The sequence below is a fragment of the Amycolatopsis sp. VC5-11 genome, assembly GCF_037034185.1.
Taxonomy (GTDB): domain Bacteria; phylum Actinomycetota; class Actinomycetes; order Mycobacteriales; family Pseudonocardiaceae; genus Amycolatopsis; species Amycolatopsis nivea.
In genome coordinates, this window is sequence record NZ_JBAGKF010000034.1 from 1 (window position 1) to 41,792 (window position 41,792).

Below are 41,792 nucleotides of genomic sequence, written 5' to 3' on the forward strand. Positions count from 1 at the left end.
GCCCCAATGTGGCATTGGGTGCGTCAGATGCACCCAATGTGGCGTTCGGTGCGTGGGATGCACCCAATGCCACATTGGGGCGGGCAACCCGGCCGAAGGCTGCGGCTGGCGGGCGGGTCCGTGAAGGGCTCATCGAGGGAATCTAAGTCCGTGAAGGGGTCCCTCACGGGGCGTCGCTGGTCGCGAGGGGAACCCTGGGGGAATCTGGGTACGTGAGGGTTCCCCTCACGGCATTCGCGAGGCGGGGGCGCAGTAGCTTGGAAGCATGGGTGCCGAAAAGCGCGAACTTCCTCCGATTCCTGATCGGCTGCCGGTGACGGTGGTTGACGCGCACACTCATCTCGACGCGTGCGGGGCCGAGACTGCGGCTGATGTTGCCGCGATGGTCGACCGTGCCGAGCGGGCTGGCGTTGCGCGTGTTGTCACTGTCGCGGACGATCTCGCGGCTGCTCGCTGGGCTTCCGAAGCGTCCACCTGGGACTCGCGGGTCTTCGCTGCGGTGGCTATTCATCCCACGCGTACCAAGGAATTCGGGCCTGGAGAACAGTCCGAAGTGGAGCGTCTGGCGCGCGGGGAGCGGGTCGTCGCGGTCGGTGAGACGGGGCTCGATTACTACTGGGACTACTCGCCGCACGATGCGCAGCAGGCTGCGTTTCGCTGGCACATCGACCTCGCGAAGCGGCTTGGCAAGGCGCTGATGATCCACGACCGCGACGCGCACGAGGACGTGCTTCGCATCCTCGACGAGGAAGGTGCGCCCGAGACGGTCGTCTTCCACTGCTTCTCCGGCGACGAGCACATCGCGCGGCGCTGTGTCGACAAGGGCTACATCCTGTCCTTCGCGGGCACGGTCACCTTTAAGAACGCGCGCGGGCTGCACGAGGCCGCGCGTCTTGTGCCGCGTGGACAGTTCCTCGCGGAGACTGACGCGCCGTTTCTGACCCCTCATCCCTACCGTGGGCGGCCGAACGAGCCGTATTGCACCGCCTACACCGTTCGCTTCCTCGCTCAACTGCGCGGCGAAGCGGTCCACGAGGTGGCCGAAGCGGTCCGGACCACTGCCGAACGCGCATACCGGCTGCCTGCGTGATTCCGTAGTGTCACAACGGGTTGCACGGATTGCGACATTCGAGACCGCGCATTCGTCCACCTGATGAGTGACGCAAGTCACGACACTCCGGGGGGTGTTTGCGCAACCTGCCGACACCCGTTACTGTCCCGTGATCGTGCCGGTCGGTACCGCGCAGCGGAACCGGCTGATACGCCCACCAGTCACGTCAGTGCACGTCGGGGAAGCGGAACCGGGGTTGGTACGACCTGGGACCGTGACGATGGCGCTGGCTGGGGGTGTCGGACTTGAGAGGCGCGCCCGAGGGTGCGTCGCGAACGAAGGACGACGCGCGAGGTACGCGCGATGTCTTGGGAAAGGGAACGACCCGGTGACTGGTAGTCGGCAGGATGATTCGCGTCTTGACGCGGGTTCGGCGTATTTCTCCTCCTCCGAGTCCTCGGTGGCCGTGCTCGACCGCGAGCTCGAGGACACCGCCTACGGGCAGCTTGACTTCTCCGACGAGCTCCGCGTGACCGAGCAGGACGTGCTCGCCGCGCTGGGGCCGGACGCCGACCTGCTGATGTCGGAAATCGACGTCGACGTCGACGAGCTGATCCGGCTCATCAACGCGGAAACCACGATGCTTCCGCCGCTCGTTCTCCCGGACGAGGTCGAGCAGGACCGCACCGCCTCCCCGCAGGCCAAGAAGGCCGCGGTCGAGGAAGGGCTGCGCGAGGCGACCAAGACCTGGAAGCGCCGCTTCCTCAAGGGTGCCGTGCTCTCGCTGCTGGTCACCGTCGGCGGTGGCGGCGCGGCGGCGCTCGCGATGAACAAGAGCATCACCGTCGACGTCGACGGCCACCAGCAGACCGTGCACAGCTTCGGCGGCACCGTCGGCGACGTGCTCAAGGACGCGGGCCTCTCGGTCGGCGAGCACGACGCGCTTTCGCCCTCGCCGCAGGCGGCGGTCGGCGACGGCGGCGTCATCAAGCTCGAGCGCGGCCGTCAGCTGAACCTCGTCGTGGACGGCGTGTCCCGGCCCTCTTGGGTCCGCGCGACCACGCTCGGCGAGGCCATGAACCAGCTCGGCATGGGCAGCATGCTTTCCCAGGGCGCGTGGACGTCGATGCCGTCGTCCGGCGAACTGCCGCTGGAGGGCTCGACCGTCCAGGTCAAGACCCTCAAGCACATCACGCTTTTCGACGGCACCAACGCGCCGCGCAAGGTGGACACCACCGCGGTGACCACCAAGGAGCTCGCCTCCGACCTCAAGCTGAACCTCGGCCCGGACGACGCGATCGAGGGCGGTCTCGACGTCAGCCTGAAGAACGGCGCCGAGGTCCACGTCAGCCGCATGGGCGTGTCGATGGTCAACCAGGAAGAGACCATCGACCCCGAGGTGCAGAAGGTCGACGACCCGACGCAGCTGCAGGGCCAGCAGAGCGTCGAGGACCCGGGCACGCCGGGCAAGAAGCTGGTGACCTACAAGGTCACGAAGAAAAACGGCGAAGAGATCGCGCGCGAGCACGTCTCGGAGAAGGTCCTCGTCGAGGCCAAGGCCAAGATCATCAAGGTCGGCACCAAGAAGCCGCCGGCCCCGGCCATCGGCGACACCGGCGCGTGGGACCGCATCGCGCAGTGCGAGTCGGGCGGCAACTGGTCGATCAACACCGGCAACGGCTACTACGGCGGCCTGCAGTTCGACCGGCAGACCTGGAACGCCTACGGCGGCCAGCAGTACGCCCCCACCGCCGACAAGGCGACCCGCGAGCAGCAGATCGCGATCGCCGAGAAGGTGCGCGACGCCCGCGGCGGCTACAGCGCCTGGGGCTGCGGCTACAAAGCCTGAGTTACGCTCCGATTTTCCGGCAGGCGGCCGGGAGCCTCGCGCTCCCGGCCGCCTGTTTTCGTCCGCCGCGCCGCCGCTGGGTAGGCTCGTCCGGTGGTGGAACTGCTGGGGCCTGCCGAAATCCGCGGGCTGGCCGACGAACTCGACGTCCGGCCCACGAAGAAACTCGGGCAGAACTTCGTGCACGACCCCAACACGGTCCGCCGCATCGTCGAACTCGGCGGCGTGCAGCCGGGGGACGTCGTCCTGGAGGTCGGACCCGGTCTCGGCTCGCTGACGCTCGGCCTGCTGGCCGCGGGCGCTCAGGTCGTCGCTGTGGAGATCGATCCGGTGCTGGCCGCCCGCCTGCCCCGCACAGTCGCCGAGCGCGCGCCTGAGGCCGCGGACCGGCTGACCGTCGTCGGCGCCGACGCGCTCCGGGTGCGGGCGGCTGATCTGCCCGCTGAGCCGGTGTCGATCGTCGCGAACCTGCCGTACAACGTCGCGGTGCCGGTGGTGCTGCACCTGCTGGCCGAGCTGCCGTCGCTGCGCAGCGGGCTCGTCATGGTCCAGACCGAGGTCGCCGACCGGATGGCGGCCGGGCCAGGGAGCCGCACTTACGGCGTGCCGAGCGTGAAGCTCGCTTGGTACGGGCCCGCGCGCAAGGTGGCCGCCGTGCCGCGCGCGGTGTTCTGGCCGGTGCCGAACGTCGATTCCGCTCTGGTCTCGTTCACCCGGACCGACCCGGTTTCCGGAGTGGATCGGGCCCGGCTGTTCGCGGTGGTCGACGCGGCGTTCTCCCAGCGGCGCAAGACATTGCGGGCCGCGCTGGCCGGGTGGGCTGGTTCCGCCGAGCGGGCTGGCGAGTTGCTCGCCGAGGCGGGGATCGACCCGAAGACGCGCGGGGAGCAGTTGGACGTGCACGCTTTCGCGCGGATCGCGGCTGCCGGAATGTGACCCACCTCCCCCAGGGTGCTCGCCTTGCGACTTCCAACGGCGGCGTCGGAGCAGGTATTCCCTGGTTTCGCTGCGTTCTTCGATGATCTTGTGTCGTCGCTGATTGTGGGTCATCCACAGCTGCCTGGCTACGCTTGGTGATCACGCGAGCACGGCTGAAACAGCCTTCCATCTGTGACGAGCAGCTCGGCATTCGGGGGAGTCCGACTGCTCCACGCCCGGGATTGTTCCGCAGGGCTGACCCGAGGTGCTTCGCTTCGCTGACCTATCTCGGCTCGGTCGAGACCCCGGTGCGCCGAGCGTTGAGCCCCGCGAACCATCACCCCTTGACAACGAGAAAACTCTTGTTCCACAAAGATCCTTGATCGTCCACAGTGGAACGAACCCGTTCGCCGCCGGTGCTCGTGGCGAGCGTTTCGCAGGTCGAGGCACTGTTCGGCGGCCGAGGTTCCGGGCTTCCGGTTTTTGGACGCGGTGTTCCGGTATGCGGGCACCACCAGACGTGTGATCTGCACCAACGCGCTTGCGTTCAGCCAATGGGATCGGCTTTACTCGAAAGCGTCCATCCCGAGCGACTGAGAGACCTGGCTCGCCGAAGTCGCAGCAACCACCCTCCGCAGGGCAGGTGCTACCGCCAGGACCGATGGAGGCTGTTTTCGATGAAGAGGGTCACCCGCCCGCTCCTGCTGACCCGCCGGCGCGTAGTCGACGAAGGTCGCCGCTCGGTATGTGCGTGTCAACGCTCCATGGCCATCGCCTGATCGTTTTTTCCGCAGTTTCTTGCGCCGTCCACAGTGGACGGTAATTCGATGACGCCTGGCGCGCCCGGAATCGGTGCCGCGCCTCGTTTGCCTGGAGCCCTTTCGTGATCACTGTCGAAAACGTGTCCAAGTCCTTTCCCTTCCACGGAAATCGGGTCGCCGCGCTGCGCGACGTGAGTGTCGACGTGCAAGCCGGTTCGCTGTTCGGGGTCGTGGGTCCGTCCGGTTCCGGCAAGTCGACCCTCGCCCGTTGCATCGCGCTGCAGGAGCGCCCTGACCGCGGCGTCGTGCGGCTCGACGGCCTCAACACCGCGACGCTCGACGGCAAGCGGCTGCGGGAGATCCGCCGCCAGCTGGGTGTCGTCGGGACCAAGCCGGAGCTGATCGCCGAGCGCACCATCGCGGGCAACATCGCCAGCCCGCTGGAGCAGCTCGGCGTCGACGGCCCGCAGCGGCGCAGCCGGGTCGGCTCGCTGCTCGACCTCGTCGGCCTCACCGCCCGCGCCGGGCAGAAGCCGGAAGAACTCACCGACGGCCAGCTCCGCCGGGTCGCGGTCGCCAGGGCGCTCGCCGCCGGACCGGCCGTGCTGCTCGCGGACGACCCGACCGCCGGGATCGCGGCCGAGGACGCGGGCGCGGTGCTCGCCGTGCTCGACCGCGCGCGGGCCGAGCTGGGCGTGACGGTCGTCGTCACCACGCCGGACGCGGACGTCGTCCGCCGGGTCTGCGACGACGTCGCGGTGCTCGACAACGGCGCGATCGTCGAGCGCGGCACGGTGCTCGACCTCATCTCGACGCCGGACAGCTGGACCGCGCAAGCGGTGCTGCCGTCGGTCGAGACCTCGCGTGCCCAGTCCGCGAAGTACGACCGCGCGGTCGACGTCGTGCTGATCGGTTTCGCTTCGGTGGGCGCCCTGCTGCCCGAGGCGGCCAGCCGGTTCGACGTGGAGCTCGCCACCATCGGCGGCGGCCTCACCCGCATCGGGGACACCCCGATCGCCCGGTTCCGCCTCGGCGTCCGCGGCGAGCGGGCCGACGCCGCGCTGTCCTGGATCTCCGACCGGGGTGCGCACGTGAGCCAGCCGGCTCGCGGTCCGCAGAGCGTCGTCGCCGCCTGATTTCCTTTTAACTGAGCGGTTTTCCGAGGGCCGTCCCATGCGATGGGGGCGGCCCTCGCCGCGTTCGCGGGACGCGTCGCCCGAGAAATCAGGTCGCCGGGTCAAAGTTTCAGGACAAGTGTCCTGAATTCTGTCCATTGTGGTCGTTCCGGCGCAGGATCTCCGCCAGCTCCGGATCCGCGTGCGCCTCGGCGGTCTGTTTCCACTTCGCCGCGAGGGCGGCGAACGGCACCGGGTTGCCGAGGGATTCGGCTCGCTCCAGGGTTTCGACCAGTTCGCCGACGAATGTCCGTACCTCTTCCGCGGACAGGTACCGCGCCCACGGGAACGCGGCGGGCAGCGCCTCGGCGGCGAGCGCAGCGGTCTCGGCGCTGCGGCGCATCAGTTCCGCGAGGATCGTGACGGTCGCCGAAAACCCGGCCGCCGCCTGTTCGGCGCGCTCGGCGGTCACGAGCAGCAGATCGGGTTTGTCCTTCTCCCGTCGGCGAATCCGGACCGAACGGGTCGGCGAACTTTCGAGCCGGTCGGTGACCCGGCGCGGGTGCAGGGACAGCTCGGACAGGTTGACCTCCGGCGCGCGCATAGTTCCAAAGTAGTTCCAAATTAGTCCGGATGGCCACTCCGGAGCGACGGTTGGGGGAACTTCCGTGCCGACGTTTTCTCCTGGCGACACCTGGTCAGCGCCAGCCACGTAGGCTGGACGGGTGCTCGCCGTCGTACCACCACCAGTCACCGTCCGGGTCCCGGCCAAGGTCAACCTGCACCTGGCCGTCGGCGACCTGCGGGCGGACGGGTTCCACGAGCTGGTCACCGTCTTCCAGGCGCTTTCGCTCACCGACGAGGTGACCGTCGCCGCCACCGACGAGCCAGGGCTCGAGGTGTACGGCGAGGGGGAGCGCACGGTGCCCACCGACGGCGCCAACCTCGCCTGGCGCGCGGCGCGCGAGCTGGCCTCCTACGCCGGACGGCCGGACGCGGATGAGCCGAAGGTGCGAATCGTGCTGCGCAAGGGCATTCCGGTCGCCGGCGGCATGGCGGGCGGGAGCGCGGACGCGGCGGCGGCGCTGGTCGGGCTCTCGTCGCTCTGGAAGCTCGACATCACCCGCGACGAGCTGGCCACCATCGCCGGCCGGCTGGGCAGTGACGTGCCCTTCGCGCTGTACGGCGGCACTGCGCTCGGCACCGGCCGCGGCGAGCAGCTCGTTCCGGTGCTCGCTCGCCACACGTTCCACTGGGTGCTCGCCTTCGACGAGGAAGGCCTGTCCACGCCCAAGGTGTTCGGCGAACTCGACCGGCTGCGCGCCGACGGCAAACCGCCGCGGATCGGGTCGCACACGCCGGTCGTGGAGGCGCTCGCGTCGGGTGATCCTCGCCAACTAGCCCTGTTGCTCGGCAACGACTTGCAGGCGGCCGCGGTGTCGCTGCGGCCCGGCCTGCGCCGCACGCTGCGCGCCGGGGTGAACGCGGGCGCGCTCGCCGGATGCGTGTCCGGCTCCGGGCCGACGTGCGCGTTCCTGTGCTCCGACGCGGAAACCGCGGTCGAGGTGGCCGCTGAGCTGTCCGGCGCGGGAGTGTGCCGGACGGTGCGGGTCGCGCACGGCCCGGTGCCGGGGGCCCGGGTGGTCGGCGGCGACGACGCCCCGCGCAACGCGCCGCCGCGCGTGCACGCCTGAAAGCTCGAATCAACAGTCCACAGTGGAAAGGATCCGGATGGCCAACCTGGTCAACCTGGAATCGGTGAGCAAGTCCTACGGCGTGAAGCCGTTGCTGGACAACGTTTCCCTCGGCGTCGCCGAGGGGCAGCGCATCGGCGTCGTCGGGCTCAACGGCGGCGGCAAGACGACGCTGCTCGAAGTCCTTTCCGGACTGAGCGAGCCGGATTCCGGCCGGGTGAGCCAGGTGCGCGACCTGCGGATGGCGGTGGTCACCCAGCGCACCGAACTGCCCGCGGGCAGCACGGTCGGCGACGTGGTGCTGCAGCGCTACGGGGCTGAGCACGAATGGGCCGCCGACGCGCGCGTCCGGTCTATTGTGGACGGTCTGGGCATCACCGCGATCGGCCTCGAGACCCCGACCGCGAACCTGTCCGGCGGCGAACGCCGTCGCGTCGCGCTGGCCGCCGCGCTGACCGGCGAACTGGATCTCGTGGTGCTCGACGAGCCCACCAACCACCTTGACGTCGAAGGCGTTCGCTGGCTCGCCGACCATCTGCTCGGCCGCCGGATCGCGGTCGTGGTCGTGACCCACGACCGGTGGTTCCTCGACACCGTCGCGAGCCTCACCTGGGAGGTCGCGAACGGCCGGGTCGAGCAGTACGAAGGCGGTTACGCCGACTGGATTTTCGCGCGCGCCGAACGCGCCCGCCTCGCCGCGACCGCGGAGGAGAAGCGGCAGAACCTGGCGCGCAAGGAATTGGCGTGGCTGCGGCGCGGACCGCAGGCGCGTTCCTCGAAGCCGCGGTATCGCGTCGAAGCCGCCGAGGCGCTGATCGCCGACGTGCCGCCGCCGCGCGATTCGGTGGAGCTGATGGCGTTCGCGAAACGCCGGCTCGGCAAGACGGTGCTGGAGCTGGAAGACGCGTCGCTGCGGGTCGGCGACCGGACCTTGCTCGACCACGTCACGTGGCGGATCGGCCCTGGCGACCGGATCGGTCTCGTCGGCGTGAACGGCTCCGGCAAGACCACGCTGCTGAAGCTGCTGGGCGGCGACGTCGCATCGCCGACCGGACGGCGGGTGCAGGGCAAGACGGTCGCGCTCGCGCACCTGCGCCAGGAGCTCGACGACCTGCCCGCCGATCTTCGCGTGCTGCAAGCGATCGAGCAGATCTCCGGCCGCGTCGTGTTCGGCAAGCAGGAGATGACCGCGTCGCAGCTCGGCGAGAAGCTCGGCTTCCCGGCGGCTCGGCAGTGGACGCCGGTCGGCGACCTGTCCGGTGGCGAACGCCGCCGGCTGCAGCTGTGCCGGCTGCTGATGGCCGAGCCGAACGTGCTGCTGCTGGACGAGCCGACGAACGACCTGGACATCGACACCCTGCAGCAGCTCGAAGACCTGCTCGACGGCTGGCCGGGCACGATGGTGGTGGTCTCGCACGACCGGTACCTGGTCGAGCGCGTCTGCGACGCCACGTACGCGCTTCTCGGCGACGGCAAGGTCACCCACCTGCCGGGCGGCATCGAGGAGTATCTGCAGCGCCGCGCCCGCGCGAAGGATGCCGCGCCGCGTCGCGAGGCACCTCCGGCGGAGAAGACCGAGGCCAAGCGCAGCGCGGCGGAAACCCGCGCGGCGCAAAAGGAATTGGGCCGGTTGGAGCGGAAGCTGGATCAGCTCGCGAAGCGGGAAGAGAAGCTGCACGCCGCATTGGCGGAGGCGGCGACCGACCCGGAGAAGCTGATCGAGCTGAACACCGACCTGAAGGCCGTCCTGGCGGAGAAGGACGACGTCGAAGCGCGGTGGCTGGAGACGTCCGAACTCGCCGAGTGACAATCGGCGGATGGACGACGACGTTCCGCGGCTGTCGACGCTGCCCGCCGACACCACGTCGGTGCTGCGGCTGATCGCGCACTTCGACGCGTTGACCGGCCTCGCGCCAGACGCGGTGGTCCGGTCGGCAGCGCTCGTCGCGGGCTGTCCGGTCGGGGCAGTGATCGACGGCGAGTCCGTGTGGTTCGACGGCGCGGGCTCGCCGGTTTCCGGCCCGTCACTGGACGACGTCCAGATCGACCGGCCAGCGCCGCATCCGCTCGACGTCGTCCTGCTCGACCAACTCCGCCGCGCCCTGCGCGCGACCCGGCCCACCTCGCCGCTCCGGCTCGGCGAACCCGGTCTGCTGGAGATCGCCGTCTCGGCCCGCGAACAACGCCGGGATCGCTTGCGCGCACTGCATTTGCTCGGCTACGACCTGGATCAGCCCGTGGTCGCGCTCGTCCTCGCCGGTGCTCCGGAGGACGGCCTGGACGCACTCGCCCGCGCCGGTGCCGGACGGCTGCAACACCACCGCCTGGGCCGACTGACCCTCGCACTGACCCAAGGCGGCCCGGCCCCGCGCGAACTGGCCGGGCACCTGCATGACGACCTCGCCACCCGCCATCCCGCCTCGACCGGGCTGGACCGAGCCGTGGACGTCTGGATCGGCCTCGGCGAACCAGCAGCGGCGGCCGACGCACCCGTGTCGTGGCAGCAAGCCCGCACCGCGCTGCGCTTCGCATCGTCCACTGTGTTCGGTCGCCGCGCCGTGCCGTATGGACCCCTCGGAGTCCTTGTCCTGCTTGCGGAACTGCCGCCGTCCCGGCTCGCGGTGACCCCTGGCGTCGCGGCCCTCGAAGCCCACGCCCGCACCCCCGGCGGCGCGCTCGACGTCGAAGCGCTTGAGTCGTACTGCGTGTTCGGCGCGCTCCGGCGGACGGCGACCGAACTGAACCTTCACCACAGCACCGTCGCGGCTCGTCTGGACCGGATCGAAGCGGCGACCGGCTGGCGGGTCGAGGACGCGATGGACCGGTTCCAAGCGACGTTCGCGCTGCTGGCGCGCCGTTTGGTGACCTCGGATCGCACGCTGGGCGACGTCGGGTAGGCGACGCCCGTCGCCCAGACTGGCCGGATCCGGCGACGCGCGTCGGCTGACCCGCCGGGGCTCGCCAGCGACGATCGAGCACGCGCAACGACGCGCGTTTCCGGAGGGACGCCCATGATCGACCCCACCCGCACCTGGCAAATGCTCGAACAGCGGCTCAAGACGACCGCGAACCCCCGGCACCGGCAGGTGCTCGGCATCGTCCTGGAACACATGAAGGCCGAAGCGGAACCTGATCTCGACCGGCTGATGGCGACGGTCAGCAAGGACGCCGCGTATCACTTCTGGGGCGCTAGCGGCGATACCGGACCGAAGGGCCACGACGGCGTCCGCGAGTACTACGCGGCATTCGTGGCGAGCAAGGCGAATCACCTCGAATACCGGATGGACCGGCTCGTTGTTGACGATCATGCGCTGGTCACCGAGGGCGATCTGCACATGCTCCTTCCCGGCGCGACCGCACGGCAGATGGGTTTCCCCGCCGCCGATCCGGACGCGGACTACCTGTACGTCAGCAGGCAGCTGATCGTGTGGCCGGTCGACGCCGACGGCCTGATCACCGCTGAGGATTCCTACACGTCCGGACCGCTGGAATTCCGGAAACTGACCCGCGCCGAGCTGCCGCAGGCCTATCAGGACCGGGTGCGTCCGCAACCCGCCTGACGCCGGACATCCGCTGTTCACGCCGCCGCGGGCAGTGCCGGAAAAACCGGACAGTAATCTGACGCACATGAGTCGGTTTGTGGACACACTCGTCGGGAACGCGGCGGACCGGGGGCAACGGCGCGGCATGGTGACCGGCGAGCCCAAGGAGCCGGTGCGCCGGACCTGGGCGCAGGTGCACGACGAGGCGCGCCGGATCGCGGGCGGGCTGGTCAGCGGCGGGTTGAAGCCGGGAAGCGCGGTGGCGGTGCTGGCCGCCGCGCCGGTGCTCATCGCGCCGACCGTGCAGGCGGTGTGGCTCACCGGCGGCAGCGTGACGATGCTGCACCAGCCGACGCCGCGCACGGACCTCGCCGAATGGGCCGAGGACACGGTCAAGGTGCTCGAGATGATCGGGGCCGAGCTGGTCGTGCTGGGCGAACCGTTCGACCAGCTCGCCCCGGTGCTCGAAGGCAAGGGCATCAGCTATCGGCTGATCTCCGAACTCGCCGGCGCGGAACCGCTGGCCGAGATCGTGCGGACGGCCGAGAGCGACACCGCGCTGCTGCAGCTCACCAGCGGATCGACGGCGGAGCCGAAGGCCGTCCGGATCACCTACGGCAACCTGTACACCAACGTCAAGGCGATGGTCGACCGCGCCGAGTTCGAGTTCGACACCGACGTGATGGTGTCGTGGCTGCCGACCTTCCACGACATGGGCATGGTCGGCTTCCTGACCGTGCCGATGACGTTCGGCGTCGAACTGGTCAAGATCACCCCGGTCGAGTTCTTGACCGGCCCGCTGATCTGGCCGGAGCTGATCAGCAAGTACGGCGGCACCACGACGGCCGCGCCGAACTTCGCGTACGCCATCGTCGGCAAGCGCATGGCCCGGGTCGAGGACGACAACGCCTACGACCTGTCGAAGCTGCGCATCGCGCTCAACGGCGCGGAGCCGATCGACGAGACGGCCGTCGAGACCTTTGTGGACGCGGGCAAGCGGTTCAAGATGCCGCCCGAGTGCGTGTTCCCCGCGTACGGCATGGCGGAGGCGACGCTGGCGGTCTCGTTCGCGCCGCTGTTCACCGGGCTCACGCTGGACGTCGTCGAAGCCGACGCGCTGGAAGCCGACAACCGCGCGGTGCCGGTGCCGGAAGGCGACCCCCGCCGCGGCACGGACGAGGTCCGCTCGTTCGCCCTGCTCGGCCGTCCGCTGGACGGTTTGGAAGCGGACATCGTGGACGAATCCGGTTCCGTGGTGGGCGAACGGCAGGTCGGCGAGATCCGCCTGCGCGGTGAGGCCGTGACGCCCGGCTACCTGACCGTCGACGGCCCGCTGGACACCCAGGACGCGGACGGCTGGATGAAGACCGGCGACCTCGGCTACCTGGTCGACGGCCAGATCGTGATCTGCGGCCGCCGCAAGGACGTCATCATCATGGGCGGCCGCAACCTGTACCCGACCGACATCGAACGCGCCGCCGGTTCGGTCGAGGGCGTCCGGGCAGGCAACGCGGTCGCCGTCCGCCTGGACGCGGGCAGCCGCCGCGAGCGCTTCGCCGTGGTCGTGGAGTCCAAACTGGCCGGTGACGCCGCTGAGGAAAACCGCCTGGCCAAGGAAATCGCCGCGCGCGTCCGGGACGCCGTGGACATGCGCCCCTTCGCGGTCGTGGTGCTTCCGGCGGGAAGCCTGCCCAAGACCCCGTCCGGCAAGGTCAAGCGGGCCGCTACCGCGGTGCAGTACGCGGACAAGATCGCCAAGAACGCGGCCGATTGATCCGGGCTTGAACGCACGAAGGCCGCTTCGAGTCCTCGAAGCGGCCTTCGCGGCAAGATCTGGGGATTATCGGCCGGGCAGCCGCTCCGCCGGCGCCTCGGCGACGACGGGCCACGCGGCGCGCCCCGCGGTGGCCTCGGTGTGGTCCCGGCTCCCTGGAATCAGCGGAGCCCGCCGTCCGGACCGGTCGGCCAGTTGCGTCTCCACCTGGTCGAGAAACTCGTCGACCTCGCGCTCGTCGTATCCGCGCTTGCCGATCAACGGCTTGGAGAACAGCACGTGGTGGACCTCGGCCGCGGTGAGATCGTCCTCGTCGGCGATCGTCTTGGCGATCCGCCGCACGAAGTCGTCGACCTCCTGCTTGGCGTAGCCGCGGCGGCCGATCGGGGCGTTACCGAAAGCGACCTCAGCGAGATCCTCGGCGGTAAACGGCATGGATCATTCTCCGATTCAGGGTCGGGGTGGTGCGAACTCCTGCAGTCCGTCCTAACCGGTCCCGGCCACCCCGGGAAGCCCGCACCCACCCGGACGACTCGATCAGGGCCCCAGAAGACGCCCATCGAGTGAGAAATCCATCACGCAGGGCCACAACGACTCACCCACAGGCACAACGGCCCAATCGGCTCGAATGCCGCTTCGGGGGCGGGGGACGGACTGGATGCGGTGGGGAGGTTTTCTCGGGGGCTGGGCGTGCGGTGGGTTCGCGGTAGCGGTGCTGGTCAGGGCGCTGGGGAGCACCGGCCACGGAGACGCGCCGGGCGGCTTTGCTCTCGCGGACCGCACCGCCGCGCCGGACACGCCGGACACGCCGCAGCATGGCTCAGGCGGCCCGGCCGGATGCTGGCGCATCGCCGCAGCGAGGCCGCGCAAGCAGCTACTGAGAAACCCCAATGTGGCATTGGGTGCATCGCACGCACCCAATGTGGCATTCGGTGCATCTGACGCACCCAATGCCACATTGGGGCGAAACCAGCAGGTCAGGCAGCGTGAAACGCGTTCTGCGCCGCAGCCAGGCCCCGCGAAACCAGCGCCTCGACCGCATCCGCGCACCGGTCGACCTCGAACGGGAGCTCCTTGCGCTCGACCGTCGAAAAGTCCTTCAGCACGAAATCCGCCGGATCCTGCCTGCCCGGCGGCCGCCCGATGCCGAAGCGCACGCGGTAGTAGTCACGCGTGCCGAGCGATTTGGTGATGGACCGGAGTCCGTTGTGCCCGTTGTCGCCGCCGCCGAGCTTGAGCTTCAGCGCGCCGAAATCGACGTCCAGCTCGTCGTGCACCACCACGACGCCGGACGGCGGCACCTTGAAGAACCGGGCCGCGCCGACCACCGGCCCGCCCGAGAGGTTCATGAACGACCGCGGCTTCACCAGCACCACGCGGGAACCGGCGAGCCTGCCTTCGAGCACCTCGGCACCGCTGCGGTGGGCCTTGAACTTCCCGCCGACCCGGCCGGCCAGTTCGTCGAGCACCATGAACCCCACGTTGTGCCGGTTCCCGGCGTACTGGGGTCCTGGATTGCCAAGGCCGGCGAGCAGGATCAGCTCGCCGGCCCCGGGCAGGTCTTCACTCACGAAAGCGAGTTTATTCGGCAGCTTCGGTGGTGGCTTCCTCGGCTTCGGCGTCCTCGTCAGCCGAGCCGCGCGGGGCCTCGTTGACGGCGACGACCAGCGCCTCGGCGTCGGTGACCAGCTCGGCGCCGGCAGGCAGCTCGATCTGGCCCGCGGTGATCTGGGTGCCGGCCTCGATGCCCTCGACGGAGACCTCGAACTGCTCCGGGATGTGCAGCGCCTCGACCTCGACCTGGATCGTGTCGATGTCCTGGGCGACCAGGGTGCCCGGGCCGGGGGTGCCGGAGACGACGACCGGGACGTCGACGGTGACCTTCTCGCCGCGCTTGACGACCAGCAGGTCGACGTGCTCGATGTAGTTCTTGAGCGGGTGGACCACGATGGTCTTGGTCAGCGCCAGCTCGACGTTGCCCTGCAGGTCCAGCGTGATGACGGCGTTGGTGCCGTTCTCGCGGACGACGCGGGCGAACTCGATGGCCGGCAGCGCGAAGTGCCGCGGGTCCGAGCCGTGCCCGTAGAGCACCGCGGGGATTTTGCCGGCGCGACGGGTGCGGCGGGCGGCACCCTTTCCGAACTCGGTGCGCGGTTCGACGGAAAGACGTACCTCGGACACGGTTTAGCACTCCTTCAAATCACACGACGTGCGGCAGGGGGCGGCGGGGATCGTCGATCTCTGCTCGGGGCGGTTGGCACGGCGGCGAGATTGCGGGCGTGAGCGGACCACGGGGCTTCTCGAGCCGCCGCGTCGATCACGCCGGGCACCTACAGGCGCACCCGCCTCGCCGAGACAACCCGAGAAGTGTAAACCAGCCGGTCCGCGCGGGCCCGCACCGGGTCCGGGCAGTCTCCCCCGCGCGGGTGGGTGACGACACAAATCCCGTCCCGCCCGCCGATCTGGTGGGAGTGGCATGATTTCCGCGGAAAGAGGGGCGGCCGACATGCGGGCTCGATGGACTGCGACAGCACTGGTGCTGCTTGGTGGGCTTCTCGCGGGCTGCCAGGTCGCGGTGACCGGCACGGCGGGACTGTCCGATGCCGACCGGCAGCTGGCTGCCCAGCGTGCGCAGCAGCAGACGGCGGTCGACGCCGCGCTGCAGGCGCTGGAGCAAGCACCGGCGCTGCAATACGACGCGACGCTGAAGGACGGTGCCGGCAACCCGGCGACGCTGACGTACCGCGTCGCGCGCGACGGCAACGGCTTCGGCGCGCTGCCGCTGGAAGGCAAGTCGGTGCGGCTGACCGAACCGGACGGGCAGCTCTACCTCGCGGCCGACGCGGACTACTGGAAGTCGCACGGCCTGGAGGAGAACAGCACCCAGTTCGGCAGCGGATGGGTGCACACCGTCGGCAGCGAACTGCCGGTCGACCCGGCCGCGCGGATGTCCCCGCCGAAGCTCGCCGGCGAACTGCGCAAGGCACTCGGCGGCCTCGGCACCGGTGCGCCGCGAAAGCAGAAGCTGCCGGACGGCACCGAGGTGTACGACCTCGGCGGCGCGCTGCAGGTGACCACCGCCGAACCGCACCGGGTCACCGGGTTCGCGCCCGCGCTGCTCGATCCGCGCGGCGGCCCGAAGCTGGGCGCGGCGTTCCGGGTCCGGCCGCTGTCCGACGCCGAGATCAAGCAGTTCCACACCGATTTCAACGCCGCGGTCGACGCGATCGGGCAGCCGTTCGACGGGCTCGCGCAGGCGAGCGTCACGGTGCTCAACGACAAACTCGACTGCCAGGACTACGTCGGTTCCTGCAAGACCACAGTGGACGTTTCCAACAGCGTCGTCGGCAATCAGCCGGGCTCGAAACCGACCGTGCACATCAAGCTTTCGGTGGAGATCAGCGCGGACACGCTCGGCTCGCAAAGCTGCGCCACCGAAGGCGACGCCGCCGCGGACGCGACCATCACGATGTCCTGCTCGGTCAAATTCACCCTGCCCAACCGCACCGCGAGCTACCAGGTGCTGGCGAAGCCGACGGCGGTCGCCGAGGTGCGTTCGCCGGTCGACGCGAACGCGGTGAAGGCGAAGCTGGCCACCGCTTTCGCCGCGCTCGGCGGCTGACCTGCACGCTCACCTCGAGGTGCGTTTCTTCCGTTGAAGTAGCCGAAGACCGGTCCTTACCATCGGTGGCGTCGATACGGATTTTCTTTGCGAGGAGCGGCAATGAGCAAGCTGGTGGTGTTCGGCGCGACGGGATTCGCCGGTGGCCGGATCACCGACGAGGCGCTGCGGCGCGGGCACTCCGTGACCGGGGTCGCGCGCAAGGCCGAGGGATTGCCGTCGGGGGTCGAAGCGCGGTCGGGGTCGATGCATGACGCGGAGTTCGTCGCGTCGGTGGCCAAGGGCGCGGACGTGCTCGTGATCGCGACGCCGGGCCGTGCGGACGACCAGGGCCGCCGGCTGGTGGACGCCCTGCCGACGCTGGTGGAAGCGGCCCGCGCGAACGGCGCGCGGCTGGCGGTCGTCGGCGGCGCCGGTTCGCTGCGGGTCAGCGAGGACGGGCCGCGGGTGATCGACACGCCGGAGTTCCCGGAGGAGTACAAGCCGGAGGCGGGCAGCCACGTCCTCGTCCTGGAGGCGCTGCGCGAGCTGCCGGACGACGTCGACTGGTTCTACGTCAGCCCGGCGGCCGAGTTCGGTTCCTGGATCCCCGGCGAGCGCACCGGCAAGTTCCGTCTCGGCGGCGACGTGCTGGTCAGCGACGCCGACGGCCGCTCGCACATCAGCGGCGCGGACCTGGCGATCGCGTTCGTGGACGAGATCGAAGAGCCGAAGCACTCGCGCGCCCGGTTCACCCTGGCGTACTGAGCGCGGAACCCGGTGGCGTTCGCGTCGCCACCGGGTCCGCTTCGCGCGTCAGCCGGGAGATCCCGCGGTGCACAGGAATTTCGTGGCGTGCTCCGGGTCGAGCGCGTTGGTGACGAGGTTCCAGACGTTGAGGTCGTAGGCCTCGCCGATGTGCCCGACGGGATCGAACGGGCAGGTGTCCTGGACGTATTCGTTCGTGACGCCCGGTTCGCGCACGAAAGACGTTTCGGTGGGCGTGACCAGTTCGTCGAACCGCGACGTGAGCACGGTGTAGCGGACGCCGGGCTGCGCGATGGGACCGTTCGTGAGCGTCTGGACCGCGCTGCCGTCGGTGATCAGGTTGTCGCAAGCCGGGCAGCCGAACGCGGTGAGCGCCTTGCCGACTTCATCGCGAATTCCCAGCAGGTACGCCAGTTTCGTCAGATTGGCGAACGTGGTGCCGTGCGTGGGCGGCGCGATGGCGACGACGGAGCCGATGCGGTCGGCGATGCCTTGGGTCTTCGTGACGTACAAGGTCTGGAATCCGCCCTCGGAGTGGCCGACCAGATCCACTTGCGCCGCACCGGTTTCGTTCAGCACCTCGCCGATGAACTGCTTGATTTCCGTTGCGGAGTCGGCGATCGGGCGAAGCCCGCCGACGACCGGGAACTGCGGGTACGCGCCGTAGGTGCGGCTGAAGGTGCAGTATCCCTTGGCGGCGACGTGATCCTGCAGGTAGTTCAAGTCCTCATAGGACGTCGCGCCGAGTCCGTGCAGGAACACCACCGGACGCGGGTGTGCGCTGCTCGGCCGGCACGCCGGATCGTTGACGCCGCCGGTCGGGGCGGCCGTGGCTGGGGCGGCGAACGCGGCGGTGAGCAATGCCGCGGCGGCCAGGACGATGCGCAACCTCATCGGAGCGGTCCTTCCCTGTCGTCCTTGACAGTGGATACCCTGGGGTATTGGATACCTGAAGGTATTGAGCCAGCAGATCCAGTGTCAACCCCCGGATGAGGGAGAAGCCGATGACCGGCCGGACGCGGCCGACGCGGGCGGAGACCCGGCGGCGCATTCTCGACGCCGCCTTCGCCGTGTTCGGGGAACAGGGCATCGCCGCGACGAAGCTGACCGAGGTGGCCGCGGCGGCCGGGCTGACGAAAGGCGCGGTCTACTCGAGCTTCGCGTCGAAAGACGAGCTGGTGCTGGCGTTGATGGAGGAGCACGCCGCGCACCGGCTCGAAGCGAGTTTGGCGAGTTTCGCCGAGGCGGACGACGGCGGTGCCGGGCTGGCTAACGTCGCCGCGGTGCTGATGTACGAAATGCGCGCCGACGCGGTGTGGCACCGGCTGCTGGCCGAGTTTTTCGCGATGGCGCACCAAGACGACCGGCGGCGCGACGCGTTGCGCCGGCGCCGCCGGGAGGTTCGCGACACGATCGCGCGTGCCTTGAACCGGCTCGCCGAGGGATTGGACCTCGAACTTCCGTTGCCTGCCGAGGAATTCGCCGTCGTGCTGCTCGCGTTGAGCAACGGTTTGGCCGTGGAAGCCGAAATCGACGACGAAGCCGTGCCGGACGGTCTCCTCGGCCGCGTGCTCACGCTCATCGCCGGAGACGCCGTCGCGAAGGTGCAGGCGGCTAGCGACCTCGTAGTTCAGCCACCACCGGAGCGAAAGTCTCCATCATCGCCTCGAAAACGGTGAAGTAGGAGAAGCCGTACCGCTCGCGTTGCGCGATCAGCTGCTGCACCATCTCGTCCACCGTGCCGAAGAGAAGTTGGGGTGCGTTAAGCAGTTCGTCGACGTCCGCCGCACTGCGTTCCTCGGTCTCGGCGTGCCATTCCGCCGCGGCCTCGCGCCGGTCGTCGGTGACTACGACGCGCTGGATCAGCATGTTGTAGTCGATCTCGCGATCCCCTGCCAGCGAACGGAAATACGCGACCCGCTCGTCCATCGCGACGTCGTTGTCGAGCACGAACGTGCCCGGCGGACGACCGCGGTCCTGGCGAAGACCGGCGAATCCGACGATGTCCGCCTGCTCCGCCGCGAGCTTGAGCACGCCGTCGCTGTTGCCCGCGATGAGGAGCTTCGGCATGCCGCCCTCGTCCTCGACGCGCGTGCGCAGTTCGGCGAGACCTTCGGTGAGGTAGGTGATCCGGTCAGCGGCTTTGCGCCACGGCAACCCGGCGTCGTCGAACTCGTGCTTCATGTGGCCCGAGCCGAGGCCGAGTTCGAAGCGGCCTTCGGTGAGTTTGTTGGTAGTGGCGACATCGCGGGCGAAGAGCGCGAGGTTGTAGAAGGGCACATTGGACACCAACGTGCCGACCCGCACCCGCTCGGTCACCGCCGCGGCAGCCGTGAGCGCGGGAAACGGCGACAGCCGCCCCGGCCCGAGATGGTCGGGAACGGTCAGGTGGTCGTAGCCGAGCTCCTCGGCCCGCCGGCATTTTTCGGTCCACTCAGTGCCGTTGGCCGTGAGCCGCAGGCTGACGCCGAATTCGAATTTCCCCATGGCTAGGACGCTAGCCACTCACGTACGGGTGACGCACCGCTTTTCGCCGCCGGCGGAACCCGGTTTTTGTCGTACCTGGTGGCTAGCTTCGAGGGCATGGTGTTGTCGAGTGAAGAACGGGAACAGTTTCTGGCCGAACCGCACATCGGCGCGCTCTCCGTGGTCGAGCGCCCGGACCGCGCGCCGTTGACGGTGCCGATCTGGTACCAGTACACGCCGGGCGGCGAGTTGTGGGTGATCACGCCGCCGGAATCGCGCAAGGCAAAGGCGATCCAGGCGGCGGGACGGTTCAGCCTGATGGTGCAGCGAGTCGAGCCGACGGTCCGGTACGTGTCAGTGGAAGGCCCGGTGGTGCGGACTCGCCCGGGCAGCCGTGAGCTGACGTGGGAGATGGCTGCGCGGTACCTGCCTGCCGACAAGGTGGCGGGGTATGTGGAGTTCGAGCGGACGCAGCTGGGCGAGCACATGGCGATCCATATGCGGCCGCAGAGGTGGTTGTCTGCGGATATGGGCGAGGTGTGAGGTCGTGCTGGTGCGAGGGAGGAGAGAAGGGTGAGGGGTGCTTTTGGCTGACGACAGTGGGGTGGCTGCTCGGAGCGCGTGCCGGAGACGGGTGGCGCTGAGCTGGCGCGGGACTGCTTGCGTGCTGCGGTGAGCGCGGGCTGTCGCGTGCGGGTGCGGGGCTGCGCGCGGGTGAGGGGCTGAATGCGTGCGGTGCCGAGCGCATGTGCCGTCTGTCCGCGTGCGGTGCTGAAGTGCGTGTGGCTCTGCCGGGGTGGCGTGCTGTCCGCGTGGGGCGCTGCTTCGCGTGCGGTGCTGAATGCGTGCGGTTATGCCGGAGTGCCGTCGGTCCGCGTGGCGCGCTGAAATGGGTGCCGCTATGCCCGAGTGGCGTGCTGCCCGCGTGCGGCACTGAAGTGCGTGTGGCTCTGCCGGAGTGGGGTGCTGCCCGCGCGTGGCGCTGCTTCGCGTGCGGTGGGTTCGCTTGGGGCGTTGAGCGTGTGCGCCTTCTGCCTGGCGCGGCATCGGGAGGGTGCGCTTCGCCCGGGCGCGGTGCCGAGGGTGGGTGCATCGGCGAGCGCGTGCGGCTCTGCCCGAGCGAGGTGCCGTCCGCGCGCGGCCTGCCCTGCGTGCGGTGCTGTTCGCGCGGGGCACCGCGTGTGTGCCCTCTGCCCGGGTGCCATGCCGGGCGTGTGGGCCCGACGTGCATCCCCGCCAACCGAGCACAGTCAGCAAACGACGCGACCCGAGCCAGCCGCTGCGACCTGATCCAGGCCGCGCCGCCAACCCGGGCCGCGTCGTCGGAAAGCTGCTGTAACTCAGGCGTTGCCGTCGAACAGCGACGTGACCGAGCCGTCCTCGAAGACCTGCTGGATGGCTTCCGCCAGCATCGGGGCGATGGACAGCACCGTCAGTCCCGGGAAGCGCTTCTCTTCCGGGATCGGCAGCGAGTTCGTCACGATGACCTCGCGGGCCTTGCACTGCGAAAGCCGCTCGGTGGCCGGGTCGGAGAGGATGCCGTGGGTGGTCGCGATGACCACGTCCGCCGCGCCTTCCTCGAGCAGTGCTTCGGTGGCCTTCACGATCGTGCCGCCGGTGTCGATCATGTCGTCGATCAGCACGCAGAGCTTGCCCTCGACCTTGCCGACCACGCGGTTGGCGACGGCCTGGTTCGGCTTGTCCGGGTCGCGGGTCTTGTGGATGAACGCGATCGGCCGGTCGCCGAGCTGCTGCGCCCACTTCTCGGCCAGGCGCACGCGGCCCGAGTCCGGCGAAACGACAGTGATGTCCGCGTCGCCGTAGGTCGACTTGATGTGGTCGGCGAGCACTGACTGGGCCAGCAGATGGTCGACCGGGCCGTCGAAGAAGCCCTGGATCTGCGCGGTGTGCAGGTCGACCGTCATGATCCGGTCCGCGCCCGCGGTCTTGAACAGGTCCGCGATGAGCCGCGCCGAGATCGGCTCGCGGCCCTTGTGCTTCTTGTCCTGCCGCGCGTACGGATAGAACGGCATGACCACGGTGATCCGCTTGGCGCTCGCGCGCTTGAGCGCGTCCACCATGATCAGCTGCTCCATCACGTACTCGTTGATGGGCGTGGTGTGCGCCTGGATCACAAACGCGTCGGTACCGCGCACCGACTCCTCGAACCGCACGAACAGCTCGCCGTTGGCGAACGTGTGCGCGGTCTGCGGGGTGATCGTCACGTTGAGGTGCTTGGCGACCTCTTCCGCGAGCTCGTGGTGCGCACGGCCGGAGAAGAGCATCAGATTCTTCTTCGGCGTACCTGACTTCGGACTCATGCTGGCGACTCCCCGTCGGTTCCTGCTGCTGACTCGGACACAACGGTGTCCTGCTGCTGGGCGGCGAGAGCAGCTTCCGCTGCCTCCGCCGCGGGCGTCCCCGGCCTGCGCCGGACCGCCCAGCCTTCGATGGTGCGCTGCGGACCGGCCGACAGCGCCAGTGAACCCGGCGGAACGTCGTCGCGGATGACCGCACCGGCTCCACTGTAAGCGCCGTCCCCGATCCGCACCGGCGCGACCAGCGTGTTGTCCGCCCCAAGCCGGACATGCGAACCGACAACGGTCTGGTGCTTGCTCACCCCGTCGTAGTTCACGAAGACGCTGGAACAGCCGATGTTGCTGTGGTCGCCGACGATCGCGTCGCCTACGTACGTGAGATGCGGCACCTTCGTCCCGGTGCCGATTTGCGCGTTCTTCGTCTCGACGAACGCGCCCAGCTTGCCCTTCGCGCCGAGCTTCGTGCCCGGCCGCAGGTACGTGTACGGACCGACGTTGACGCCGTCGCCCAGCTCAGAGCCCGAACCGTGCACGCGGACCACCGACGCGCCCGCGCCGATCCGCACATCGGTCAGCGTGGTGTCCGGGCCCACAACGGAGCCCTCGCCGACCGAGCAATGGCCCTTGAGCTGGGTGTTCGGCTCGATCAGCACGTCGCGGGAGAGCGTGACGTCCGCCTCGATCCAGGTGGTGTTCGGGTCGATCACCGTGACGCCCTCGCACTGCCAGCGGCGCACGATGCGGCGGTTGTACTCGGCGCCGAGCACCGAGAGCTGCACGCGGTCGTTCACGCCCTCGGTGACCCACGGGTCGTCGACGACCAGCGCGCCGACGCCCTTGCCGTCCTCGCGGGCGATGCCGAGGACGTCGGTGAGGTAAAGCTCACCCTGCGCGTTGTCCGTCGACAGCCGTGACAGGCCGTCGATCAGGACAGCCGCGTCGAAGGCGTAGACGCCGGAGTTGATTTCGGTGATCGCGCGCTGGTCCGGCGTCGCGTCCTTGTGCTCGACGATCGCGCTGACCGAACCGTCGGCGCCGCGGACGATGCGGCCGTAGCCGGTGGGGTCGGCGACCTCGGCGGTGAGCACGGTGACCGCGTTGCCCGCCTTGGCGTGCTCGGCCCGCAGGGATTCCAGGGTTTCGGTGTCCAGCAGCGGAACGTCGCCGTAGCTGACGACCACGGTGCCGGTGAGTCCTTCCGGCAGCTCGGCCAGCGCGCACGAAACGGCGTGCCCGGTGCCCTTCTGCTCTTCCTGCACGGCGGTGGCGACCTCGCGGCCGAGTGCCTTGCCGACCCGGTCGAGTTCGGCGCGCACGGCGTCGCGGCCGTGTCCGATCACGACCACCAGATGCTGCGGCGCGAGGCCGGCGGCGGCGCGCACTGCGTGTTCCACCAGCGGCCTTCCGGCGATCGGGTGCAACACCTTAGGAGTGGAGGAACGCATGCGGGTGCCCTCACCCGCAGCGAGGATCAGCGTGCTCAGCGGGCCGCTCACGAGTCTCCCAACGATTCACCGGTGCGTTGACGAGCACCAACGATCCTACGTGGGGTCCTCAGCGCTCCACGCGGGGTCGGTCGGAGCCGTTTCCCCAGGCCAGCCGCTCGTGCCGTCGCCAGCCATCGAGTTGGCCGACGCCACCTGGTTGCCACCGCCGCGTTTCGCTTCGTACATCGCCGCATCTGCGCGCGCGAGGACCTGTTCGGCCCGCTCTTGCGGACGCAGCGACACCAAGCCAATGGACAACGTCACACCGTGCGACAGGTGATGCGGCAGTGTCGCGACCGATTTGGCCGCGCGGCCGAGCGCCATCTTCGCCGCCGACGCCGGTGCGCCGGGCAGCAGCACGATGAATTCGTCGCCGCCGTAACGGGCCACCACGTCGTCGCCGCGCAGGGCGTCGCGCAGAGTGCTTGCGACAACACGCAAAACGTTGTCGCCCTCGGCGTGCGACTGCTTGTCGTTGACGCCCTTGAACCCGTCGAGGTCGACCAGCGCGACCGCGAGCGGTTGGGCGTCCGCCGACGACGCCAGCGCGCGCAGGCGTTCGTCGAGCGCGCGGCGGTTCGGCAGTCCGGTCAGCGGATCCTGCAGTGCCTGCTGGGTGATCGCACCGTGCTCGGCGGAAAGCCGTTCATGCTCGCGGCGCGCGTTCAGCGTGGCGATCTGCGATTCGCGCAGCGCCCACATTTCGGTTTCCAGCGCGGTCGCGTAGTCGATCAAAGACTGGCTCGCGGCTTCCGGGTCGAGCCGGGCGAGTTCGCGGGAGAGGGTGAGCCGCATCGACGGCTGCGAGACGTCCTCGGCCAGCACGTCGCGGGACTCGCGCAGCACCTGCAGCGCGTCGGAGCGGCGGCCGGCCGCGTCGAGGCAGCGGGCCAGCGCGATCGCGACCAGTTCCTGCTCGTGCGGGTAGTGGTGGCCGAGATGCATGCCCTGCAACCGTTCGACGTGCTCGGCCGACGGGTCGTGCAGCGCGAGCGCCGCGGCCAGCACGCCGACCTGGTCGACCGCGGACACGCCGATCTTGCGCGGGAACAGCGATTCGGCGAACGGGCCCTCGGCGGCGACCGCCATCGACGCGGCGGTGCGGAACTTCTCCGCCGATTCGTCGTACTGCTCGATCCGCTCGAGCCGGAGACCCCAGCCGAGCAGCATCTTGACCCGGTTCATCAGCTGCAGGGTGATCTCGTGCGGGCTCGCGCTTTCCCGGATCGCCTGGTGCGCGCGGCCGATCACCTCTTCGGCGGCCTCGTAGACGCCGAGCTGGTTGAGCACTATCCAGCAGTCGATGAGCGCCATCGACTGCATGCGGTTCCAGTTGCGGACGCCGACCTGGCGGTTCGGGATCGTGGAGTCGTCGAGGATCGCGAGCGCGCGGGCGATCTCGGTGAGCGCGGCGTCCTCCTGCGCGGCGAGCACCAGCCGGCGTCCGCGCAGCGCGTGCGCGTCCGCGCGCAGCAGCGAAAGGCCGTGCCGCCGGGTGTGCGCGAGCATCTCGTCGAGCCGGGGCTCCGCTTCGGCCGCGAGACCGCGGGTGACGAGCCGGGAGAACGCGGAGGCGCGCAGCAGCTGGGCGACGAGCGTGGGTTCCCCCCGCCGGAGGGTTTCCTCGAGCAGCTCGTCCATGATCTTGACGATCTCGAGCTGGTTTTCGTGTTCCTGGCGCTGAACGGCCGCGATGAGTTCCCGCGCGCGCCCGACCAGCCACGCGTCCGACATTTCGACCAGGGTCGGGCGACGGGTGCCCGCGGGGTCGCTCGGTTCCTCGCTCAGCCGCCCCCACTCCCATCGCCCTCGCCGGATGTGCAGCTCCGCCGCCAGGATTCGAACCTGAACTGTCAGAACCAAAATCTGAAGTGCTGCCGATTACACTACGGCGGATCGGTCCAGGTCAGGATAGCGATGATCGAGGACGGGGGCGCCAGGAGGGGGAGGCGTGCGCCACAGGCCCGTCCCGGGCATCGGGCAATCGGACGTTTCGGGCCTCCACAGCGCCGGAAACCTCCTGTACCGTAACTTACGACACCGTAGGTAAGGGCACCCTTCGCAAGGGGTTGTGAGAGGAAAGAAGTGAGCGCATGACGGCCACCCTCGATCGTTCTCAGTCAGCGGGCGACCCGCCGAAGGGCCCCAAGCCGATCATCGACGGACAGCGCGGGATCGGCGTTCAGCTGTCGGTGTACTTCGGGGTGCTGCTGCCGATCGTGGCGCTGCTGGTCGCGGTTCCGTTCGCCTGGGGCTGGGGGCTGACCTGGACGGACGTCGCGCTCTTCGTCGTGTTCTACGGGATCAGCGGGCTGGGCATCACCGTCGCTTACCACCGCTACTTCACCCACGGTTCGTTCAAGGCCAAGCCGTGGCTGCGCGTCGTGATGGCGATCGCGGGCAGCATCGCGTTGCAGGGCCCGGTGATCACCTGGGTGGCCGACCACCGGCGCCACCACGCGTTCTCCGACCGCGACGGCGACCCGCACTCGCCGTGGGCGTACGGCACCTCCCCGCTGGCCATCGCCAAGGGTTTCTGGCACGCGCACATGGGCTGGCTGTTCGACCGGGACCAGAGCAACCAGGCGCGGTTCGCGCCGGATCTGGTGAAGGACCCGGCCATCCGCAAGGTCGACGACCTGTTCTGGCTGTGGTCGCTGGTGAGCCTGTTCGGGCCGGCGCTGCTGGGCGGCCTCATCTCGTGGTCGCTGTGGGGCGCGGTGACCGCGTTCTTCTGGGCGGGCCTGGTCCGCGTGTGCGTGCTGCACCACGTGACCTGGTCGGTCAACTCGATCTGCCACATGATCGGCGAGCGCCCGTTCGCCGCGCGCGACCGTTCGGCGAACTTCTGGCCGCTGGCGATCTTCTCCTTCGGCGAGTCCTGGCACAACCTGCACCACGCCGACCCGACCTCGGCCCGGCACGGCGTGAAGCGCGGCCAGATCGACATGTCGGCGCGGCTGATCTGGATGTTCGAGAAGTTCGGCTGGGTGCACGACGTGCGGTGGCCGACCCCGCAGCGGCTGGCCCGGATCGCGGCCGAGAGCAAATAACAGTGTGAATGGCAGTGCCGGTCAGTGCCGGTGAGAACCGGCATTGCCACGCACGACTACCCTGCAGTGAATGGCGGGGAGACGACGGGCGAAACGAGAAGCGGCGGTCACCGGCGCGCGGCCGGCCGCACCGGTCGCCCGGGTGCGCATGACCGGCAGCGAGCGCAGGCAGCAGTTGCTCAACGTGGCACGCGCATTGTTCGCCGAAAAAGGGTTCGACGGCACCTCGGTCGAGGAGATCGCCGCGCGGGCGAACGTGTCGAAACCGGTTGTCTACGAGCACTTCGGCGGCAAGGAAGGCATTTACGCCGTCGTCGTCGACCGGGAAACGCAGCTGCTGCTCGACCGGATGATCTCGACCCTCCACGGTGGACACCCGCGGGTGATGCTGGAGCAGGCGGCCGTCGCGTTGCTGAGCTATGTCGAGGATTCCCACGACGGTTTCCGGATTCTCGTCCGCGATTCCCCGGTCGCCAGTTCCACCGGCACCTTCTCGACGGTGCTCAACGACATCGCGAGCCAGGTCGAGCACATCCTCGCGCAGCAGTTCGCCGCGCGCGGGTATGAGGAGAAGCTGTCCGCGCTTTACGCGCAGGCGCTGGTCGGCATGGTCGCGCTCACCGGGCAGTGGTGGCTGGACGCGCGCAAGCCGAAGCGGGACGAGGTCGCCGCGCATCTGGTGAATCTCGCCTGGAACGGGTTGTCCCACTTGGAGAACAAGCCCCGGTTGCTCGGCTGAGTCCTCAGCTTCCGGACGGCGCGTTGCTCAAATCCACGACGCAGAACAGGTTGCCGTCCGGGTCGGCGAGGACGACGAAGTCCGGCTCGGGCGGGTAATGCGGCCAGTCGACCCGTTGCGCGCCTAGCCCGATGAGCCGTTCCACCTCGGCGCGCTGTTCGTCCGCGGTGTCGGTGTAGAGGTCCAGGTGCAGCCGCGGCACGGGTTCGGCGGGCGAGTCGCTTCGCATGAGGCCGAGCGCGTGCGCGCCGCCGGGGTGGGCCAGCGTCTTCCACGTCGCACTCGCCCATTCCGGATCCTCGACTAGCCCGAGCGCTTCGCACCAGAACCGCATCGCGCGTTCGACGTCGGCGACTCCGAGCACCGTTGTCCCGAGTCGCAGCATCAGACCAGTTTTCCTTGCGCGCGCAGGTCGTCCAGGATCAGCTGGACCGTCGCCGACACCTGGTCGCGATCGGCGTGGGCGAGCCAGCCGAACGACTCGATCTCGCTGCTCGGCTTCAGCTCGCCGGTGTACTTCGCGGTGTAGCAGGTCATCCGCACCACGACGCCGTCCGCCTTGCCGTGCGCCTGCGCTTCCCAGGTTCCGGCCAGCTGCGCGGAAGCCGGATCCAGCGTCACGCTTAGTTCCTCGGCGATTTCCCGGACCAGCGTCTCGACGTCCGACTCGCCCTCCTCGCGTTTCCCGCCGGGCAGGTACCAGGTGTCCTTGCCCGCCGAGCGCGCGGCGAGCAGCTTGCCGTCGACCACGTGCAGCCAGGCGACTTTGTCGATGGAGGGCATGTCCGCCACCCTACCTCCGCGCCCGCCGGTCGAGGTCCGCGAGCAGGATGCGCAGGAGGTCGGCGAGCTGATCGCGCTGCGCCGGGGACAGCGCGGACACCAGGGTTTCCTCGTGCTCCAGCAGATCTCCGACGGTGCGCTCGATCAACTCGTGGCCAGCGTCGGTGAGCTCGACGTACACCCCGCGACGGTCCGAAGTGGACTTCACCCGGCGGACGTGCCCGTCGCGTTCGGCACGCGCGGTTTGCTGGGAGATCGCGCCGGGACTGACCCGGCAGCGTTTCGCGAGTTCGCCCGCGCTGAGCCGGTACGGCGGCCCGGCCCGGCGCAGCGTGCTGAGCAAGGTGCGGGTGGAGGCGTCCATCCCGAGTTCGAGCATGGTCGCGCGCCGGTCGTCCTCCAGCAGTTTCGCGATGTGCCAGATCCGCGTGATCACACCGATGGACGACACCGGCGTGCCCGGCCGCTCCCGCAGCCACGCCCGCTGAATCTCGTCCACCTCGTCGCTTGACGGGTTTTCCCCGCCGCCGGTACCGTCGTCCACCAGAGGTACTTTAGCAATAAAGGACGTGGGGATGAATCGGGAATCGGTAGTAACCGGGGGCGGCACCGGAATCGGGTACGCGATCGCCGCGGCGTTTGCCAGGGCGGGTGATCGGGTCACGATCACCGGACGGCGCGAGGACGTGCTCACCGAGGCGGCGGCGCTGCTCGGCGCGCGGGCGGTGAGCTTCGACGCGAGCGATCCCGAGGCGGTCGAGGCGGCGCGCGACCAGCTGCCCGAACGCATCGACGTGCTGGTGAACAACGCTGGCGGCAACACGGATTTCCTGCACGAAGACAGCCGAGACTTGAAAGCGCTCGACGCTGCCTGGACGGCCAATCTTCGCGCGAATCTGTTCAGTGCGGCGTTCGTGACGACGGCGCTGCGGGACCGGCTCGCCGACAACGGCCGCATCGTCACGATCGGTTCGATCGCCGGGCACACCGGCGCCGAATCGTACGGCTGGGCGAAAGCCGCGGTGGAGGTGTGGAATACCGAAACCGCCCGGCAATTCGGGCCGCGCGGGATCACGGCGAACATCGTCGCGCCGGGATTGATCGTGGACACCGAATTCTTCCGCGGGAAACTCTCCGCTGAACGCCAGGAGCGGCTGGTCGAGAACACGATGACGAAACGCGCGGGCAAGCCGGAGGATGTCGCCGAAGTGGTGCGGTTCCTGGCTTCCCCGGAGGCCGGGCACGTCACCGGCCAGGTCGTGCACGTGAACGGCGGCGCGTACGTAGGCTGACCTCAGCCGGGGGTCACGCGCAGCACTTTGTCGTTGCTGCCGTTGGAAGTCGTCACGTACAGCGAGCCGTCCGGTCCGCTTCGAGCCGCGCGCAACCGGCCGAATTTGTCGTTGAATTCCGCGGGCAGCGTCACTCCGGTGACCTTCGCGGCCGCGTCCAGGTGCAGCAGCAGGAGTTTCTGTCCCTTCAGCGCGACCACGACCAGCGCGCCTTCGTTCGCTCCCCACTGTTTGCCGGTGAGGAAGGCGTCGCCGCTGGTCGCCTCGGTGATCTGGCCAGTTGTCCACAGTGGACGAACCGCGTCCGGGAACCGCTTGGTGTCGGTCATCGGCACGCTCTCGTCGTAGCTGGGGTCGGTGCCGCCCTTCGACGGATCCCAGCCGTAATTCCCGCCTGGGCGCAGGAGATTCACCTCGTCGTCGAATGCCGGTCCGTGTTCGGAGGTGATCACCTGACCGGTGCCCGGCCGGATCGCGACGCCCTGCACGTTGCGGTGCCCGTAGGTGTAGATCCGGCGTTCGTTCGGGTCGGAGGAGGACAGGAAGGGGTTGCCCGGCACCGGTTCCCCGGTCTTCGCGTTGATCCGCAGCACCTTGCCGCCGAGGCTGTGCCGATCTTGCGCGACCGTGGACCGCGCGGTGTCGCCGGTGCCGACGAGCAGCGCGCCGTCGGGAGCGAGCGTCGGGCGGCAGCCGGAATGGCGTCCGCTCGGATTCACCGGCAGCCCGGTCAGCAGGTCGCGCACCTTCGCCGCGCTCGCGCCGTCGTCGGCGAGCCGCCAGGTGACGAGCCGGACGTCCACCGCGCGGCCGTTTTCCTGGTGGGTCTGGCAGGTGGTGAACTCGCGCGAGGTCGCGAAGTCCGCCGCCAGCACCAGGCCCATCAGGCCGCCCTCGCCCTGCACGAGGACGTCGGAGAAATCGGCGCGCACGTCGGTCGTCCGGCCGTCGCGGACCAGCGCGAGCTTGCCGGGCCGCTGCGGCACGAGGAGCGAACCGTCGGGCAAGAAGGCGACGTCCCAAGCGTGTTCGAGGCCGTCCGCGACCTCCTGCACGGCGAACCGGCCCTGCTCCGGCTTGGCCGGGGCGGGGGCCGAGGCCGGCGCCGCCGAGCAGGCGGCGAGCAGCAGGACCGAGGCGAGCACCGCGACGAGACGCATGGGTCCAGCATGCCCCGATTCAGCCGCCGGGACGTACCAATCCGGATTCATACGCGAACACGACGGCATGCACCCGGTCGCGCAGCCCGAGCTTGTTCAGCAACCGGCCGACGTGCGTTTTCACCGTCGTCTCGCCGATGAACAGCGTCCCGGCGATCTCGGTGTTCGACAGTCCGCGCGCGATCAGGCCGAGCACGTCCTTCTCGCGTTCGGTCAGCGTCTCCAGTTTCTGCTCGTCCAGCGGCGTCCGGTGCGCGCTGAGATAGCGGTCGAGCAGGCGTTTCGTGACCGACGGCGACACCATCGCGTCACCGCGCAGCACGCCGCGGATCGCCACCAGCATCTCGTCCGACGGCGCGTCCTTGACCAGGAATCCGCTGGCCCCGGCGCGCAGCGCGGAGTAGGCGTACTCGTCGAGGTCGAACGTCGTGATCACCAGGACCGAGGTGTCCGGCAGTTCGGCGCAGATCTGCGCGGTGGCCGCGACGCCGTCGAGCACCGGCATCCGGACGTCCATCAGCACGAGGTCCGGCCGGCGCGCACGGGCGAGTTCGACGGCTTCCGCGCCGTCGCCCGCCTCGGCGACCACCTCCAGGTCGGGTTGGCTGTCGACGATCATCCGCAGCCCGACGCGCACGAGTTCCTGGTCGTCGCAGATCAGCACGGACGTCATGCGGCGTCCGTCCGCAGCGTCGCCGCTACGCGGTAGCCGCCGTCCGGCAGCGCGCCGGTTTCGAGCTTGCCGTGGTACATCGCGACGCGCTGCGCCATGCCGGTGAGGCCGCGCCCGGACCCGGGCAGTCCCGCCGCGGCCGGTTGCCGTCCGCCGGAGTTGGTCACCTCGACGCGGATTTCCGGACCGGCGAAGGCGACCCGGACCCGGCCGGTCGCGTCGGGCGGCGCGTGTTTGAGCATGTTGGTCAAGGCCTCCTGGACGATGCGGTACGCCTGAAGCGCGACGCCTGCGGGCAGGTCGGCGATGTCGCCGTCGACTTCGAGGGTGATGTCGCGGCCGGACTGTGCGACGAGCGTGCGCAACTGGTCGAGCGTCGGCTGCGGAGCGCGCGCGGGTTCGCCAGCATGCATCACTTCTAACAGCCGCCGTAGTTCGGCGAGTGCGGAACGGCCGGTTTTGCTGATGGTGTCGAGCGTGCGGTCGACAGCGTCTGGATCGTGATGGCGCGCGAGCTTCGCTCCTTCGGCGTTCAGGACGATCACGCTCATGCTGTGTGCGAGTACGTCGTGAAGCTCGCGCGCGATCCGTGTGCGCTCTTCGGCGACTGAAGCGCGACTGCGGGCTTGTTCCTCGGACGCCGCTAGCTCCGCTCTCAACCGTTCTTCTTCGGACAGTTGCTCCTTCGTGCGGAAGAACGCGCCGAGCGCCCACGCTGCCAGGTACAGCGGCAGTGGGCCGAAGATGGTGAGCGTCGGGTTCAGGGTGTTGGCACCCCAGGTAAATCCCCAGAAAGTGTCCAGGCCGACGACAGCTACCGCGAAGCCGATGAACCATCTGTCGCCGGCTTTGACGAGCGTGTACAGCATGACTGCCATCGCGAGGTCGCTGCGGCCGCGGTCGTACGCCCAGATCTCGTTCGTATAGACGACAGCGACTCCGATGAGGATCAGGAGCGCGACAGTGCGCGGATAGCGGCGACGCACCAACAGCGGCAGCAGGAACAGCATCGACACCATGCGGATCGGCCAGGTCGCCTGATCCGCGATGTTGGGGCCGAAGGCGGCGAAGACGGCGTACAGCGGCAAGTCGAGCAGCCAACGCTGCTTGCGTCCCCACATCACCAGTCCACGCACGAAACGAACGTAACTCGCGGACGTCGTCGCGCGCGTCGTTCCGGAGGATGGCGGTGGTCCTCCGAGCGGACGACTTTTCCCGCCGACCGAGTCGATCCGCGATGACCGAGCCGCTTCCTACCGTACGAAACATGTCGATTACCAGGGAGTTCTTCCGGCATCCGATGCGTACCGGCGCGATCGCCGCCAGCTCGGCACGGCTGGCCGGAGTGATGACTGCCGGGCTGGGCGTCGAAAGCGCGCACAGCGTCGTGGAGCTAGGGCCGGGAACGGGCGTGTTCACCGAAGCGCTGCTTCGCATCCTTCAGCGCGACGCGCATTTCACCGCGGTCGAAATCAACAGGCACCTCGTACAGGAGCTTCGTGAGCGCTTCCCGTCGCTGCACGTTGCGGAAGGCTCCGCGGAACACGTCGCTGCGTACGTGACCATGCCGGTCGACGTGGTCGTCTCCGGCCTGCCGTGGACAGCCATGCACGCCGCACCACAGGCTGCGGTACTGAATGCCGTCTGCGAAGTGCTGTCGTCACAAGGCCGCTTCACCACCTTCGCGTACGCGCACACCGCCTGGACGCCGCCCGCGCGTCGGTTCGCACGGTTGCTGCGAAGCCGCTTCGCGGTTGTCGAACGCACCAGTGTGGTTTGGCGGAACCTGCCGCCGGCGTACGTGTACCGCGCGGCTTTGCCGGTGCGGTCGGGACTGGACCGCTATGGACAGCCTGCTTCAGCCGCTTCTTGACGCTCCCGCGCCGCTCGTCTACCTGATCTGCGCGCTGGTGATCATGGCCGAGACGGCGCTGCTGCCCGGCATCGTGCTGCCGACGCTGTCCACCTTGCTGCTCATGGGTTTCCTTGTGCAGCGCGGGACTTTACAGCTGTGGCCAGCGCTCACGGTCTGCGTTGTGTCGGCGTTAGCGGGGGACCAGCTCGCGTACTGGGAGGGACGACTGTGGGGTCCGAAGCTGCGACGGTCGCGCGTAGGACAGCGGATCGGCGAAGCGAAGTGGGACAAGGCTGAAGCGACCGTCGCGCGTTATGGCGTGCCAGCAGTCGTCCTAGGGCGGTGCCTCGCGGGCGTACGCACTCTCGTGCCGCGCGTCGCCGGTTCCGCCGGACTGTCGTACCGACGCTTCTTCGTCGGAAGCGTGTGCGCGGCAGTGCTGTGGGCGGGAGTGGAGCTGACGTTGGGTCAGGTCACCGGGTGGGTCGCGCCTTGAGCAGTTCCGCGGTGGAAGCGTCGGCGGGCAGGAAGGTTTCGAGGCTCAGCTCGGCGACCGTCACGTCGACCGCCGTGGCGAAGTGCGTGATCGCGGTGAGCAGCCGCAGTTCGCCCGCCGAGCTGGACAACTGCAGCGGCACGGCGAACCCGAGGTGGTCGCCGGACGGTTCGCCGGGCGACGGCAGGTAGCCGGTGAGTTCGTCCAGCAACGCCTGATGGCGCGGGTCGGGTCCGTTCGCCAGACCGCGGCGAGGACGTTCGAGCACGTGCTGCGCCCAATCGGCGAAGTTCTGGATCCGCGGCGCCATCCCGCGCGGGTGCAACGCCAGCCGCAGCACGTTGACCGGCGGTTCCAGCAGCTCCGCCGCGACATCCTCGGTGAGCAGGCCGAAGCTGTCGTTCGCCGCGACGAGATCCCCGTAGCGGTTCACGACCAGCGCCGGATACGGCTCGTGCCCGGCGAGCAGTGCGCGCAGCGACTCCAGCACCGGCGTCAGCGCGGGGTCGTCCATCCGGGTTTCGGGGTAGACCGGCGCGTATCCGGCGGTCAGCAGCAAGGCGTTGCGCTCGCGCAGCGGCAGGTCGAGCGCCTCGGCGACGCGCACCACCATGCCCCGGCCGGGCAGCGAACGGCCGCGTTCCATGAAGCTGACGTGGCGCTGCGTCGTCCCGGCTTTCAGCGCGAGGTCGAGCTGGCTGAGCCGACGGCGGGAACGAGCGTCGCGCAAGGCGTCGGCGAACGAAGTGGGCACTGCGCGATTCTGGCCGGTGCTCGTGTCCGCCTGCCATTCCCCGCAGGGAATTGCCGGGACGCCCGGCCGCGCTGGATCGTCGGCGACGTGGAATTCGGACTTCTTCTTCCTGCCGGACAGGCACAGCTCGAAGCAGGCGGCACCCCGCGTGCCCTCGTCGCATTGGCCCGCGAAGCCGAACGGCTCGGATTCGCGTCGATCTGGGCCGGTGACTCGCTTTCCCGTCCCCGGATCGAACCGCTCACCCTGCTCACCGCGGTCGCGCAGGCCACCGAACGCGTCACCGTCGGCACTGCCGTGCTGCTGCCCGCACACCGCAATCCGGTGCAGACCGCGATGACGCTCGCGTCCGTCGACCTGATCTCCGAAGGACGGCTGGCGGTCGGCGTCGGCGCGGGCTTCCCCGGCTTCAGCGAGCGGGAGTTCGAGCTGGCCGGGGTCGATTTCCGGACACGGTTCTCGCATCTGGACGACGTCGTCACGCTCTGGCGCGAGCTGTGGACCGGGCAGCCGCAGTCGTTCCACGGCAAGGTGCTGCATTACGACTGGCTGCCGCCGGCGGTCTGGCCCGCGCGCCCCGGCGGTCCGCCGATCTGGCTGGGCGGCGCGACGCCTGCCGCGCTCCGCCGAACCGCGCTGCATTACGACGGCTGGCTCCCGTATCCGCCGGACCCCGCGGACTACGCGTCCGGCCTCGCGACGATCCGCGCCGCCAGCGATCGCCCGGTCACGCCGTCGCTGTTCCTGACGGTTTACGTTGACCCTGACCCGCGCCGCGGCCGTCGCGTTCTGGAGGACTACGCGCAGGCGACCTACCGGCGTCCGTTGGCGCAGATCAGCACCATCCAGGCGACCGTGACCGGCCCGATCTCGGAAGTCGCGGCGACGGTGCGCCGCTACGCCGAGGCCGGAGCGGAGCACGTGCTGCTGCGCGTCGGCTCCCTCGAACCCGGTGCGGTCGAGCAGCAGCTGCCCCTGTTGGCGGAGGTGATCGCCGGGGAGCGAAAACTTGTCGGTGCCGCGACGTAGGCTGGGATGGTGACCGACGCTGTACTGTCCGGACTCCTCCAAGCCATCCTTCCCGACCCGGCGCTGCGCGGCGTTGTCGAGCGCGCCGGGGCCCCACTGCTCGAACTGCAAGGCGCTGTCGCCGTACGGCAGCTCGTGGCCGCCGCTCTGGCCGAAGACCCCGAGCGCGGCGGCGCGGGCCGTCCGGTGCTGGCCGTCACCGCCACCGGACGCGAGGCCGACGAGCTCACCGCGTCGCTCGGCGCGCTGCTCGGCCCCGATCGCGTGGCCGACTTCCCGTCCTGGGAGACGCTGCCGCACGAGCGCCTTTCGCCGCGCGCGGACACGGTCGGGCGGCGGCTGGAAGTGCTGCACCGGCTGCACACCGGAGACGACGAACTGCGGGTCGTGGTCGCGACCGTGCGCAGCCTCATCCAGCCGATGGCCCCCGGGCTCGGCTCGCTCGCGCCGATCGACCTGGTCGTCGGCGAGGAACAGAGCTTCGAGGACCTGCTCGAACGGCTTGTCGAGCTGGCGTACACGCGCGTGGACATGGTCGAGAAGCGCGGCGAGTTCGCGGTCCGCGGCGGCATCCTCGACCTGTTCGGGCCCACCGCGCAGCATCCGGTCCGCGTCGAGTTCTGGGGCGACGAGGTCAGCGAGATCCGCGCGTTCGCGGTGTCCGACCAGCGCTCGCTGCCCGGCGAGATCCAGCGGGTCACCGCGCCGCCGTGCCGCGAGCTGCTGCTCACGCCGGACGTCAAGGAGCGCGCGGCGGAGCTCGCCACCACGTACGAGGCCGACGCGCACCTGGCCGAAATGCTCACCAAGCTGTCCGGCGGCATCCCGGTCGAGGGCATGGAGGCGCTCATCCCGGTCCTCTGCGAGGGCGAGCTGGCGCTGCTCACCGACGCGATGCCGCAGGGCAGTCACGTGCTGCTGGCCGATCCGGAGAAGATCCGCGCCCGCGCCGCCGACCTCGTCCGCACCGGGCAGGAGTTCCTCGAGGCCTCCTGGACCACCGCCGCGGCGGGCGGGCAGGCCCCGATCGACCTCGGCGCGTCGGCGTACCGCGATCTGGCCGAGATCGCGTCGCACGCGCAGGAGACAAAGCGCCCGTGGTGGACGCTCACCCAGCTGACCAGCGAAGACCCGGATGTCTACCGCGTCGGCATCGAGCCCGCGCCCGCCTATCGGGGCGAGCTGGAACGCGCGATGACCGACCTGCGCGCGCACCTCGCGTCCGGCGGCACCGGCGTGCTCGTCGTCGCCGGACAGGGCACCGCCAGCCGCGCGGTCGAGCAGCTGATGGCCGCCGAGGTCCCGGCGAAACACGTCGAGGTGCTCGCCGACGTGCCGCCGGCCGGCGTCGTCACGGTCACCTGCGGCGGGCTCGCGGAGGGCTTCGTCTCGCCGGAGCGCGCGCTCGTGGTGCTGTCCGAGGCCGACCTGACCGGCCGCGGCGCCACCGCCGGATCGTCCACAAAGGACTTGAACACCAAGATGCCGTCGCGCCGCCGCGGCGCGGTCGACCCGCTGGCGCTCAAGGCGGGCGACTACGTGGTGCACGACCAGCACGGCATCGGCCGGTTCGTGGAGATGGTGCAGCGCACGGTCGCCGGTGCGACGCGCGAGTACCTGCTGCTGGAGTACGCGTCGTCCAAGCGCGGCCAACCCGGGGACAGGCTGTTCGTCCCCACTGACCAGCTCGACGAGGTGTCCCGCTACGTCGGCGGCGAACTGCCCACGCTCAACAAGCTCGGCGGCTCGGACTGGAAGAACACCAAGGCACGGGCCAAAAAGGCGGTCAAGGAGATCGCCGCGGAACTGGTGCAGCTTTATGCGGCCAGGCAAGCCGCGCCCGGGCACGCGTTCGGCGCGGACACGCCGTGGCAGTCCGAGCTGGAAGACGCCTTCCCCTTCACCGAGACCAACGACCAGCTCGCGGCCATCGACGAGGTCAAGTCGGACATGGAGCGCGGCGTCCCGATGGACCGGGTGATCTGCGGCGACGTCGGCTACGGCAAGACCGAGATCGCGGTGCGCGCGGCGTTCAAGGCGGTGCAGGACGGCAAGCAGGTGGCCGTGCTCGTGCCGACCACGCTGCTCGCGCAGCAGCACCTGAACACGTTCACCGAGCGCATGCGGTCGTTCCCGGTCACCATCAAGGGCCTTTCGCGGTTCACGCACAAGGCCGAATCGGACCGGGTCATCGAACAGCTCGCCGACGGCGAGGTCGACATCGTCATCGGCACGCACCGGCTGCTGCAGACCGGCATCCGCTACAAGGACCTCGGCCTCGTGATCGTCGACGAGGAGCAGCGGTTCGGCGTGGAGCACAAGGAACACATCAAGGCGCTGCGCACGCACGTCGACGTGCTCACCATGTCGGCGACGCCGATCCCGCGCACGCTCGAGATGTCGCTGGCGGGCATCCGCGAGATGTCGACCATCCTCACCCCGCCGGAAGACCGGCACCCGATCCTGACCTACGTCGGCGCGTACGACGACAAGCAGGTCGGCGCCGCGGTCCGGCGCGAGCTGCTGCGCGACGGCCAGGTGTTCTACGTGCACAACCGGGTGTCGTCGATCGAGAAGGCGGCGAAGCGGATCCGCGAGCTGGTGCCGGAGGCGCGCGTCGTCACCGCGCACGGGCAGATGAACGAGGACAAGCTCGAAAAGATCATCCAGGGCTTCTGGGAGAACGAGTACGACGTCCTCGTCTGCACCACGATCGTCGAGACCGGCCTGGACATCTCCAACGCCAACACGCTGATCGTGGAACGCGGCGACATGCTCGGCCTCGCCCAGCTGCACCAGCTGCGCGGCCGGGTCGGGCGCGGCCGCGAACGCGGGTACGCGTACTTCCTGTACCCGCCGGAAGCGCCGCTCACCGAAACCGCGCACGACCGGCTCGCCACCATCGCGCAGAACACCGAACTCGGCGCGGGCATGGCGGTCGCCATGAAGGACCTCGAAATCCGCGGCGCGGGCAACATCCTGGGCGCGGAACAGTCCGGGCACATCGCGGGCGTCGGATTCGACCTGTACGTCCGGCTCGTCGGCGAAGCGGTCGAGGCTTTCCGGCGGCACGCGGGCGCGGAGCCGGCGGAGGACGAGGAACTGGCCGAAGTCCGCGTCGACCTGCCAGTGGACGCGCACATCCCGCACGACTACGTCCCCGGCGAACGGCTGCGGCTGGAGGCATACCGCAAGATCGCCGCAGCTCCGGACACTGCGGCCCTCGACGCGGTACGCGAGGAATTGGTCGACCGCTACGGCCAGCCACCCGCCCCGGTCACCCGGCTGCTCGCAGTCGCAGCGTTCCGGCACGCCTGCCGCGCCGCAGGCGTCACCGAGGTCGCGGCACAAGGCAACACGATCCGGTTCGCACCGCTGCCGTTGATGGACTCGCAGCTGGTGCGGCTGAAACGCTTGTACCCCAAGGCGTTGTACAAGGCGATCACCAACACGGTGTCGGTGCCGAAGCCGACCGAAGGCCCCGCCGGCGGCCGAATGGGCGCGCCGGTGCTGCGGGACCAGGAACTGCTCGACTGGTGCACGAAGCTGCTGGCGCAGTTGACGAAAACCCCAGCCGCGGTGTGAGCACTGCGGCGTGCCTCGCCTGATCCGCCGCCGGTACCCGCGGCGGTCTCGATGGCGAGGCACCGCCGCGGCACCCGGGCTCCCGAACCGCGGACCTAACCCCGAGCGGTTTCCGTGGCGAGGTTCCGCCGCTCTGGCCGCGACGTGGTTTCCGTGGCCAAGCGTCAGCTAGCCGAAACCCCGGTGGTTGCGCAGTGGCCAGCCGCAGTGCCGCTTCCTCCTGTGGCGTAGGCAGTGCCCCGCAGCCGGACATCGGCAACGGCCGGGGATGCCGCGGCACCCGGGCTCCCGAACCGCCGCCGCGGGCCTCGCTCACCGTGCTGCCGTACGAAATCGGCGCGCGCGTCGGTTTCCGTGGCGAGCTTCTGCCGCTCTGGCCGCGGCGTGCTTTCCGTGGCCAGGCGTCAGCTGGCGGAGCAGACCTCGAGCCCCGGCGGTTGCGCAGTGGCCAGCCGCAGCGCCGCTTCCTCCTGCGGCGTAGGCAGTGCCCCGCAGCCGGACATCGGCAACGGCCGTGGATGTCGCGGCACCCGGGCCCCCGAACCGCCGCCGCGGCCCGGATACACAAGCAAGCCGCGTTCCGGATCCGGCACCGCGTCGAGGGCGGCGGTCACCGCGGGCAGGTGCCAGAAGCGATCCCGTGCCTCTTCCGACGCAAACTCGATCTCCAGCGTCACGCCCCAGCGATGGACGTGCCACGTCCACTGCTCGGCGCCGTGGGTCAGCGCGGCCTCGGTCAGACGGTCGCCGTGAGCACGTTGCCACGCGCTCGCCGCGAAGGCCCCGTCGAGGACTTCGATCGACAACCAAGAGTCCATATGTCGACAATAGTCCGCTGAATGCCTCGATGGTGTTGCGTTTCGAGGCCATGTGAGAGGGTAGGGCCTGTGATGCGGATCATGGGGCGCCGCCGTGCGCTGGGCGCCGTTCTCGCCGGAGCTTTCCTCCTCGCCGGATGCGGTACCGGCCCCAGTCAGGTGGGCATGGCCGCGGTCGTCGACGGTCAGGTCACCACCATCGACCAGGTTCAGGCGCTGCTCGACCGCGCCGTGCAGGAGCAGCCGTACGCCCGGCAGCTCGCGTCGCGGCACCAGCTCGACCTTGTCGGGCGCGAGATCGTCCGGCAGACGCTGCTGCACGAGGTCGTCGTGAAGGCCGCGCAGAAGGAAGGCATTGCCGTCGACGAGGCCACCGTCAGCGAGGCCATGCAACAAGATCCGCTCGCGTCGCCGGTGCCCGAGGCCGTCACGCAGGACCAGTCCGCGGCCGTCACCCAGCTCGTCTGGCGGCTGCGCGATCACCGCGAGGCCATCACCGACCAGTACCTGCAGCAGCGGATCGCGCTGAAGTACCTCCCGACGCTCTCGGTGAACTTCGACTACACCAGCATCGGCGCGCCGACCTCGGAGAGCCAGGCCCCGTCGATCGACCCGAAGGCCGCGCGCAGCCAGGCCATCGCCAAGGCCGAGGAGTACGCGAGCGACCCGGGCAAGATCCAGGCCGACATCCAGAGCGGCGCGCAGGGCAACGTGGGCCAGCAGGCTCCCGCGCTGTCGTCGCCGCAGGACGCCGCGACCGTGCTGTTCGGCGTGCCCGCGAACACCGCGATCGCGTTCCAGCCGAACCCGGCGAGCGCGCCGACCTGGTGGGTCACCGCCGTGGTGCGGAAGCGGACGACGGACGCGAAGGTCGCCACCGACCAGGTCCAGCAGCCGACCGCGGCTCAGCTGGGTGCGATCGGCGTGCGGATGCTCCAGCCGTACGTTGGCAACGTGGACTTCAAAATCAACCCGCGCTACGGCGTGTGGGACGCAGTCGGCATGAACCTCGCCCCCAGTGCGGCCGAGGTGACGGGCGTGGCCGTGCCGCTGCACGGCGGTGCCCCGGCGCAGCAGTGACCGGCACGGTAATCCTGGTCCGCGGCGCGACCCTGCCCGCGGCCGCTCTGCCTCTGCTTCGCACCAGTGCCGTGTACGCCGCGACCGACGTCGATCCCGCGCAGTTCGGTGTCCCGCCGGTAGGCGAGTCCTTCGCGGACATCGTGCTGTTAGCCGCTTCCCGCACCGAACCGACCGCGGCCGCCATGCTCGCCGCCGGCGCACGGTTGATCGAAACCCCCGTGCCCCCGCTCGTCGAAGCGGTCGAGGTCATGGACCGCCTGCGCTCACCCGGCGGCTGTCCGTGGGACGCCCGGCAGACGCACGAGTCCCTCCGCCAGTACCTGGTCGAGGAAACGTACGAACTGCTGGAAGCCATCGAGGACAACGACCGCGCGGCCCTGCGCGAGGAACTGGGCGACGTCCTGCTGCAGGTCTTGTTCCACGCCCGCGTAGCCGCCGAACACGGCCGCGCACCCTTCACCATCGACGACGTGGCCAGCGACCTGGTGGACAAACTGGTAGGCCGCCACCCCAACGTCTTCGCCGACGCGGCCCGCATCGCCTCGGCGGAGCACCAGGAACTGAAGTGGGAAGAGCTGAAACAGGCCGAGAAGCAACGCAAGTCCATTGTGGACGGTGTCGCACTGGGCCAGCCCGCGGTCGCCCTGGCCGGAAAACTGGGCCAGCGCAGCGGCCGGGCAGGCATCCCGCTGGACCTGTTCCCGCAAGACTCCTCGGCCCCCGCCCAACTCTTCCGAACGGCAGCCACCGCCCGCCGGGGCGGCTTGGACCCCGAGGGAGAGTTGCGGGCAGTAGCGAAGCAGTTCGCCCGCGACATCCGCGCGGCGGAGACGGCCGCCCGGAAAGCCGGAGTCGAACCGACGACGCTGGAGGCTGAAGGCTGGCGAAAGTTCTGGCCTTCGGCTTGAGCCGGTTTCGCTGCGCCGCTTGAGTTTTTGCGGCGAGAGCGTGATCGACGGCTGGCGAGGTTTTCGCCGGGGACCTGTCGCGCGGCTTGCTTTCTCCTGGGCGCGATGGGCATCTGGTGCGCCGCTTGCTTTCCTCGGGGCCCGCTGCGATCCTCGCCCGTGCCGTGCCGTGCCGTGCCGTGCCGTGCCGTGCCGTGCCGTGCCGTGCCGTGCCGTGCCG

General features: G+C 69.5%; 39 protein-coding genes, 1 tRNA gene and 1 riboswitch. Of the genes, 22 read left to right on the plus strand and 18 right to left on the minus strand.

The features are described from left to right. Positions 1–265: 265 nt before the first annotated feature. From WA670_RS43695 to WA670_RS43710, 4 genes are all read left to right on the plus strand, one after another. On the plus strand, positions 266–1,090 hold the full coding sequence (locus tag WA670_RS43695; protein WP_037820165.1) for a TatD family hydrolase: 825 nt from the start codon (positions 266–268) through the stop codon (positions 1,088–1,090). A 427-nt stretch (positions 1,091–1,517) separates the two neighbouring features. Next, complete coding sequence (locus WA670_RS43700; protein ID WP_037820292.1) at positions 1,518–2,900, plus strand: resuscitation-promoting factor; 1,383 nt, start codon at positions 1,518–1,520, stop codon at positions 2,898–2,900. 93 nt (positions 2,901–2,993) lie between these two features. Beyond that, positions 2,994–3,836, plus strand: a complete 843-nt coding sequence (gene rsmA, locus WA670_RS43705) for a 16S rRNA (adenine(1518)-N(6)/adenine(1519)-N(6))-dimethyltransferase RsmA (protein ID WP_037820166.1) — start codon at positions 2,994–2,996, stop codon at positions 3,834–3,836. 559 nt (positions 3,837–4,395) lie between these two features. Next, positions 4,396–4,486: riboswitch (SAM riboswitch) on the plus strand. A 215-nt stretch (positions 4,487–4,701) separates the two neighbouring features. Then, positions 4,702–5,715 (plus strand): ATP-binding cassette domain-containing protein, encoded by a 1,014-nt coding sequence (locus WA670_RS43710; RefSeq protein WP_037820167.1) that lies wholly within the window; start codon positions 4,702–4,704, stop codon positions 5,713–5,715. A gap of 109 nt (positions 5,716–5,824) precedes the next feature. On the opposite strand, the gene WA670_RS43715 is transcribed toward WA670_RS43710, so the two are convergent. Next, positions 5,825–6,298: a hypothetical protein gene (locus tag WA670_RS43715; protein ID WP_037820168.1), complete on the minus strand. Its 474-nt coding sequence runs from the start codon at positions 6,296–6,298 to the stop codon at positions 5,825–5,827. Positions 6,299–6,419: 121 nt separating this feature from the next. On the opposite strand from WA670_RS43715, the gene WA670_RS43720 reads away from it, so the two are divergent. The 5 genes from WA670_RS43720 to WA670_RS43740 all read left to right on the plus strand — a co-directional run bounded on the left by WA670_RS43720 (position 6,420) and on the right by WA670_RS43740 (position 12,704). After that, complete coding sequence (locus tag WA670_RS43720; protein ID WP_037820169.1) at positions 6,420–7,388, plus strand: 4-(cytidine 5'-diphospho)-2-C-methyl-D-erythritol kinase; 969 nt, start codon at positions 6,420–6,422, stop codon at positions 7,386–7,388. Positions 7,389–7,425: 37 nt separating this feature from the next. Continuing rightward, positions 7,426–9,195: an ABC-F family ATP-binding cassette domain-containing protein gene (locus WA670_RS43725; RefSeq protein WP_336162072.1), complete on the plus strand. Its 1,770-nt coding sequence runs from the start codon at positions 7,426–7,428 to the stop codon at positions 9,193–9,195. Positions 9,196–9,205: 10 nt separating this feature from the next. After that, the gene (locus WA670_RS43730) at positions 9,206–10,285 is read left to right on the plus strand and encodes a PucR family transcriptional regulator (RefSeq protein WP_037820171.1); all 1,080 of its coding nucleotides are present in this window, start codon (positions 9,206–9,208) and stop codon (positions 10,283–10,285) included. Between the two features lie 114 nt (positions 10,286–10,399). Then, entirely contained in the window at positions 10,400–10,948 is a 549-nt protein-coding gene (locus WA670_RS43735; RefSeq protein ID WP_037820172.1) for a nuclear transport factor 2 family protein, read from the plus strand. Positions 10,949–11,015: 67 nt separating this feature from the next. Continuing rightward, positions 11,016–12,704 (plus strand): fatty acyl-AMP ligase, encoded by a 1,689-nt coding sequence (locus tag WA670_RS43740; protein WP_134670246.1) that lies wholly within the window; start codon positions 11,016–11,018, stop codon positions 12,702–12,704. Between the two features lie 66 nt (positions 12,705–12,770). Here the strand turns inward: WA670_RS43740 and WA670_RS43745 are convergent, their stop codons facing one another. The 3 genes from WA670_RS43745 to WA670_RS43755 form a co-directional block, all read right to left on the minus strand. After that, on the minus strand, positions 12,771–13,139 hold the full coding sequence (locus WA670_RS43745) for a DivIVA domain-containing protein (protein ID WP_037820175.1): 369 nt from the start codon (positions 13,137–13,139) through the stop codon (positions 12,771–12,773). 542 nt (positions 13,140–13,681) lie between these two features. After that, on the minus strand, positions 13,682–14,275 hold the full coding sequence (gene pth, locus WA670_RS43750; protein ID WP_134670244.1) for an aminoacyl-tRNA hydrolase: 594 nt from the start codon (positions 14,273–14,275) through the stop codon (positions 13,682–13,684). A 10-nt stretch (positions 14,276–14,285) separates the two neighbouring features. Next, a complete protein-coding gene (locus tag WA670_RS43755) occupies positions 14,286–14,885 on the minus strand; it encodes a 50S ribosomal protein L25/general stress protein Ctc (protein WP_037820179.1) in 600 nt (199 codons plus the stop codon). Positions 14,886–15,210: 325 nt separating this feature from the next. Between WA670_RS43755 and WA670_RS43760 the strand changes: the two genes are divergently transcribed. Together WA670_RS43760 and WA670_RS43765 are read left to right on the plus strand one after the other, a co-directional pair. Beyond that, entirely contained in the window at positions 15,211–16,326 is a 1,116-nt protein-coding gene (locus WA670_RS43760) for a hypothetical protein (RefSeq protein ID WP_238604211.1), read from the plus strand. A 102-nt stretch (positions 16,327–16,428) separates the two neighbouring features. Further along, complete coding sequence (locus WA670_RS43765) at positions 16,429–17,073, plus strand: NAD(P)-dependent oxidoreductase (protein WP_037820183.1); 645 nt, start codon at positions 16,429–16,431, stop codon at positions 17,071–17,073. A gap of 48 nt (positions 17,074–17,121) precedes the next feature. Here WA670_RS43765 and WA670_RS43770 read toward each other — a convergent pair whose 3' ends face one another. Next, complete coding sequence (locus WA670_RS43770; RefSeq protein WP_037820192.1) at positions 17,122–17,967, minus strand: esterase/lipase family protein; 846 nt, start codon at positions 17,965–17,967, stop codon at positions 17,122–17,124. A gap of 110 nt (positions 17,968–18,077) precedes the next feature. On the opposite strand from WA670_RS43770, the gene WA670_RS43775 reads away from it, so the two are divergent. Beyond that, a complete protein-coding gene (locus WA670_RS43775) occupies positions 18,078–18,752 on the plus strand; it encodes a TetR/AcrR family transcriptional regulator (protein WP_336162080.1) in 675 nt (224 codons plus the stop codon). Here WA670_RS43775 and WA670_RS43780 read toward each other — a convergent pair. After that, entirely contained in the window at positions 18,688–19,560 is an 873-nt protein-coding gene (locus tag WA670_RS43780; RefSeq protein WP_336162081.1) for a TIGR03621 family F420-dependent LLM class oxidoreductase, read from the minus strand. The two genes, WA670_RS43775 and WA670_RS43780, sit on opposite strands and share 65 nt — an antisense overlap. Before the next feature lie 96 nt (positions 19,561–19,656). Here WA670_RS43780 and WA670_RS43785 point away from each other — a divergent pair, with 96 nt between their 5' ends. Continuing rightward, positions 19,657–20,082: a pyridoxamine 5'-phosphate oxidase family protein gene (locus WA670_RS43785; RefSeq protein ID WP_336162083.1), complete on the plus strand. Its 426-nt coding sequence runs from the start codon at positions 19,657–19,659 to the stop codon at positions 20,080–20,082. Positions 20,083–20,879: 797 nt separating this feature from the next. On the opposite strand, the gene WA670_RS43790 is transcribed toward WA670_RS43785, so the two are convergent. The 4 genes from WA670_RS43790 to WA670_RS43805 all read right to left on the minus strand — a co-directional run bounded on the left by WA670_RS43790 (position 20,880) and on the right by WA670_RS43805 (position 25,240). Further along, positions 20,880–21,860 carry a ribose-phosphate diphosphokinase gene (locus tag WA670_RS43790; protein WP_037820198.1) on the minus strand — a complete coding sequence of 327 codons (981 nt, stop codon included), beginning with the start codon at positions 21,858–21,860 and terminating at the stop codon, positions 20,880–20,882. Then, positions 21,857–23,353, minus strand: a complete 1,497-nt coding sequence (gene glmU / locus WA670_RS43795) for a bifunctional UDP-N-acetylglucosamine diphosphorylase/glucosamine-1-phosphate N-acetyltransferase GlmU (protein ID WP_037820199.1) — start codon at positions 23,351–23,353, stop codon at positions 21,857–21,859. The genes WA670_RS43790 and glmU overlap by 4 nt, the downstream gene beginning before the upstream one ends. A gap of 45 nt (positions 23,354–23,398) precedes the next feature. Beyond that, positions 23,399–25,078, minus strand: coding sequence for a GGDEF domain-containing protein (locus WA670_RS43800; protein ID WP_051729804.1), 1,680 nt, complete (start codon positions 25,076–25,078; stop codon positions 23,399–23,401). A 90-nt stretch (positions 25,079–25,168) separates the two neighbouring features. Next, a tRNA-Gln gene (locus tag WA670_RS43805) sits at positions 25,169–25,240 on the minus strand. Between the two features lie 197 nt (positions 25,241–25,437). Between WA670_RS43805 and WA670_RS43810 the strand changes: the two genes are divergently transcribed. Then, a complete protein-coding gene (locus tag WA670_RS43810) occupies positions 25,438–26,397 on the plus strand; it encodes an acyl-CoA desaturase (protein WP_037820201.1) in 960 nt (319 codons plus the stop codon). A 148-nt stretch (positions 26,398–26,545) separates the two neighbouring features. Further along, positions 26,546–27,136, plus strand: a complete 591-nt coding sequence (locus tag WA670_RS43815) for a TetR/AcrR family transcriptional regulator (RefSeq protein WP_134667546.1) — start codon at positions 26,546–26,548, stop codon at positions 27,134–27,136. A 4-nt stretch (positions 27,137–27,140) separates the two neighbouring features. Here the strand turns inward: WA670_RS43815 and WA670_RS43820 are convergent, their stop codons facing one another. The 3 genes from WA670_RS43820 to WA670_RS43830 are packed head-to-tail and all read right to left on the minus strand — an operon-like array spanning position 27,141 to position 28,463. Further along, the gene (locus WA670_RS43820) at positions 27,141–27,521 is read right to left on the minus strand and encodes a VOC family protein (protein WP_037820205.1); all 381 of its coding nucleotides are present in this window, start codon (positions 27,519–27,521) and stop codon (positions 27,141–27,143) included. Beyond that, positions 27,521–27,919, minus strand: a complete 399-nt coding sequence (locus WA670_RS43825; RefSeq protein ID WP_238604217.1) for an NUDIX hydrolase — start codon at positions 27,917–27,919, stop codon at positions 27,521–27,523. Before WA670_RS43825 ends, WA670_RS43820 begins: the two co-directional genes overlap by 1 nt. Positions 27,920–27,929: 10 nt before the next feature. Then, positions 27,930–28,463 (minus strand): MarR family transcriptional regulator, encoded by a 534-nt coding sequence (locus tag WA670_RS43830; protein ID WP_037820208.1) that lies wholly within the window; start codon positions 28,461–28,463, stop codon positions 27,930–27,932. A gap of 25 nt (positions 28,464–28,488) precedes the next feature. Here WA670_RS43830 and WA670_RS43835 point away from each other — a divergent pair, with 25 nt between their 5' ends. Beyond that, on the plus strand, positions 28,489–29,211 hold the full coding sequence (locus WA670_RS43835; RefSeq protein ID WP_442893175.1) for an SDR family NAD(P)-dependent oxidoreductase: 723 nt from the start codon (positions 28,489–28,491) through the stop codon (positions 29,209–29,211). 2 nt (positions 29,212–29,213) lie between these two features. Here WA670_RS43835 and WA670_RS43840 read toward each other — a convergent pair whose 3' ends face one another. From WA670_RS43840 to WA670_RS43850, 3 genes are read right to left on the minus strand one after another with little or no spacing between them, the layout of a single operon-like run. Beyond that, entirely contained in the window at positions 29,214–30,371 is a 1,158-nt protein-coding gene (locus tag WA670_RS43840; RefSeq protein ID WP_037820212.1) for a PQQ-dependent sugar dehydrogenase, read from the minus strand. A gap of 19 nt (positions 30,372–30,390) precedes the next feature. After that, positions 30,391–31,044, minus strand: a complete 654-nt coding sequence (locus WA670_RS43845; protein ID WP_037820214.1) for a response regulator — start codon at positions 31,042–31,044, stop codon at positions 30,391–30,393. Next, positions 31,041–32,165 (minus strand): sensor histidine kinase, encoded by a 1,125-nt coding sequence (locus tag WA670_RS43850; RefSeq protein WP_078870808.1) that lies wholly within the window; start codon positions 32,163–32,165, stop codon positions 31,041–31,043. The genes WA670_RS43845 and WA670_RS43850 overlap by 4 nt, the downstream gene beginning before the upstream one ends. Positions 32,166–32,281: 116 nt before the next feature. Between WA670_RS43850 and WA670_RS43855 the strand changes: the two genes are divergently transcribed. Both WA670_RS43855 and WA670_RS43860 read left to right on the plus strand, forming a co-directional pair. Beyond that, positions 32,282–32,917 carry a methyltransferase domain-containing protein gene (locus WA670_RS43855; protein ID WP_107051241.1) on the plus strand — a complete coding sequence of 212 codons (636 nt, stop codon included), beginning with the start codon at positions 32,282–32,284 and terminating at the stop codon, positions 32,915–32,917. Then, the gene (locus WA670_RS43860) at positions 32,889–33,395 is read left to right on the plus strand and encodes a DedA family protein (protein WP_336162087.1); all 507 of its coding nucleotides are present in this window, start codon (positions 32,889–32,891) and stop codon (positions 33,393–33,395) included. Before WA670_RS43855 ends, WA670_RS43860 begins: the two co-directional genes overlap by 29 nt. Here the strand turns inward: WA670_RS43860 and WA670_RS43865 are convergent. Beyond that, a complete protein-coding gene (locus WA670_RS43865; RefSeq protein ID WP_134734434.1) occupies positions 33,373–34,149 on the minus strand; it encodes a helix-turn-helix transcriptional regulator in 777 nt (258 codons plus the stop codon). The genes WA670_RS43860 and WA670_RS43865 overlap by 23 nt on opposite strands. An 87-nt stretch (positions 34,150–34,236) precedes the next feature. Between WA670_RS43865 and WA670_RS43870 the strand changes: the two genes are divergently transcribed. Together WA670_RS43870 and mfd are read left to right on the plus strand one after the other, a co-directional pair. After that, on the plus strand, positions 34,237–35,178 hold the full coding sequence (locus WA670_RS43870) for an LLM class flavin-dependent oxidoreductase (protein ID WP_037820223.1): 942 nt from the start codon (positions 34,237–34,239) through the stop codon (positions 35,176–35,178). 6 nt (positions 35,179–35,184) lie between these two features. Next, entirely contained in the window at positions 35,185–38,763 is a 3,579-nt protein-coding gene (gene mfd / locus WA670_RS43875) for a transcription-repair coupling factor (RefSeq protein ID WP_336162090.1), read from the plus strand. 404 nt (positions 38,764–39,167) lie between these two features. On the opposite strand, the gene WA670_RS43880 is transcribed toward mfd, so the two are convergent. After that, a complete protein-coding gene (locus WA670_RS43880) occupies positions 39,168–39,581 on the minus strand; it encodes a hypothetical protein (RefSeq protein ID WP_336162091.1) in 414 nt (137 codons plus the stop codon). Positions 39,582–39,662: 81 nt separating this feature from the next. On the opposite strand from WA670_RS43880, the gene WA670_RS43885 reads away from it, so the two are divergent. Further along, positions 39,663–40,661 carry a hypothetical protein gene (locus tag WA670_RS43885; protein WP_336162092.1) on the plus strand — a complete coding sequence of 333 codons (999 nt, stop codon included), beginning with the start codon at positions 39,663–39,665 and terminating at the stop codon, positions 40,659–40,661. Further along, complete coding sequence (locus WA670_RS43890; protein ID WP_037820229.1) at positions 40,658–41,572, plus strand: MazG family protein; 915 nt, start codon at positions 40,658–40,660, stop codon at positions 41,570–41,572. Before WA670_RS43885 ends, WA670_RS43890 begins: the two co-directional genes overlap by 4 nt. Positions 41,573–41,792 lie beyond the last annotated feature (220 nt).

Excerpts from the sequence above, each read along its gene's own strand:
- WA670_RS43695 (WP_037820165.1), top strand. The coding sequence starts at position 266 with ATGGGTGCCGAAAAGCGCGAACTTCCTCCGATTCCTGATCGGCTGCCG.
- WA670_RS43715 (WP_037820168.1), bottom strand. The coding sequence starts at position 6,298 with ATGCGCGCGCCGGAGGTCAACCTGTCCGAGCTGTCCCTGCACCCGCGC.
- WA670_RS43725 (WP_336162072.1), top strand. The coding sequence starts at position 7,426 with ATGGCCAACCTGGTCAACCTGGAATCGGTGAGCAAGTCCTACGGCGTG.
- WA670_RS43730 (WP_037820171.1), top strand. The coding sequence starts at position 9,206 with ATGGACGACGACGTTCCGCGGCTGTCGACGCTGCCCGCCGACACCACG.
- WA670_RS43735 (WP_037820172.1), top strand. The coding sequence starts at position 10,400 with ATGATCGACCCCACCCGCACCTGGCAAATGCTCGAACAGCGGCTCAAG.
- WA670_RS43740 (WP_134670246.1), top strand. The coding sequence starts at position 11,016 with ATGAGTCGGTTTGTGGACACACTCGTCGGGAACGCGGCGGACCGGGGG.
- WA670_RS43745 (WP_037820175.1), bottom strand. The coding sequence starts at position 13,139 with ATGCCGTTTACCGCCGAGGATCTCGCTGAGGTCGCTTTCGGTAACGCC.
- WA670_RS43760 (WP_238604211.1), top strand. The coding sequence starts at position 15,211 with ATGCGGGCTCGATGGACTGCGACAGCACTGGTGCTGCTTGGTGGGCTT.
- WA670_RS43765 (WP_037820183.1), top strand. The coding sequence starts at position 16,429 with ATGAGCAAGCTGGTGGTGTTCGGCGCGACGGGATTCGCCGGTGGCCGG.
- WA670_RS43770 (WP_037820192.1), bottom strand. The coding sequence starts at position 17,967 with ATGAGGTTGCGCATCGTCCTGGCCGCCGCGGCATTGCTCACCGCCGCG.
- WA670_RS43775 (WP_336162080.1), top strand. The coding sequence starts at position 18,078 with ATGACCGGCCGGACGCGGCCGACGCGGGCGGAGACCCGGCGGCGCATT.
- WA670_RS43780 (WP_336162081.1), bottom strand. The coding sequence starts at position 19,560 with ATGGGGAAATTCGAATTCGGCGTCAGCCTGCGGCTCACGGCCAACGGC.
- WA670_RS43785 (WP_336162083.1), top strand. The coding sequence starts at position 19,657 with ATGGTGTTGTCGAGTGAAGAACGGGAACAGTTTCTGGCCGAACCGCAC.
- WA670_RS43790 (WP_037820198.1), bottom strand. The coding sequence starts at position 21,860 with ATGAGTCCGAAGTCAGGTACGCCGAAGAAGAATCTGATGCTCTTCTCC.
- WA670_RS43800 (WP_051729804.1), bottom strand. The coding sequence starts at position 25,078 with ATGTCGGACGCGTGGCTGGTCGGGCGCGCGCGGGAACTCATCGCGGCC.
- WA670_RS43810 (WP_037820201.1), top strand. The coding sequence starts at position 25,438 with ATGACGGCCACCCTCGATCGTTCTCAGTCAGCGGGCGACCCGCCGAAG.
- WA670_RS43815 (WP_134667546.1), top strand. The coding sequence starts at position 26,546 with ATGACCGGCAGCGAGCGCAGGCAGCAGTTGCTCAACGTGGCACGCGCA.
- WA670_RS43820 (WP_037820205.1), bottom strand. The coding sequence starts at position 27,521 with ATGCTGCGACTCGGGACAACGGTGCTCGGAGTCGCCGACGTCGAACGC.
- WA670_RS43825 (WP_238604217.1), bottom strand. The coding sequence starts at position 27,919 with ATGCCCTCCATCGACAAAGTCGCCTGGCTGCACGTGGTCGACGGCAAG.
- WA670_RS43840 (WP_037820212.1), bottom strand. The coding sequence starts at position 30,371 with ATGCGTCTCGTCGCGGTGCTCGCCTCGGTCCTGCTGCTCGCCGCCTGC.
- WA670_RS43845 (WP_037820214.1), bottom strand. The coding sequence starts at position 31,044 with ATGACGTCCGTGCTGATCTGCGACGACCAGGAACTCGTGCGCGTCGGG.
- WA670_RS43850 (WP_078870808.1), bottom strand. The coding sequence starts at position 32,165 with ATGTGGGGACGCAAGCAGCGTTGGCTGCTCGACTTGCCGCTGTACGCC.
- WA670_RS43855 (WP_107051241.1), top strand. The coding sequence starts at position 32,282 with ATGACCGAGCCGCTTCCTACCGTACGAAACATGTCGATTACCAGGGAG.
- WA670_RS43860 (WP_336162087.1), top strand. The coding sequence starts at position 32,889 with ATGGACAGCCTGCTTCAGCCGCTTCTTGACGCTCCCGCGCCGCTCGTC.
- mfd (WP_336162090.1), top strand. The coding sequence starts at position 35,185 with ATGGTGACCGACGCTGTACTGTCCGGACTCCTCCAAGCCATCCTTCCC.
- WA670_RS43880 (WP_336162091.1), bottom strand. The coding sequence starts at position 39,581 with ATGGACTCTTGGTTGTCGATCGAAGTCCTCGACGGGGCCTTCGCGGCG.
- WA670_RS43885 (WP_336162092.1), top strand. The coding sequence starts at position 39,663 with ATGGGGCGCCGCCGTGCGCTGGGCGCCGTTCTCGCCGGAGCTTTCCTC.